Origin of the sequence: Rhodopseudomonas palustris, assembly GCF_007005445.1 — a bacterium.
GTDB lineage: Bacteria > Pseudomonadota > Alphaproteobacteria > Rhizobiales > Xanthobacteraceae > Rhodopseudomonas > Rhodopseudomonas palustris_G.
The window spans coordinates 4,932,315-4,989,177 of the sequence record NZ_CP041387.1 but is presented as its reverse complement, the minus strand read 5'-3'; the positions used below and the strand labels follow the sequence as shown (position 1 = coordinate 4,989,177).

Here is a 56,863-nt window from a genome sequence, read left to right as displayed (position 1 = left end):
GCGCGGTCGATCTGCGGATCATGCGGATCCGGCGCAAGATCGAGCCCGACCCGACCAAACCGGCGGTCATCCGCACCATCCGCGGCGGCGGCTATTTGTTCTCGCCCGCCTCCGAGCGGGCCTGATCGTCCTCGCCCGCCCCCCGCGCGGGCCTGAGGCTGCTCGTCGCCCCGCGGCACGGCTGCGGTAACGCCTCCCCTGTCGTTCCGACCGATTGTTTCGTCGCCGGCCCGGCCACGAAACATTTTCAGCATGGCACGAAACCATTTTGGGCACCGGCGCAGACCTCCTGAAACGGTAGCTGGCTAGTAGTTCTCCCAACACGCCGCGGGGGAGCGCGGCATAAGGGAGCTCGTCATGCAGAACGTCATTGCGCTCAACGACGCCGGCCGCCTGGGCATCCTCGCCGCCAGAGCCACGAGCGATGAAATGCTGCTCGCCAGCATTGCGGGCGGTGACCGGACTGCGATGCACACTCTGTACGCCCGACACAATGTGCGGGTGTATCGTTTCATCCTGCGGATGGTGCGCGATGCCGCCACCGCCGAGGATCTGGTCAGCCAGGTGTTTCTCGACGTCTGGCGGACCGCCCGGCAGTTCGAAGGCCGCGCCCAGGTGTCGACTTGGCTGCTGTCGATCGCCCGCTTCAAGGCGCTGACCGCGCTTCGTCAGCGCCAGCACGAAGACATCGACCAGGACGACGTGCTGGAAATCGCCGACGGCTCGGACTCGCCGGAGACCGCGCTCGACCGCAGCCGCACCGGCGACATCCTGCGTGCCTGCATCGCCAAGCTGTCACCGGCGCATCGCGAGATCATCAATCTGGTCTACTATCATGAGAAGTCGGTCGAAGAGGTCGGCCGAATCGTCGGCATCCCGCAGAGCACCGTGAAGACCAGGATGTTCTATGCCCGCAAGCAGCTCGCCGAACTGCTCAAGCGGCACGGCGTCGAAAGCCTCGCGGCCTGATGCTGCGCCATCCGCCCGGCGTCCCGCGATGTCCCCGCGCCGCTTGGTCGCAGACGAACAATTTGGAGCGGTTCTGATTCGCCGCCCTCGTGCCACGATGTGTTGATCACTATACTCATCACAGCGACGTCACGAGCCGGCGAACGGAACAATTGAAACGATCGACGACATCGAACGGAAAGATCGAGTTGTTAGACTGATCCTCGTCGATGTGGCGGTCACCGGATCGAGCATCGCACGACTGCGAAATTCCAAAAGCCTTCGACCCCCCAATCGCAGGCCTCCAAGGGACCCGGACGAGATGCCCCCTCGTCCGGGTTTTCGCTGTGCCCCGATCCGGATACGCCACATCCGCGGTGCGTTGCGTTGACGCAGCGCTGCGGCAGCGACCGCGTAGGAACAAATCGATCGACGATCAATTGAGCTGCACCGTCGCGGAATTGTTAACCGCCGCTGTCTAGGCATCGTTGCACTGCGGCGATACAGTTCCATGCGATGCTGCAGGCATCATTTTTCCGTCACTTCTGCGGGTCGGTGGAATGTTCGAAAGTCTTGATCCGGTCGTACTGGCGCGCATCCAGTTCGCCTTCACCGTCTCGTTTCACATTATCTTCCCGGCCTTTTCCATCGGCCTTGCGAGCTTCCTCGCAGTGCTGGAAGCGCTGTGGCTTTGGACCAAGCGCGAAGTCTTCATCAATCTGTTCAATTACTGGGTGAAGATCTTCGCCATCGCGTTCGGCATGGGCGTGGTGTCCGGCATCGTGATGTCCTACCAGTTCGGCACCAACTGGTCGGTGTTTTCCGACAAGACCGGCCCGGTGCTCGGCCCACTGATGGCCTACGAGGTGCTGACCGCATTCTTCCTCGAGGCGGGATTTCTCGGCGTGATGCTGTTCGGCCTCAAGCTGGTCGGACCGCGGCTGCATTTTCTCGCCACGCTGATGGTGGCGATCGGCACCCTGATGTCGGCATTCTGGATTCTATCGGCGAACTCCTGGATGCATACGCCGGCCGGCTACGCCATGAACGATGCCGGACAATTCGTCGCCACCGACTGGTTCGCGCTGATCTTCAATCCGTCGTTTCCGTACCGCCTGGTGCACATGGTGCTGGCAGCCTACCTCACCACTGCGCTGGTGGTCGGCGCGGTCGGGGCCTATCACCTGCTGAGCAACACCCGGCAGCCCGGCGCGCGCACGATGTTCTCGATGGCGATGTGGATGATCGCCGTGGTGGCGCCGATCCAGATCTTTGCCGGGGATCTGCACGGCCTGAACACGCTGGAGCACCAGCCCGCCAAGGTGATGGCGATGGAAGGCCATTATCAAAGCCATCCCGACGGCGCGCCGCTGATCCTGTTCGGGCTGCCGGACCAGGACGCCGCGGTGGTGCGCTATGCGCTCGAGATCCCCAAACTATCGTCGCTGATCCTGAAGCACTCGCTCGATGCGCCGCTCCCCGGCCTCGACACCGTGCCGCGAGAGGACTGGCCGCCGGTGCCGATCACCTTCTGGTCGTTCCGGGTGATGGTCGCGCTCGGCTTCCTGATGCTCGGCCTCGGCCTGTCGGGCCTGTGGCTGCGCTGGCGCGGCCGGCTGTTCGAATCGCGACCGCTGCACCGGTTCGCCCTGGCGATGGGCCCGGCCGGCTTCGTCGCCGTGCTGGCGGGCTGGGTCACCACCGAAACCGGCCGCCAGCCGTTCACCGTGTTCGGACTGCTGCGCACCACCGAATCGGTGTCGCCGCTCGCCGCACCGGCCGTCGCGTCCTCGCTGATCGCCTTCGTCGTGGTGTACTTCGCGGTGTTCATCGCCGGCGCCGTGTACATCTTGCGATTGATGGCGCATCCGCCGCACCACGGCGAGGAAGGCCCGCGCGGCGACATGCCGGAACGCGCCGCCGGCATCACGCCGGCCCCGGCGATCGCCACCCGCAGATTCAGTTGAGCAGCAGGATTCGGTTGTGACCATGGCTTACGACGTCGCGACGATCTGGGCTTTCATCATCGCCTTTGCGGTGTTCGTCTATGTGGTGATGGACGGGTTCGATCTCGGCCTCGGCATCCTGTTTCCGCTGTTTCGCACCAAGCGCGACCGCGACGTGGTGATGAACAGCGTCGCCCCGGTGTGGGACGGCAACGAAACCTGGCTGGTGCTCGGCGGCGGCGGACTGTTCGCGGCGTTTCCGCTGGCCTATGCGGTGCTGATGCCGGCGCTGTACACGCCGATCATCGCGATGCTGCTCGGCCTGGTGTTCCGCGGCGTGGCGTTCGAATTCCGCTGGCGGACCCAGCGCGAACGCAACCGCTGGGATCTGGCGTTCTTCCTGGGCTCGCTGATCGCCACGCTGGCACAGGGAATCGCGCTCGGCGCGCTGCTGCAAGGCGTCGCGGTCGAAGGCCGCGCCTATGCGGGCGGGTGGTGGGACTGGCTGACGCCGTTCAGCCTGCTCACCGGCGTCGCGCTGGTGATCGGCTACGCGATGCTCGGCGCCACCTGGCTGGTGATGAAGACCACCGGCGATCTGCGCGAGACCGCCTACCGGCTGAGCCGCTGGCTGCTGGCCGCCATGATCGTCGCGATCATCGCCGTCAGCGCCGCGACGCCGTTCCTCAGCTATGATTACTCGGAGCGCTGGTTCGCCTGGCCGAACGTGCTCGCCACCGCGCAGGTGCCGCTCGCTGTCGCCATCGTCACCGCGCTGCTGTTGCGGGCGCTGGCGCAGCGCCGCGACTACCAGCCGTTCCTGCTGACGCTGTGCCTGTTCGCACTGTCCTATGCGGGCCTCGGGATCAGCCTGTGGCCGTATGTGGTACCGCGCAGCATCACCATCTGGCAGGCCGCGGCGCCGGAGAACAGCCAGATCTTCATGCTGGTCGGCGTCGCCATCCTGGTGCCGATCATTCTCGCCTACACCGCGTGGGCCTATTGGGTGTTTCGCGGCAAGGTCGATCCGGAGAGCGGCTATCATTGACCGGCCCCATTGAACCTCGACGCCCGGTGTCGCGACGACTGCTGTGGTTCGTGGCGCTGTGGCTGGCCGGCGTCGGCACCGTGACGCTGGTCTCGCTGCTGCTGCGGTTGTGGATCGCGCCGGGCTGACGTGGTACACAGCCTGCGGTGTTTCGCGATGGGGGTCTCATGAGAATGCCGCGTTGGATCGGCCGGCTCGCCACGGCGGCGGCCCTGATCACGTTCGTCTCGGTACCGAGCTACGCGCAACAGCCCGACGTCGGCGACGAGCCCGGGCTGATCGCAGACGACGGCTACGTGCTGCCGCCGGAATGGCGCAAGCAGATGGTGTATTACCGCAGCACGGAGGCGCCCGGCACCATCATCGTGCAGACCTCGGAACGTTACCTGTATCTGGTTCAGGGCAACAACCGCGCGCTGCGCTACGGCATCGGGGTCGGCCGCGAAGGCTTCCAGTGGCAGGGGCTGCTGAAGATTTCGCGGAAAGCCGAATGGCCGGACTGGACCCCGCCGCCGGAGATGATCCAGCGTCAGCCCTATCTGCCGCGCTTCATGGCCGGCGGCCCGGGCAACCCGATGGGCGCTCGCGCGATGTATCTCGGCTCGACGGTGTATCGCATCCACGGCACCAACCGCCCCGACACCATCGGCACCGCGATCTCGTCCGGCTGCTTCCGGCTGGTCAACGCCGACGTGATGGACCTGTACGACCGCGTCCCGGTCGGCACCAAGGTGGTGGTCCGGCAGAAGCCCGAGCTGTAACGCACCCCGCCTGCCTACTGTTCTCATTGCGAAAGACTCAGCATGTTCAAACGGACGTTTCAGACCGGGCTCGCCCTCGGGCTCGTGGTCGCGGCGGGAATCGCGGCTGCCGCGGTCACCTATGAGCGCTACGACACCAAGACGCTGAAGCGCACCATCCGCCGCGACGCGGTGCTGTGCGGCGTCAACAAGGGTCTGCCCGGTTTCGCGACCCCGGACGACAAGGGCAACTGGACCGGCTTCGACGTCGACTTCTGCCGCGCGGTGGCGGCGGCGATCTTCGACGATCCGACCAAGGTCAAATTCCTGCCGCTCGACGCCAACGAACGGTTCAAGGAATTGCAGAGCCGCAAGGTCGACATCCTGTCGCGCAACTCGACCTGGAGCATGTCGCGCGAGACGAACTACGAGCTGTATTTCCCGGCGGTCGCCTATTACGACGGCCAGGGCTTCATGGTGCCGGCCTCGCGCAAGATCGACAGCGCGGTCGAACTCGACGGCAGCAAGGTCTGCGTCCAGAACGGCACCACCACCCAGCTCAACCTCGCCGATTACTTCCGCACCAACAACATGACCTATCAGGAGGTCAAATCCGAGAAGTTCGACGACGTGGTGAAGGCCTACAAGGACGGCCAGTGCGACACCTTCACGGCCGACGTGTCGCAGCTCTACGCGCTGCGCAAGACCTTCGCCAACGCCGGCGACCACGTCATCCTGCCCGACGTCATCTCCAAGGAGCCGCTCGCACCCGTGGTGCGGCAGCGCGACGACGATTGGATGATGATCGTGAAGTGGACGCTGTACGCGATGATCAACGCCGAAGAGCTCGGCATCACCTCGCAGAACATCGACGAAGCCCTCAAGTCGAAGAAGCCGGACGTGATGCGCCTGGTCGGCACCGAGGGCGCATTCGGCGAGGATCTCGGCCTGTCGAAGGACTGGGCCGCCCGCATCGTCCGCCATGTCGGCAATTACGGCGAAGTCTACGACCGCAACGTCGGCAAGCTCGGCATCCCGCGCGGCCTCAACCAGCTCTGGAGCAACGGCGGCATCCAATACGCCCCGCCGATCCGGTAAGGACGGCGTCGGCTCGTCTCGTCGGCGCTTCGACACCCTCCACCGTCATCGCCCGCGCAGGCGGGCGAACCAGGATTGCATAGCGACGGCGATCGGCACGAGAGCGCCCTGGGATACTGGATCCCCGCCTACGCGGGGATGACGGCAATGGGCGGGAATGACAGTTTAGAGTGTTGGTGCGCCTGCGCTCTCAAACACCCTCTCGTTCGTCATTCCGGGGCGCGCGCAGCGCGAACCCGGAATCTCGCGGTTCAGGGCACGCACCGAAAACAATCTCCGGATTCAGGGTTCGCGAACTTTCCGTTCGCGCCCCGGAATGACGGCTTGTGATGCTAACCCCTCAATACTTCTTCCACTCCGCCAGTGCTTCGGTGTGGTAGGCGCTGTCGCCGAACAGCTCCTGCAGCACGCGGCCGCGCTTCATGAACAGGCCGATATCGAACTGATCGGTCATGCCCATGCCGCCGTGCATCTGCACACCTTCCTGCACTGCGAGCGTGGTCACCGTACCGGCCTTGGCCTTGGCGACCGCGACCGCGAGGCGCGCCTGCGCCGCGTCGGCATCGACCGCCTGCAGCGCCTTGAGCACGGCGGCGCGCAGGATCTCGATCTCGGTGTAGAGATGTGCGGCGCGGTGCTGCAGCGCCTGGAATTCGCCGATCAGCCTGCCGAACTGCTTGCGCTCCTTGAGATAGCTCACCGTCCGCCCAAACGCCTCGTCGGCGACGCCGAGCATTTCGGCCGCGACGGCAGCGCGGCCGACGTTGAGCACCGCCTCGAGCAGCGCGCCACCGCGATCGACCTCGCCGAGCACCTGATCGGCATTCACCTCGACGTCGTCGAAGCCGATCCGCGCCGCATTGTGCGCGTCGACCATCACGGTACGCTCGATCGCAACGCCCTTGGCCTTCGGGTCGACCAGGAACAGCGTCAGACCGTCGACATCGCCGGGCTGGCCGCTGCTCCGCGCCGCGACGATCAAAAGGTCGGCGACGTGGCCGTCGACCACCAGCGCCTTGTCGCCTTTCAGCTTGAAACCGTTGCCCGCACGCGTCGCGCTCAGGGTGATGCGCGACGGCCGATGCTTGGCGCCTTCGTCCACTGCGAGCGCGGCGATCAGCGAGCCGTCGGCAATCTTCGGCAGGTAGTTCTTCTTCTGCGCGTCCGAGCCGCCGCGGACGAGTGCGGAAGCCGCCAGGATCGCGGTCGACAGCAACGGCGACGGCGTCAGGTTACGGCCGATCTCCTCCATCACCACGCCGGCCTCGACACAGCCGAGCCCGGAGCCGCCGAATTCTTCCGGCACCAGCAGGCCGGCGAGGCCCATCTCGGCAAAACTCTTCCAGAGGTCGCGGGAAAAGCCGGTGGCGTCACGCTCGTCGCGCAGCTTGCGCAGATGAGCGACCGGCGCCTTGTCGCCGATCAGCCCGCGCGCGGAGTCGCGCAGCATGGTTTGTTCTTCGGTGAGGACGAGAGCCATGGGTGAGGTTTCCGATCAGATCAATGATGTTGCAACGATACGAGGACCTCATGGTGAGGAGGCGCGCGCAGCGCGCCGTCTCGAACCATGAGCGCCGCGGCCCCTCATCCTTCGAGACGCGGCCTGACGGCCACTCCTCAGGATGAGGACGCCTACTAAGCCCCCGGCAGATCGAGGATGCGCTTGGCGACGATGCCGAGCATCACTTCGCTGGTGCCGCCTTCGATCGAGTTGGCCTTGGTGCGCAGCCAGGCGCGGGCGCGGGCGCCGTCGTGGCTGCGCACGCTCTCCCACTCCAGCGCGTCGATGCCGCCGGCCGACATCAGGATCTCGTGGCGGCGCTTGTTCAGCTCGGTGCCGTAGTACTTCATCGCCGACGAGAACGCCGGATGCAGTTGCCCGGCCTTGGCGAGATCCACCGCCCGCTCCGCCGCACAGGCGAGCGCCGCCTCGTCGACATCGAACGTGGCGATCTGGCCGCGCAGGATCGGATCGTCGAGCCGCCCCTGCGCGTCGGTGCCGAGCGAATCCGCCGCGACCTGGCCGAGCGGCCGGCCGCCGTCACGGCCGCCCATGCCGGAGATCATTGCGCGCTCGTGCTGCAGCAGATACTTCGCCACATCCCAGCCGCGATTGATGGTGCCGACGACGTGCGACTGCGGCACCCGGACATTGTCGAAGAAGGTCTCGCAGAACGGCGACTTGCCGGAGATCAGCAAAATCGGCTTGGTGGTCACGCCGGGCGACGTCATGTCGAACAGGATGAAGCTGATGCCGTCGTGCTTCTTGGCGGCCGGATCGGTGCGCACCAGGCAGAAGATCCAGTCGGCGTAATTGGCGTAGGACGTCCAGATCTTCGAGCCGTTGATGATGAAGTCGTCGCCGTCCGGCACCGCGCGGGTTTGCAGCGAGGCGAGGTCGGAGCCGGCGTTCGGCTCGGAATAGCCCTGGCACCAGCGGATTTCGCCGCGCGCGATCTTCGGCAGGTGCTCGGCCTTCTGCTGTTCGTTGCCGTATTTCAGCAGCGCCGGCCCAAGCATCCAGATGCCGAACGACGACAGCGGCGGGCGCGCGCCGATCGCGGCCATCTCTTCGCGCAACACCTTGTGCTGGGCGCCGTCGAGCCCGCCGCCGCCGTATTGCGTCGGCCAGTCCGGCACGGTCCAGCCCTTGTCGCGCATCCGCTCGAACCAGACCTTCTGCGCCTCGGAGGCGAATTTGGCGTTGCGGCCGCCCCAGAAATTGTCCTCGTCGCCCTGCATCGGCGTGCGCATCTCGGCGGGGCAATTGGCCTCCAGCCAGGCGCGGGTCTCTGCGCGGAATGTATCGAGATCGGTCATGCGGTTTCCATCCACATTTGCGCCGGCGCGTTGCACGCCGACGATGCATTTATTGGCGGCGACCTTGGCGCGTCACGCGGTGGAATTCAATATCCGTCTCGGGCTGCGGTCTTGCGGCGATGTGCTAGGGAACGAACGCCCGATACCCGAAGAGGACAACCGAGGATGCGCCTGAATTTACTTTCGCCTGGCGAAATGAGCGCCGAACAGCGCGCCATCTACGACGAGTCGATCGCCAGCAAGCGCGGCAGCCCGCCGCCGCCGATGATGGCGTGGCTGGCGAGCCCGGAGATGGCCCGCCACGCGACGCGGCTCGGCGCCTTCCTGCGCTACGACACCTCGCTGCCCCCGGCGCTGTCGGAACTGGCAATCCTGGTCACCGCGCGGCATTGGACCGCGCAGTTCGAATGGTACGCGCACAAGAAGATGGCGCTCGACGGCGGGCTCGACCCTGCCATCATCGACGCGATCCGCGACCGCCGCACCCCATCGTTCGACGATCCGAAGGCGCAGGTGATCTACGATGTCGCCCGCGCCTTGCACGAAGCCAAGGGGCTGCCGCAGCCGCTGTATGACGAGGCGATGCGGCTGCTCGGCGAGCGCGGCTTGGTCGAAGTGATCGGATTGTGCGGCTACTACACTATGGTGTCGATGACGCTCAACGCCTACCAGTTCCCGCTGCCAGACGACGAGACGCCGGAGCTGGCGTGAGACAGTCGTTTCCGCGGCGGCCGAAAGGCTATCGTCGCCCCCGCCGCACCATGATCAGCGCTGCGGCGGCGAGTTGCAGCGCGATGCAGCCGGCGAACGGCAGCGTGTAACTGCCGGAGGCGTCGCGCAGCAGGCCGATGATGCCGGGGCCGAACGCATAGGCGACCTGGTTGATCGCGGTGTTGAGCGCGACCAGGACGCCGAACGACGACGCAGGAAATTCGCGCTGGATGATCAGCGCCGGTAAGGTGATCAGATTGCCGACCGAAAAGCCGAACAGCGCGCAAGCGGCCAGCAGCAGCGCCTCATCGCGGGTGGAGATCAACACGCCCAGCGCCACCGCCTGGCTGGCGAACGACAGCGCCGAGACCAGACGCTGATCGAGACGATCGATCACCACCGACAGCGACACGCGTCCGACCACCGCCATCGCGGTCAGCAGCGACATCGCCAGCGCGGCACGCTCCCGTCCGATCAGCGGATCGAGATAGGCGATCAGGTGGACGATGAAGCCGACTTGCGCGAACAGCACCAGCGAGAACGCGATCGTCGCGGTCAGAAAACCGAGGTCGCGCAACGCGCTGCCGCGGATCGCGCCGGACGACAGCGGCCGCGGCGCGGCGGCGACCGGAGCGGCATTGGCGGGATGCCGCGGCGGCGCAACCACGATCGCGACCAGCGGCATCAGCAATATCACCGCGGCGACTGCCGCCGCAAAGGTCGCCCCGGCGAAGCCGAGCGCGCCGATCAGCGCCACCAGAAGCGGCACGCCCACGATGCCGCCGAAAGAGGCGCCGTTCAGCGCCAGGCTGATCGCCATGCCGCGGCGCCGGTCGAACCACAGGCCGAGCGTGTTGGTGATCGCGCCAAGACTGGTCCCCGCCCAGCCGACCGCCAGCAGCGCATCGACCGCATAGAGCTGCCAGACCGCGTCGATCCGGCCGAGCAGCGCGGTGCCGAGCGCCATCGCGGCGATGCCGCCGAGCAGGCAGGCGCGCGCCCCGATGGTGCGGATCACATCGCCGACGAACGCCACCAGCAGCGCACCGGCGAGATAGAAGAACGTCGTTGCGGTGGCGATCTGCGACGACGGCCAGCCGTGAAGTCGGGCCAGTTCTGCGAGGTACACGCTCTGGCCATAGAAGCCGAGGCCCCAGCCGAAGGTGGCGACGACGAAGCAAACCACGACGATCCGCCAGCCGGGATAGCGGAACGAGGTCTCGTCGGGAGCCGGGGTCGTCACCATCGGCGGCGAGCGTCATTCGTCGCGCGCGACGGCATCGGACTCCCTCCCCTGTCCGGCGTTCGCCGCCGGCCGTGTTGGTGCGCGGTCAGACGCCGCGATCGGACAGCTCAGTTGCGCTCAGAGCCGCACGTTTTCGTATCTTCGACCAGCCGGTGACGGCCAGCACGATCAGGCCGAGCAACACCGGCGGAAACACCGCGAGATTGACGGTCGCCCAGCCGTAGTCGGCCAGCAATTGGCCGGACGCGAACGAGCCCAGCGCCATCAGGCCGAAGATGATGAAATCATTGACCGCCTGGACCTTGGTCCGCTCGTTCGGCTGGTGGGTTTCCAGCACCAGCGCCGAGGCACCGACGAACGCCAGGTTCCAGCCGACCCCGATCACGAACAGCGTCGCCCAGAAGTGCGGGGCGGTGACGCCGGTGAGGCCGATGCCGGCGCCGAGCGCCTCCAGGATCAGGCCGGCCGCGACCACGCGCGGCGCGCCGAACTTGATGATCAGCGAGCCGGTGACGAAGCTCGGCGCGTACATCGCCACGATGTGCCATTGCAGACCGAAATTGGAATCGCCGACGCTCAGCCCGCACATCTGCATCGCCAGCGGCGCCGAGGTCATCACCAGGTTCATCATCGGATAGGCGATTGCGCCGCACAGCGCCGCGGCGATGAAGCGCGGCTGCCGCACGATCTCGAACAGCGGGCGGCCGCCGGCGCGTTCGGCCGGCTTCGGCTTCGGCGCATCGACGCCCCACAGCACCGCCATGGCGATCAGCGCGATCACCGCCTGCACCACATAGGAGAACGCGAACAGATAGGGCTGCCAGACGTCCATGGTCCATTGCACGAGCTGCGGACCGAGCACGCCGGCGAACACCCCGCCGGCCATCACCCACGACACCGCCTTCGGCCGATAGGCCGCGCTGGCGCCGTCGGCGGCGGCAAACCGGTAGGACTGCGACACCGCGGCGTAGAGCCCGCCGATGAACGTCGCGACGCAGAACAGCAGAAACGAGCCGTACAGGATGGCGACGGCGCCGAGCACGCCGGTGAGCGCGCCGCAGCCGGTGCCGATCATGAAGGCGACGCGCCGGCCGTAGACCCGTGCGATCCAACCGGTCGGCAGCGTGCCGGCGGCGAGGCCGAGCACATACATCGACAGCGGCACGGTGGCGAGCGACGTCTGCGGCGCGAGCTGGGCGCCGATGATCGAGCCGGTGGCGAAGATCACCGCGGCGTTGGCGCCGGTCAGCGCCTGCGCCGCGACCAGCCGCACCACATTGGAACGGGCACGGGCATCGTCTTCGACGATGTCGTTGGCCGTCGCATCGACCATCGGCGGGGATTCTCCTCGCGCCGGCCGACCCCGGCCGGCGATTGCGCGCGCATCATAGGGCCGGGCCGGGCGCGATCAACCCGCCGCAGCACCGCCGGCCGCATCGGCCCCCGCCGGTTTTGCCCGTACAAACACCAGGATCAGGTTGTTGGCCGGCATCTCGACGATCTCGCTCAGCGTCAGACCGGCGCCGGCAGCCAGGCGTTCCAGATCCGCCACGTCGCGCACGCCCCATTCCGGATTGGCGTCGCGCAGGCTGGTGTCGAACACCGCATTGCTGAGCGCGGTGTGCCTGCCGTCCTGCTTGAACGGCCCGTACAGCACCAGCATCCCGTCGTGGCGCAGCAGCCTGCCGGCGCCGGCCAGCAGCCCTTCGGCGACGCGCCACGGCGCGATGTGCACGACGTTGGCGCAAAACAGCGCCAGCAGCGGCCCGGGCGCGGTTCCCTCCACCGGCGCGACCGACCAGGCGGAATCGGCCAGATCGATCCGCTGCGGCGGCCGCAGATTGACCAGCGCCGCATCGGCACGCCACGCGGCAATACTCTCCAGATGCCGGTCGTTGAGATCGCTCGGCCACCACACGATCGACGGATGCTCGCGCGCCAGTGCGGCGATATGCTGGCCGGTGCCGCTGCCGGCTTCGAGCACGTCGCCCTGCCGGCCGGCGAGCAGCCGGGCCAGCACGGCGCGGATCGGCGCGTCATTACGATGAAACGCAGCGGCATCGAGCCGGCCGTCGGGCTCGACGCGCCGTCCATCCTTGCCGAACTCCACCACGAATTCCGCCATCGCCACCTGCCGCATCCGCTATCGTGCGAGGTGTACAGACCCGGCTGTTACACGCAAGTCACAGCCGGTCACAATCCGACCACGATTGGGCCTGTTCGCCGCCATCGGCGAATTGACTCGCGAATCCCGGGACTCCTAGATGGAGGCGACGGTTTCCCGAAAGGGGATGAAAAGGGAATACGGTGCGGACGCAGACACTTTCGCGTTCTAGGCCGTAGCTGTTCCCGCAACTGTAAGCGGATCGTCTTTCGTCGGATGCCACTGGGAACCTCGGTCCTGGGAAGGCGACGGAAGATCAACCGCGAGCCAGGAGACCTGCCGTCATTCGTGGTCACACGCGAAGTTGCCGGCCGGGAATTGCAGGCATTGTCTTCACCGCTTCCGAACAAGCCGGTGAGACCTCGTTCGCTGTGACGTGCCACAGACGTCAGCCGAGGTTGATCCCATGCATTCCCGTCCCGCCGCGCCGCGGCCCTGCTCCGCCCTTTCGCGCGCGCTTCTCGCCTCCACCATTCTGGTGCCTTCACTTTGGCTCATCACGCCTGCCACCGCGCAGGACGTGCTGCCGGAAATCGTCGTCAGCGCCACCGCGACCGAGACGCTGCGCGAGCGGGTGGCCAGCTCGGTGACCGTGATCACCGCCGACGATCTCGCCCGCTATCAGCAGCGCACCGCTGCCGACGCGCTCAGCATGGTGCCCGGCCTCAATGTGGTGCGCACGGGCGGCCCCGGCGGCTCGACCTCGATCTTCATGCGCGGCACCAACTCCAACCACGTCAAGGTGCTGATCGACGGCATCGACGCCGGCGATCCGAGCAAGCCGAACGGCGCCTATGATTTCGCCAATCTCCTGACCTCCGACATCGAACGTATCGAAGTGCTGCGCGGCCCACAGAGCGGCCTGTACGGCTCGGACGCGATCGGCGGCGTGATTTCGGTCGTGACCAAGCGTGGCAGCGGACCGGCCAAGCTCACCGGCTCGATCGAAGGCGGCTCGTTCGGCACCTTCAACCAAGCCGCGCGCGCCGCCGGCTCGCAGGACAATTTCGACTACGCCTTCAACGTCGCACATTATCGCACCACCAACCTTCCGGTGACGCCGCTCGATCTGCTCGCGCCGGGCCAGCAGCGCAACAACGACAACTACGACAACCTGACTTATTCGACGCGGCTCGGCGTCCGCGCCAGCGACGAACTCGCCTTCAACTATGTCGCCCGCTACACCGACGCCCACAAGGGCTTCACCGGCGACGACTATTCGCGCTATCCGAACTCCTTCCCCGAGACGCTGCAGAGCACCATGGCAAGCCGCGATTTCATGACCCGCGGCGAAGCGGTGTGGTCGCCGCTCGGCAATTTCACCAGCACGTTCGGCGTCAGCTACAGCAACCAATGGAATCGGACGTTCAATCCGAACCCGGACTTCACCACCAACATCTTCACCTTCGCCACCGGCATGTCGCCGCCGAGTTCGTACACCGGTGAACGCACCAGGTTCGACTGGAAGGGCGTGCTCGATGTCGGCTATGGTCAGAAGCTGGTGGTCGGCACCGAACGCCAGGACGAGACGATCCGCACCAATTCGGTCGGTGACTACGATTTCGCCGGCAACTACCAGCAAAAGATGCTCCACGCCCGCACCGGCAACACCGCCGGCTTCGTCGAGCTGCAGTCGGAATTCACCAAGAACTTCTTTCTGGTCTCCAACGTGCGCTACGACGACAACGACAGCTTCGGAGGGCACTCGACCTGGCGTGTCGCTCCGGTGTTCATCGTGCCGACCCTCGAGACCCGGCTGAAGGCGACCTACGGCACCGGCTTCAAGGCGCCGACGCTGACCCAGCTCTATGTCAACAACCCCGCCTATGCGACGATCGGCAACCCGGCGCTGAAGCCGGAAACCAGCAAGGGCTACGACGTCGGCTTCGAGCAGCCGCTGTTCGCCAATCGCGTCGTTTTCGGTTCGACCTACTTCAACAACGAGATCAACGATCTGATCAATTCGACCGGCTACGACGTCACGCTCGGCGGCTACAGCTACAAGAACATCGGCATGGCGCGCACCTCGGGCGTCGAGTCGTTTGTGTCGTGGCAGGCGACCGAGACGCTGCGCTTCCGGGTCGATCACACCTATACGCACGCCATCGACCAGACCACCGACCAGAAGCTGCGGCGGCGTCCCGACAACAAGATGACGATGGCGGCGATCTGGAATCCGGTCGAGCGCGCCACGGTGTCGGCGACCGTGCTCTACACCAGCTCGTGGGTCGACTACGACCGGTTCGGCACCACGCTGCTCGACGCGCCGTCGTTCACCACCGTGAACCTGGCGGCGAGCTATGAGGTCGATCAACACGTCACCGTGTTCGGCCGCATCGACAACCTGTTCGACAAGAAATACGAGGTGCCGGTCGGCTTCCTGCAGCCCGGATTCGGCGCTTTCGCGGGCGTGCGCGTCACCAACTAGCGCTCATCGTGGTCCGCCGCCGTAAGATCCGGCGGCGGAGAAGACCGGCGCGACGTTCCGGCACGCCTGGTTTGGCGCGAAACCAATGTCGAAGAGCCTCCGTTCGCCGAAAGGCTGTTCGGAGGCTTTTTTCGTGCTATCACGCCGCCTCCCGATTGGACCGCAATTGAACTGGAAGAATGACGAACGACGACGATCATAAAGTCGGCGGCGTCGCTGAAAGCGACGGCGCAAAGACCGAACGCGAGGCCGCAGCCAAAGCGGTCCTCGACAATATGGCACGCCTGCGCGCCCTGCGGCTCGCACGCGAAGCCGCGATGCCGCAATCCGCGACATCGGGCAAGACCCAGCGCGCCAGGACGACGGCCTCGACCACCAAGCGAGGCGCCAAGAAGGCCGAGGACGACAAGCCGCGGCCGCTGTCGGAGTGGCTGGCCGACCAGCAGAGCTCGGGCCGGCGGACCTGATCCGAGGCCGGGCCCGCGCCCGGCCCGAGGGCGATGCGAAAATCGCGTGCGAGCTCTGACGAATCCGCTCTGGTCTCGGCGCTGCAATCGCAGTTGAAATAAGAGGACAGCAACGCTGGTTGCGTGTGCGCTCCGTCCCACCCGCGCCGGCCATCACGGAACCGAGCCCCAATGATCGGCTTCCTCCGCAAGCGACGCAAGTCCGCCGCTCCGGGCCGGGACAAGAGCTCCGGCCGCGGCGGCGAAGCCGACCCGGCGAAGCCGGAGCAGCAGCCCAAGCCGGATCAGCAGAAGCCGGCTGCGGCCGTGGAAGACGACCCTTACGAAAGCGGGGACATCTGCGCGCCGGCTCGCGATCGCGACGACTACACCAAGGATCTCTAGCGTTCGATTTCGGCGCGTTGTCTCCACGCGAACCGTTTCCACCCGGCGGGAAGGCCGGCTGCGCCACCGCGCAGCGGATCCCGGCGCGATGCCTGGCGAACTCCGAGCGCGGTGAAGACGGGCGCGGTGATATGCTCCCCGTCGGACAACAGCACGCGCAGCCGCAACGTCGCCATCGTTGTTATCGCCCGAGCCTGCTACTCGACGATCGCCCGTCAGCGATTAGTCCGCTTCATGAAATATGCGCGGCTGCTGCAGCCGCGCTGCTCCGTCGCGGCGCAATTCAATTGAACCGCAGCGGTTGTCGTGAGACCGTAAGCAGGATCGTACCGACAACAACAAGACCGGGCGATCGATCTGCCAGCCCGCACCGCAGAGTGCGGCTTTCAACGAGAGGAAACGCATTTGTCCATCCGCACCTCGCTCCTGCTTGCCAGCGCCGTCGCGCTCGCCGCAGCCCAGCCCGCCCTCGCCCAGAAGCAATACGGTCCCGGCGTCACCGACACCGAGATCAAGATCGGCCAGACCATGCCTTACAGCGGCCCGGCCTCGGCCTACGGCGTACAGGGACAGGTCCAGAACGCCTACTACGCGATGATCAACGCCAAGGGCGGCATCAACGGCCGCAAGATCAACCTGATCAGCCTCGACGACGCCTATTCGCCGCCGAAGACGGTGGAGCAGACCCGCAAGCTGGTCGAGCAGGAAGAAGTTCTGGCGATCGTCGGCACCGTCGGCACCCCGACCAATTCCGCTACTCAGAAATATCTCAACGCCAAGAAGGTGCCGCAGGTCTTCATCTCGACCGGCGCGGCGAAGTGGGACGATCCGAAGAACTTCCCGTGGACCACGCAGCTCTATCCGCCCTACCAGATGGAGGGCATGATCTTCGCGAAGTATCTGCTGAAGCACAAGCCGGACGCCAAGCTCGGGGTGTTCTCGCAGAACGACGATTCCGGCAAGGACTACGTCAAGGGCCTGAAGGACGGGCTCGGCGACAAGGCCAAGACGATGATCGTCAAGGAAGTGACCTACGAGGTCACCGACCCGACGGTCGATTCCCAGATCGTGGCGCTGAAGGCCTCGGGTGCCGACACGCTGTTCACGATGGCGACGCCGAAATTCGGCGCGCAGGCGATCCGCAAGGTGCACGAATTGAACTGGAAGCCGCTGAACTTCGTCGTCAGCGTCGCCAGTTCGATCAAGGGCGTGCTCGAACCCGCCGGGAGCGAGGCGTCCACCGGACTGCTCACCGCGCTCGCGATGAAGACCCCGACCGATCCGCGGTTCGAGAACGACGCCGACGTCAAGGAGTTCAGGGAATTCCTCGCCAAGTGGTTTCCGAAGGGCGACATCGCCGACGGCAGCGTCGTGATCGGCTACATCTCCGCCTACATGACGGTGAAGACGCTGGAGGCCTGCGGTGACAATCTCACCCGCGACAACCTGCTGAAGCAGGCCACCAACATCAAGCCGACCACGGCTCCGCTGCTGCTGCCGGGCATCAAGATCTCGACCCGCCCGGACCGCTACGCACCGTATACGCAGATGCAGATCGCGCGGTTCGACGGCAAGAGCTGGGTGCCGGAAGGCGAGATCTTCAACACCGACGCGGCGAGCCAGTAAGGTCCGCCCGCGGACCGATCGTTGCGCCGAGGTCGCGACATCGCGATGGCCGGGCTCGTCCCGGCCATCTTCGTCCATGCCGCCAGTCAGGCCCCGCGTCGCACCCCGGTCGGCGCCGCAGCCGCCTCGTCTTGAGTGGCCGGCGCCGGGCCCCATATCAAGCGGCGAATGGGCCCCGACTGGAAGGCAATGATGACCGGAACGCTCCGGCGCGGACCGCGCGCTGAGGTCGCCAATCTGCGCGGATCGCGCCGATGCTGATCGTCTCCGGGCTGACCAAATCCTATGCGTCCGGCCAGGACCGTGTCGCGGTACTGCGCGGCGTCGATCTGGCGGTGCCGCCCGGCGAGAGCGTGGCGTTGACCGGCGAATCCGGCAGCGGCAAATCGACCTTGCTGCATCTGATCGCCGGCCTCGATCAGCCCGATGGCGGCGCCATCACGTTCGGCGAGGCGACGATCTCGACCATGCCGGACGCCGAGCGCGCCGCGTTCCGCCGCGAGCGGCTGGGCCTGGTGTTTCAGCAATTCAACCTGATCCCGAGCCTGACGGTAGCCGACAACCTGTCGTTCCAGTCGCGGCTCGCCGGCCGCCACGACAAGACCTGGCAGGCCGAGCTGATCGAGCGGCTCGGGCTCGGCGCCCTGCTGAAACGCTATCCGGAGCAATTGTCCGGCGGCCAGCAGCAACGCGTCGCGATCGGCCGGGCGCTGGCGATCAAGCCGCTGCTGCTGCTCGCCGACGAGCCGACCGGCAATCTCGACGAGGCCACCGCCGACGACGTGCTGGCGCTCGCCACCGATCTGGTCCGCCGCACCGGCTGCGGCTTCCTGATGGTGACGCACAGCGAGCGGCTCGCCAGCATGCTGGACCGGCGGGTGCATCTGCACGCAGGGCTGATCCATTGAGGCGGGCGCTGTGGATCCTCGCCGTGCTGCTGAGCCACTGGCGACGGCATCCGATGCAGCTTGCGACGCTGGCGATCGGCCTGATCTCCGCCACCGCGCTGTGGAGCGGGGTGCAGGCGCTGAATGCCCAGGCTCGCACAAGCTACGACCGCGCCGCCGCCGCGCTCGGCGGCAACCGCACCGCGACGCTGGTGGCGCGCGACGGCGGCAGCTTCTCCCAGCAGCTCTATGTCGACCTGCGCCGTGCCGGCTGGCAGGTGTCGCCGGCGGTCGAGGGCGCGGTCCGGATCAGCGGGCGCTCGCTGCGTCTGCTCGGCGTGGAGCCGCTGTCGCTGCCGATCGAGGCCAACGCCGCCCCTGCGCTCGGCACCGCAGATCTGCGGGGTTTCATCCTGCCGCCGGGCCAAACCCTGGTGGCGCCGGAAACGCTGCGCGAAATCGGCCTGACCGATGGCGAGACGCCGGAACTGCAGAACGGCCAGCGCCTGCCGCCGCTGAGACCGCAGGCCGAGATCGCGCCCGGGGTGCTGGTGGTCGATATTGGCATCGCGCAAAAGCTGCTCGACATGCCGGAGCGGTTGTCGCGGCTGCTGGTCGGCAGCAGGACCGCCGCTCCGCGGCCGCCGCTGCAACAGGTCGTCGGCGACGCGCTGCAGCTCGATCAGCCCGACGCCACCACCGAGCTGGAGCAGCTCACCGACAGCTTCCATCTCAACCTCACCGCGTTCGGGCTGCTGTCGTTCCTGGTCGGACTGTTCATCGTCAATTCGGCGATCGGGCTCGCCTTCGAGCAGCGCCGGCCGATGCTGCGCACCTTGCGGGCCTGCGGCGCCTCGGCGCGGCAGCTCAACGCCGTGATGGTGATCGAACTGTGCCTGATCGCGCTGTTTGCCGGGCTGATCGGTCTGGTCTGCGGCTATCTGATCGCCGCGACATTGCTGCCGGACGTTGCCGCCACCTTGCGCGGACTTTACGGCGCGCAGATTCCCGGCGAGCTGTCGCTGCGGCCAGAGTGGTGGCTCGCCGGCATCGCCATCAGCATCCTCGGCACGCTCGCCGCCGCCTCCGCGGCGCTGATCAAAGCGGCGCGGCTGCCGGTGCTGGCGGCGGCGCAACCCTATGCCTGGCAGCAAGCGCAGCATCGCTGGCTGATCGTGCAGGCGGCAGCCGCACTCGCGGTGTTCGCGGCCGGCGCCGGCTTTCTGTGGTTCGGCGATTCGCTGCTGTCGGGTTTCGCGGTGCTGGCCGCGATCCTGCTCGGTGCCGCGCTCGGGTTGCCGGCGATCCTCGGACTGGTGCTCGCGCTCGGCGAGAAGCTGGCGCGCGGCCCGCTGACGACCTGGTTCTGGGCCGACAGCCGGCTGCAGCTTTCCGGCCTGTCGCTGGCGCTGATGGCGCTGCTGCTGGCGCTGGGGGTCAATGTCGGCGTCGGCACCATGGTCGAGAGCTTCAGCCGGACCTTCCAGCGCTGGCTCGACGGCCGGCTCGCAGCGGAAGTGTATCTCAACGCCGCCAGCAACCAGCAGGCCGCCGAAATCCGCACGTGGCTGAAGGGACGACCGGAAGTCACCGCTCTGCTGCCCGGCGCGCGCACCGAGGTGAAGCTCCAGGGCCAGCCGGTGGAGCTGATCGGGTTCGCCGACGACGCTACCTATCGGGATCACTGGCCGCTGCTCGAACACACCAAAGACGTCTGGGACCGAGTGGCGCGCGGCGATGCGGCGCTGGTCAGCGAGCAGCTCTGGCGCCGGCTCGGCGTCAAGCTCGGCGACCGCATCGTGGTGCCGACCGACCGCGGACCATGGCCGGTCGAGGTGGTGGCGATCTATGCCGACTACGGCAATCCCCGCGGCCAGCTCGGCGTCGCGTTCGACGCGCTGACCGGACATTTCCCCGACATCGCCAGAACCCGCCTCGGCCTGCGGGTCGATCCCGCCCGGGTGCCGGCACTGATCGAGGCGTTGCGCGAGAACTTCGCGTTCGGCGAACGCAGCCTCGCCGATCAGGCAACGCTGAAGGCGATCTCCAAGCAGATCTTCAGCCGCACCTTCGCGGTGACGACCGCGCTCAACGCTTTCACGCTCGGCATCGCCGGCGTGGCGCTGCTGACCAGCCTCCTGACGCTCGGCGCATCGCGGCTGCCGCAGGTCGCCCCGCTGTGGGCGATCGGCATCACCCGCCGCCGGCTGGCGCTGATCGAACTGATGAAGACGCTGGCGATGGCGGCGATCACCGCGCTGGTGGCGCTGCCGCTCGGCCTGATGGTGGCCTGGTGTCTGATCGCGGTGGTCAACGTCAAGGCTTTTGGCTGGCGGCTGCCGTTCGAAGTGTTTCCGTTCGAACTCGCCAAGCTGGTCGGCGTCGCGCTGCTGGCGACACTGCTGGCGGCGGCGCTGCCGATCCTGAAGCTGGTGCGGATGCAACCGGCGCGGCTGGTCAAGGTGTTTGCCGATGAGCGCTGACCGCATCAGCCGCCGCAGCTTCGCCGTCTCCCTGCTCGCCGCGGCCGTCGCGTCGCCGCGAGCTGCGGCCCAGGGTTTCGCCGGCCTCGGCAGCGACGCCGGCGAGTTCGCGCCGGTGGTGCGCGGTCGCAAGCTGGTGTTTCCCGACGATCACGGCCCGCATCCGGAGTTCCGGATCGAATGGTGGTACCTCACGGCCAACCTGAGAGATGCATCAGGCAACGCCTATGGGGCGCAGTGGACGCTGTTCCGTCAGGCGATGACGCCGGGCCCGCAACGCGGCGGCTGGGCCAATCAGCAGAGCTGGATGGCACATGCCGGCGTCACCGGCGCCGGAATGCATCGCTTCGCCGAGAAATTTTCGCGGGGCGGCGTCGGCGTTGCGGAAGTCGAGGCGGCGCCGTTTGGGGCCGTGATCGACGACTGGGCGATGCAGGCGACCGAATCGATGCAGGCCGAGACATTGTCGCCGCTCTCGGTCACCGCCAGCGCGGCCGATTTCAGCTACGCACTGAAGCTGAGCGCCGACAGGCCGCTGGTGCTGCAGGGCGACAACGGCTACTCGCGCAAGTCCGAACGCGGCCAGGCCTCCTACTACTACAGCCAGCCGTATTTCACCGCGTCCGGCACGCTCACTCTCGATGGCCGCGCCATTGTGGTCGAAGGCGTGGCCTGGATGGACCGCGAATGGTCGAGCCAGCCGCTCGCCTCCGACCAGACCGGCTGGGACTGGTTTTCGCTGCACCTGTCCTCCGGCGACAAGGTGATGCTGTTCCGGCTGCGGCAGCGCGACGGCAGCAATTACTTCGCCGGCAACTGGATCGGCACCGACGGCCGCTCGGTGCCGCTGTCGCCGGATCAGATCACGCTCGAACCGCTCGGCTACACCACGATCGGCGAACGCAAGCTGCCGACACGCTGGCGGGTGGCGGTCGCCGGACATGATCTCGCGATCGAGACGACGCCGCTCAACCCGACGAGCTGGATGGGCACCAGCTTCCCGTACTGGGAAGGGCCGATCACCTTCAACGGTAACAGGAGCGGTGTCGGGTATCTTGAGATGACAGGGTATTGAGTTCAAGCTGCGCACAACCGGCGGCCATCAGCCGGGCGAGAACGAACCTAGCGGGAGCCCTTGGATGTTTCATTACACCACGATCGCCACCCTTCTGGCGTTGATGTTCTATTTCTACACCTCGTTGCAGGTCGCGCGGGCGCGGATGCTGTACGGCGTCAAAGCGCCGGCAATCACCGGACACCCCGAATTCGAGCGGGTATTCCGAATACAGGCCAATACGTTGGAATGGATGCCGATCTTCCTGCCGTCGCTGTGGCTGTTCGCCTACTATCTCAGCGACGCGATCGCGGCCGTGGCGGGCGCGGTGTGGATCATCGGACGGATCCTCTACATGCTGGGCTATGCCGAAGCCCCCGAAAAGCGCGGCCTCGGCTTCGCCGTGCAGATGGTGGCGACCGCCTTCCTGTGGGGCGGCTCGGTGTACGGCGTGGTGCACCAGATGTTGGGGGCTTGATCCGAGCATAGCGAGCTCCCTCTCCCGCTTGCGGGAGAGGGTTGGGGTGAGGGCGCCCCAGGCAGTGACTCAGCGATCCGCAGAGAGGAGTGCACTCATCGGATCGCTACGCGATCCAACCTCTCCCGCAAGCGGGAGAGGTTGCGCAGCGCTCGGCACCGGCTCTCACTACAAAGGCTCGACAAGCGCTCACTTGGTGAGCGGGCAGCCGCTTTCCGCCGCAGTCGGGAACGCCTTGTCGCCCGGCACGGTGGCGAGCAGCTTGTAGTAGTCCCACGGCTTCTTCGACTCTTCCGGCTTCTTGACCTCGAACAGATACATGTCGTGGACGAAGCGGCCGTTGGCCAGCACCTTGCCGGACGCGAACGCGTCGTCGACCGGCAGTTCCTTCAGCTTCTTGGCCACCGCGTCGGTGTCCTTGGTGCCGGCAGCCTTGACGGCTTTCAGATAGGACAGCGTCGCCGAATAGGTGCCGGCCTGAATCATGCTGGGCATCCGGTTGGTCCGTTTGAAGAACCGCTCGGCGAACTGCCGCGATTTGTCGTCGCGATCCCAGTAATAGGCTTCGGTCAGCACCAGCCCCTGCGCCGCCTTGAGGCCGAGACCGTTCACTTCGGCGATCGTCATCAACAGGCCCGCCAGCTTCTGGCCGCCTGCGACGATGCCGAATTCAGCGGCCTGCTTGATCGAGTTGGCGGTGTCGAGGCCGGCATTGGCGAGACCGACGACCTTGGCTTTGGACGCTTGCGCCTGCAGCAGGAACGAGGAGAAGTCAGAGGAATTCAGCGGATGCCGGACCGAGCCGAGCACCTTGCCGCCGCTGGCGAGAACGATCTCGCTGGTGTCCTTCTCCAGCGCATAGCCGAACGCGTAGTCCGCGGTGAGGAAGAACCAGCTATCGCCGCCGGCCTTGACCAGCGCGCCGCCGGTGCCGACCGCGAGTGCATGGGTGTCGAACGCCCAGTGGAACCCGTAAGGCTGGCAGGCATCGCCGGTGATCCGCGAGGTCGCGGCGCCGACCACGATGTCGATCTTCTTCTTTTCCTTCGACAGATCCTGGATCGCCAGCGCTACCGACGAGGTGGTGAGCTCCGTGATCATGTCGACGCCGTCGACGTCGTACCATTTGCGCGCGATCGCAACCGCGTTGTCGGGCTTGTTCTGATGATCGGCGGAGATGATCTCGATCTTTTGCCCCAGCACCTCGCCACCGAAATCCTCGACCGCCATCTTGGCGGCTTCAAGCGACCACTTGCCGCCGTAGTCGGCATAGACGCCCGACTGGTCGTTGAGGATGCCGATCTTGACGCCCTGCGCCGAGGCCGGCGTGACGGCAACGAGGGCCGTGGCCGCGAGCGCGGCGGAAAGAAGTTTGAGTTTCATGGCGTGCCTCCCAGTGTTTTGGTTGGCGCGCAGCTTAGTTAGGAAAAATGCCGCTGCCCAGCGGATTGTGCAGCAGCGACAGCCGTTAGAGGCCGTCGAATTTGTAGGCCGCCTGCAGGAAAGTTCCGTATCGTTCGGTGCGCGTCGGCAGCGTCTGGCACGGACACTCGGTGCCGAAGATGTTGGTGTAAGCGTTAGTGGTCGCCCACATCGCCCAATACCGCGCGCCGGCGCCGACGCTGAACGCATTCGTGACCTGATACGACAGGATCGCCTCGAGCTGCACGCCCTGCCCGGTTCCCCGCTCCGGCGAAACCGTATCGGTGACATCGGTACGCAGCACGTGGTTGTCGGTTCCGAACATCTTCAGATAGGGCAGATAGGCGGCGTCGGCGGAGAGCTTCAGCCCGCGGCCTAGTCCGAGTTCGCCGTTGAATCCGACCCGCAGCGAATGCCAGGTGTTGTTTTCGGTCATGGCGAGAACGCTGTTCGAAATCGGCTGCGCGCAGATCAGCGACGTGGCGCCCGCCGTCTGAACGCAGCCATAGGCCGACTTGTTCTCGCGATAATAATTGTAGCCGACGAAGCCGCCGAACTTGTACCCCGGCCCGCGCAGCAGATCGTAGCCGACATCGAGCGTCGCATAGGCGATGCTACCCTTGACCGGGTCCGACAACGTGTTCGAGTAGGGGATGCCGTCGGTGGCGATCCAGTCCTCGTCGTTCATGTGCCCGCTCAGCAGGGTGCCGCCGCCGGCGAAGCCCTTGAGGAACGTGTCGTAGGGACCATCGACCCGGCCGAAGGCTTCGCCCGATGCGGCGGTGCTTTGATAGGTCAGCCGCGAGATCAGGAAGTTCTGAGCGCCCTGATCGACCGTCGCGCCGAGATCCTTCTGGAAGCGTCCCGAACTGTACCAGACCCGGCCGCCGACCTCGACCGCGCCGCGCTCGACGACATCGACCCCGGCCTGGCTGCCGCGCAGATGATAGTCGTCGAATCGCGCGTCGACATCGCCGCCGAATTTGAGATTGAGACCGACCTTCACGGCGTGCAGGTCCTGCTCGACCTTGCTGGTGCCCTGCGGGGTGGGGAAATAGCCGACGCCCGGCACCAGCCGGAAGCTCGATGGCGTCGCCATGTCGCGGCTGCCGAAATCGGCGTAGCCGTATTCGAGCTTCACCGACCAGGCCGGCGCCAGCGCCCGTTCGATGCCGGCGCCGACGGTCCAGCCCCAGCGGCCGTTATCCGCATCGGTCGAATGACCGAGCGGATAGCCGACGGTAATATCGAGCCGCTCGCTGAGGAAGGCGGCGCCGGCTTTGGCATAGAGCAGCGTCCGGCCGCCGCGGCCGGTGACCAGGCCGGCACGACCGGTCAGCGTCGCCAGCGCATCCTGACGGACGCGACAATTGGACGAAATGAACAACCCCGACGACGCCATGCAGGTGTCGGTGCCCTTGGCGTTCATCGAGCTGAGATCGGCCTCGACGCCGATCAGCCAATTCGCGTTCGGCTGGTAATTGTAACCGACCTGGATGCCGGCGAGTGCCGCCGGGCTGCGGACGTTGCCGCCGTACAGACCGGGGCCGGCGGGATCGCTGAAGCTCGACGAGCCGAAGCTGCCGCCGACATGGACGCCCCAATACAGCCCGGTCCAGTTCCACTGGACCGGCGCAGCAGGCATGAGCGGAGGAAAGCCCGGCATGTCGGCCGCTGCGGCCGGCGAGATCACCGTCGCAAGCGCGGCTGCGGTAACAAGGATTCGTCTCATGGCATCACACTCTGCTCGGCACAACGATGCCGAGCAGAATGCGCGCCATGGATTAAAAAAACGGTAACCGTGTTTGTTAGCTAGCCGCTAACCATGCGCAACCACGCCGCGCAGCACCAGCCGGTTGAGCCGGCCGGCGAAGGCGGCGGGGTCTTCGGGCAGTTCACCGTCGAGAATCTGCGCCTGCTCCAGCAGCAGGAACGACAGATCGGCCGCTTCGGCCTTGTCGTCCTTGGCCCTACCGAGCGCCGCAACCAGCGGATGCTTCAGATTGATTTCGAGCACCGGCTTGGTGGCGGCGCCCTTGTTGGCGCGCGCCAGCATCTTCTCGAGTTCGCGGTCCGGCCCCATGCCGCCCGCGACCAGACAGGAGGCGCTGGACGTCAGCCGCTGCGACGCCTTGACGTCGGAGACGCGATCGCCGAGCGCGTCCTTGATCACCGCGATCACGGTCGCCTCGTCGGCCTTGGTGTCGTCGCTGCCGTCCTTGTCCTGGTCCTGATCGAGCTTCGGAATCAGATCGAAATTGACGTCGCCCTGGCTCAGCGACTTCAGCGGCTTGCCGCCGAAATCGAGCTGCGCCGAGGTCCAGAACGCATCGACCGGATCGGTCAGCAGCAGCACTTCGACGCCCCGCGCCGCGGCGGATTCCAGCTTCGGGTTGGATTTCAACCGCTCGAGCGAGTCGCCGACCAGATAATAGATCTCGGTCTGGTTCTCCTTCATCGCCTCGACATACTGCTTCAGCGACCGCTTCTCGCCGGCCGTGGTGGTGAAGCGGGCCAGCGACAGCAGCTTCTCGCGGCGCTCGAAGTCCTCGTACAGGCCTTCCTTCAGCACCGGCCCGAACGCGTCCCAGATCTTGGCGAAGTCCTCCGGCTTCTTGTCGGCGAGGCTTTCCAGCTCGCCGATCACCTTGCCGGTCACCGCACTGCGGATCTGCGCGAGCTGCGGATTCTTCTGCAGCATCTCGCGCGACAGATTGAGCGGCAGATCCTCCGAATCGATCACCCCGCGCAGGAAGCGCAGATAGGGCGGCAGCATCTCGGCTTCCGAGGTGATGAAGACGCGGCGGACGTAGAGCTTGATCCTGCCCTTGCGCTCCGGCTCGAACAGGTCGAACGGCTTGGTCGACGGCGCGAATAGCAGCACCGCATAGGACTGCCGGCCCTCGGCGCGATAATGCAGCGTCATCGCCGGCTCGTCGAACGCGCCCGCGATCTGCTTGTAGGCCTGCTTGTAATCGTCCTCGCTCAGCTCCGACTTCGAGCGCTGCCAAAGCGCGCTGGCCGAATTGATCTGGCGCGGCTCGCCTTCCTCCGGCACCAACAGAATCGGGAACTGGATGTTGTCGGAGTATTCGGTGACGATCCGCTCGATCTGCCAGTCTTCGAGATATTTCGAGGCGTCGGGCTTCAGATGCAGCACGATCTCGGTGCCGCGCTCGATCCGCGCCGCATCCTCGTCGGAGGCCCGGCCGATCTCGAACCCGGCGCCGCCCGCGGACGTCCAAGTCCAGACGTCGTCCGATCCGGCGCGGCGGCTGGTGACGGTGATCTTGTCCGCCACCATGAAGGCGGCATAGAAGCCGACGCCGAACTGGCCGATCAGGCCGGCGCTGTCCTTGGATTCGGTGAGCTTGGAAATGAACGATTTGGTGCCGGACTTGGCGATGGTGCCGAGGTTGTCGATCAGCTCCTGGCGATCCATGCCGATGCCGTTGTCGACGATCGTCAGGGTGTCGGGCGCCTTCTTCGGAATGATCCGGATGTTCGGTTCGCCGCCCTTCTCCATCAGCTCGGGCTTTGCGATCGACTCGTAGCGCAGCTTGTCGAGCGCGTCGGAGGCGTTGGAGATCAGCTCGCGCAGGAAGATATCGGTCTCTGAATAGACCGAGTGCACCATCAGGTTCAAAAGCTCGGCAACTTCGGCCTGGAACGGCTTCGTCTCGCTGGCGGTATCAGTCATGGTCATGGCGAATGTCGCTGGTCCTGCAGAAGGAATGTGAGGGAAAGCCGGGATATAGCGCGCGGCCGGGCGATGGCAAGGTGGCGGCGCCGGTTCAGAACCGGCCCGGCCCGGCCGAGGCCACCGCGGCGCAGCAACAGGCCTTGAGGCCGCCAAGCTCGGAACGCGACAGCCGCAGGCTCCAGCCATAGGCGTCGAGCACGTCCTGGACGATCGCCAGCCCCAGCCCTGCGCCCTCGCCGCGCTGGTCGAGCCGGATGCCGCGCGACAGCACCTCGGTGCGCGCCGCTTCATCCAAGCCCTCGCCATCGTCCTCGATCACGATGCAGAACTCGTCGGCATCGCAGGCGGTACCGATCCGAACCAGCGACTTGCCGTGGCGAGTGGCATTGTCGAGCAGATTGCCGAGCACCTCGGCGAGGTCGGTGCGCTCGATCGGCACCGCCACATAGTCGGCGACCTCGATTCCGTAGGCGATCGAACGGCCCGCGGGCGTGCGCGACTGGATCGTCACCAGCGATCTTACCAACGGCAGCAGTTCCACCGCGACGCTTTCGCCGCGCCGGGCGGCGCCGCGCAGCCTGGCCCGCGCCAGCTCGCGGTCGACGTGCCGGCTCATCGCCGCGCCGACCGCCTCGATGTCGCGGGCGAGCTTGTCCTCGCCGCGCTCGCGCAGCCGCGCCGCATCGCCGGCGAGCGCCGCGAGCGGCGTCTTCAGGCCGTGGGCCAGATCGGCGGCGCGGTCGCGGGAGCGTTCGATCTCGCGCGCCTGCGCGTCCAGCAGCGCGTTGACCTCCTCCACCAGCGGCCTCACCTCGTCCGGCACCGCCTCTGGCAGACGGCGGCTGCGGCCGGAGCGGATCGCAGCGACGTCACGGCGCAAGGCCACGAGAGGCCGCAGCCCCAGCATCACCTGCACGGAAGTCGCGACAGCGAGGACCACCCCGAGGAGTCCAAGCGCGACCACCAGATCCCGTGCGAAAGCCTGACCGGCTGCCTCGACCCGCGTCAGGTCGACCGCCACGGCGGCGCGAATCGGAACGCTCTTGCCGGCAACAGTGAGCAGAACCCGTCGTTCGACGATCGACAGCCGGGCCCCGAACGGCCCGGCGATGTCGTGATGATGCACCTCGGCGGGCCCGGGCTGATCGATCGGCACCGTCAGCCGGTCGTCCCATAGCGAGCGCGAGCGCACGAGCTGATCGCCGTCGTCGCCGACCTGCCAGTACAGCCCCGACAGCGGTTCGGAAAACCGCGGATCGGTCGGCGGTTGCACCACCGCAAGCCGGCCGTCGGGCCCGGCCTCGACACCGGCGATCAATTGCTTCAGCGACACTTCCAGATCGTCCGCGATGGTGCGGGTGACGTGGCGCTCGAACAGGAATGTCAGCGCCAAGCCGGCGACGCTGAGCGCGATCAGGATCGCCGCGGCACCGCCGGCGATCAGCCGCAGCCGCAGCGAGCTGTGCCTCATGAACGCTCGTCCGCCACGATGTAGCCGAAGCCGCGACGGGTCTCGATCAGGTCGACCCCGATCTTGCGGCGAACGCGGCCCACCAGCACCTCGATGGCGTTGGAATCGTGGGCGTCGTCCTGGCCGTAGATGTTCTCGGCCAGCTCGAACTGCGACACCACCCGGCCGCGATGCAGCACCAGGTAGGATGCGAGCCGGTACTCCAGTGGCGACAGCGCCACCGGCTTGCCGCGGACGCTGACCTGCATCTGGCGCTCGTCGAGCGTGACATCGCCGATGCTGACGACCGACGACGCGTGGCCGGCCGACCGCCGCACGATCGAGCGCAGCCGCGCCAGCAGCTCCTCCATCTGGAAAGGCTTCGGCAGGTAATCGTCGGCACCGGCATCGATGCCGTCGACCCGTTCGGCCCAGCTTCCGCGCGCGGTGAGGATCAGCACCGGGGTGAGGCGTCCGTTGTCGCGCCAGCGCTTCAGGATGGTGAGGCCGTCGAGGCCCGGCAGGCCGAGGTCGAGGATGATGGCGGCATAGTCCTCGGTGTCACCGCGAAACCACGCCTCCTCGCCGTCGCCGACGATTTCAGCGAGGTAGCCGGCCTCGCCGAGGCCGCGCCCCAGCTCCGACGCGATCCGGCTGTCGTCCTCGACCACCAGCACCCGCATCATTTCTCCTTGGTGCGACGGATCTCGCCACTGCGCCCATCGACATAGACCTCGTACAGCCGGCCCCGCTTGTCGACCACCACGAATTCGTACAGCCATTGATCGTGGCGCCGCTCGATCTCGACGCCGGTGATCTCGCCGGGGAGTTTGCCGCGAATCATGCCGAGCAACTCGGCCAGCGGGCGGATTTCGCCACGCTCGACGGCGAGGCGGGCTTCGTCATGATCTTGGCGGCGGTCGTGGTGATGATGATCGTGGTCGTGCGCCGCGACGGGCGCGGCCGACATCAGCACGGCGGCGGCGACCAGCCCGAACCAGACGATAACAATGCGTGCCATCGCTCTCCGACCGGCCAGCTCCAACAGCGCGAAGTCTGCGCCAGGCCCGCTGACGGCTCGCTGACAACGATCAATCCGGGCGCGCTATCCGTTGCCGCGCGAAAACAGCGGCCGCAGCACCCCTGCGACCAGGCCGGCCGCGATCAGCAGGCCGACCACCGGGATCCACAGCAGAAACGCCCCGAGCAGCAACACCAGAACCACGGCAATCACCGCGCCGATCGCCAGCGCCATCAGGAACAGGCCGAGCGGACCGACCTTGCCGACAAAGACGTGCTCGGTGGTGTTCTGGTCGATGAAAATCCGCGTCCCCATCGGATCATGGGTCTGTCCGGGCGGAATGATCTCCGGCTCATAGCGCGGCCGCTCCGGCGGCCTGGATTGATCGGTCATGATGCGAGTCCTTGGGGGGCGCGCGGCTCGGCTCCGGCGCGAATCCAGCATAGCTACAAAGGTGGCGAGCGCGAGAGCGTTTCCACAGGGGTTACGCGGCGATCGGCCGCGCGACACGCTGTTTCGACTCAGCAATACCGCCGATGCCGTGCTCAGCGGCCGAACCGCCGCTGCCAAACGAACTCAGGACGCGCGCAGGAGTTCCTTGGCCTGGGCCACCCGCTCCGGAAAGGCCGCGGCCAGCGCGGCGCGATCGGCTTTCAGCACGCCGCGCTCGGTGATCAGGCCGGTAACGAGGCGTGCCGGGGTGACGTCGAAGCCGTAATTGGCGACCTTGGAGCTCTGCGGCACGATGCGCACCGTTTCGATCCGGCCATCGCTGGTACGGCCGGTCATGTCGGTGACCTCCGCGGCTTCGCGCTGCTCGATCGGGATTTCCTTCACGCCGTCGTGGATGGTGAAGTCGATCGTCGGCGATGGCAGCGCGACGTAGAATGGCACCTTGTTGTCGGCCGCCGCCAGCGCCTTCAGATAGGTACCGATCTTGTTGCAGACGTCGCCGTCGGCGGTAACGCGGTCGGTGCCGACGATGACGATGTCGACCAGGCCGTGCTGCATCAGATGGCCGCCGGTATTGTCCGGAATCACGGTGTGATCGACGCCGTGATGGCCGAGCTCCCAGGCGGTGAGCGAGGCGCCCTGGTTCCGCGGCCTCGTCTCGTCGGCGTACACATGGATCGGGATGCCGGCATCAAACGCCTGATAGATCGGCGCGGTCGCGGTGCCCCAATCCACCGTGGCGAGCCAGCCGGCGTTGCAATGGGTCAGCACATTGACGCGCTCGCCGGGCTTCTTGGTCGCCGCAATCGCTTCGATCAGCTTCAGGCCGCTGGCGCCGATCGCCTGATTGATCGCGACGTCTTCATCGGCAATCTCGCCGGCGCGCCAATAGGCCGCCGCGACGCGGTCCACCGGCGGCACCGGGGCGAGCGCACGGCGCATCTCGTCGAGCGCCCATTTCAGATTGATGGCGGTCGGCCTGGTCGCGACCAGCTTCCGATAGGCGGCTTCGAGCCCGGCGTCGGAGGCATCCTCACGCATTGCCAGCGCCATGCCGTAGGCTGCGGTCGCGCCGATCAGCGGCGCGCCGCGCACCAGCATGGTGCGGATCGCATCTGCCGCCTCATCGGAGCTGGTCAGCTTCACCACGACGTAGTCGTGCGGCAGCCGGCGCTGATCGATGGTGCCGACGGTCCAGCCATCGGCTTCGAGCCAGATCGTACGGGTATGCTTGCCGTCGACTTTCATGGTGCCTCGCTGAGATCGAATCGGTCATTGCGAACGAAGCGAAGCAGTCCAGAAGTCCACACGCCAAGCACTGGATTGCTTCGTCGCTTCCGCTCCTCGCAATGACGAGGTTTACGCCTTCAAAACCCGCCCGGCCACCGCGTCGAGTTTCTTCAGCAGTTCCGGATCGCGCGCTTCGGGGGCGGTGATGAAGGCGGCATCGAGGGCGCGGTCGGAGCCGATCGGGCACTCCTCGTGCTCGCGCGGGAAGTCCTGTGCCAGCCGCGCCACCAGGCTCTTGGCCTTCTCGGCATTGGAGGTCAGAACGCGGACGATGTCCTGCACCGTCACCGCGTCGTGGTCCGGGTGCCAGCAGTCGAAATCGGTGACCATCGCCACCGTCGCGTAGCAAATTTCCGCCTCACGGGCGAGCTTGGCCTCCGGCATGTTGGTCATGCCGATCACCGAATAGCCGAGCTGCTTGTAGGTCATACTCTCCGCATAGCTGGAGAACTGCGGCCCTTCCATGCACAGGTAGGTACCGCCGCGTGCCACCGAAATGCCCTCAGCCTCGGCGGCCGCGGCGAGGTGGATGCGGAGCCGCGGCGAAACCGGATGCGCCATCGAGACGTGGGCGACGCAGCCTTTACCGAAGAACGAGCTTTCGCGCTTGTAGGTGCGGTCGACGAACTGATCGACCAGAACGAAGGTGCCGGGCGGCAGCTCTTCCTTGAACGAGCCGCAGGCCGACAGCGAGATCAGGTCGGTGACCCCGGCGCGCTTCAGCACGTCGATATTGGCGCGGTAGTTGATGTCGGAGGGCGACAGCCGATGCCCCTTGTCGTGGCGCGGCATGAACACGATCGGCAGACCTGCGATATTGCCGCGCCGCACCGCGGAGGACGGCTCGCCCCACGGGCTCGCGATCGCTTCCTCGCGGACGTCCTCCAGCCCCGGTAAATCGTAGATTCCGGAGCCGCCGATAATGCCGAGCACGGCCTTAGTCATGGATTGTCTCCCCGACGACAGCGTTTTCGCGCGAGATGGTCACCGGTTCGCGTGAAGAAAACGCGTCACAACAAAATCTGCCGCCGCATTCAACATGCGGGCGGGGCAGCGACAACCCCCTTCGGGGGCGGATCAGCCAAACGTCTTATCTTACCGCGCCGGCGGCCACGACATCGGACGCCGACTGATCGCCGCCGCGACGAATTTTCCTGTTCCCGAACCTACGACGATCGGATTAGGATCATCGCTAAGGCCACGCAAAAGCGGCCAACCGGGAGTGAAACAACGTGATGACTGGACGCGTCGTGTTCGGCGCCATGGAGGAGGTCGTCTACGGCCAGCCGGCTGCGACCGCTGTCACCGAACAGCTCGACCGGATCGGCGCGCAGCGCGCGCTGCTGATGGTGTCGGGCACGCTGAGCCGCACCACCGACGAAATCGCAAAGATCAGGGATGCGCTCGGCAGCCGCTGTGCCGGGGTGTTCGACGCGATGCCGGCGCACACGCCGCGCAGCGCGGTAATCGCCGCCGCCGGACAGGCCCGCACCGTCCAGGCCGACATCATCGTGACCGTCGGCGGCGGCTCGATCACCGACGGCGCCAAGGCGGTGCAGATCTTCCTCGCCAACGACATCACCAGCACCGCCGACATCGACCGCGTCCGCAACGTCACCGCGCCGATCGCCCCGACCGTGCGGCAGATCAGCGTGCCCACCACGATCTCCGGCGGCGAGTTCAGCGCGTTCGCCGGCGTCACCAACGAAACCACCAGGGTCAAGGAGAAGCTGGCGCATCCGCTGACGATGCCGCGCGCCGCGATCCTCGATCCGGCCATCACCCTGCACACGCCGGAATGGCTGTTTCTGTCGACCGGCATCCGCGCCGTCGATCACTGCGTCGAAGCGATCTGCTCGCGCGAAGCCCACCCCTATGGCGACGCCCAGGCGCTGCGCGGCCTTGCGATGCTGGCGACGGGGCTGCCGCGGGTGAAGGCCGAACCGACCGATCTCGACGCCCGGCTCGACTGTCAGATCGGCGCCTGGCTGTCGATGGGGGCACTGTCGTCGGGCGTGCCGATGGGCGCCAGCCACGGCATCGGCTACGTGCTCGGCGCGGTGTTCGATGTGCCGCACGGCCACACCTCCTGCATCATGCTGCCCGCAGTGATGCGCTGGAACAGGATCGCCAACCGCGACCGTCAGGCGCTGGTCTCGGCCGCGATGGGCCACCCCGGCCAAGACGCCGGCGACGTGCTCGACGCGCTGATCCGCGTGCTCGGTATGCCGCGATCGTTGCAGGACGTGAATGTCGGCCCCGAGCATTTCGAGCGGATCGCCACCCAGGCGATGGGCACGCCGTGGGTGCCGCGCAATCCGCGCCCGATCGAGGGCCCCGCGCAGGTCCGCGAGATCCTGGAGCTGGCGGCGTGAGGATCATCACCATCGCCGTCATTGCGAGGAGCGAAGCGAAGCAATGACGGATGAATAGGCACTGAGGAACGAGGAGCACAATGTATCCCGGCCAGTTCGCGAAGACCCGTCCCGACCATCCCGCCTTCATCATGGCCTCGACCGGCGAGACCGTGAGCTATGCGGAGCTCGAAGCCCGCAGCAACCGTCTGGCGCATCTGCTGCGCAATCACGGCCTGCAACGGCTCGACCACTACTCGATCTTCATGGAGAACAACAATCGCTACATCGAGGCATGCGGCGCCGGCGAGCGCAGCGGCTGTTACTACACCTGCGTCAATTCCTATTTGACGCCGGCCGAGCTCGCCTACATCCTGACCAATAGCGAATCCCGCGCGCTGGTCACCTCGAAAGCCAAGCTCGACGTTGCCCGCGAGGCGCTGAAGGAATGCTCCAACGTCACGCTGTGCGTGGTCGTCGACGGCGACGGCGAGAGCGAGCGGATCGTCGGGCTCGCCGAAGCGACCAAGGATCTGCCGGACACGCCTATCGCCGACGAAAGCCTCGGCACCGCGATGCTGTATTCGTCCGGCACCACCGGCCGGCCGAAGGGCATCCTGCGGCCGCTGCCGGAGCAGCCGCCATCTGAACCGCTGCCGCTGTTCCACTTCCTCAACATGCTGTGGAAGTATCGCGACGGCATGATCTACCTGTCGCCGGCGCCGCTGTATCACTCGGCGCCGCAGGCGGCGGTCGGCCTCACCATCCGGGTCGGCGGCACCGTGATCATCATGGAGCATTTCGATCCGGAGCAGTATCTGGCGCTGATCGAGAAGTACAAGGTGACGCACAGCCAACTCGTGCCGACGATGTTCTCGCGGATGCTGAAGCTGCCCGAGGAGGTCCGCAAGAAATACGACCTGTCGACCCTCGAGGTCGCGATCCACGCAGCGGCGCCCTGCCCGCCGCAGGTCAAGGAACAGATGATCGAATGGTGGGGGCCGATCATCCACGAATATTACGGCGCCACCGAAGGCCTCGGCTTCACCGCCTGCAACAGCGCCGAATGGCTGGCGCATCGCGGCACCGTCGGCAAGGTGATGTTCGGCGACCTGCACATTCTCGACGACGGCATGAAGCCGTGCCCGAAAGGCACGCCCGGCCAGATCTGGTTCAAGACCGCGACGCCGTTCGAATATTTCAACGATCCGAAGAAGACCCAGGAGGCCCGCTCCGACGACGGCAGCATGAGCACGGTCGGCGATGTCGGCTATGTCGACGACGACGGCTATCTGCACCTCACCGATCGCGCCACCTTCATGATCATCTCCGGCGGCGTGAACATCTATCCGCAGGAGTGCGAGAACCTCTTGATCACCCATCCCAAGGTGGCGGACGCCGCAGTGTTCGGCGTGCCGAACGAGGATCTCGGCGAAGAGGTGAAAGCGGTGGTGCAGCCGGTCGAGGGCGTCGCCGCCGGTGCCGAGCTGGAGCAGGAACTGCTGGCGTTCTGCGCCCAGTCGCTGTCGCGCCAGAAGGTGCCGCGCTCGATCGATTTCACCGACGAAATGCCGCGCCTGCCCACCGGCAAACTCTACAAGCGCCTGCTGCGCGACAAATATTGGGGCAACAAGAACAGCCGGATCGTGTGAGGCGGAGCGGCGCGACCCTCCTCGTTTGAAGAACGCCGCGCCCACCAGACATCCTCGATCTCAGGCCGTCATTCCGGGGCGCAGGCGTAGCCTGCGAACCCGGAATCCCGAAATTGTGGGGCACCTCTTTGCCCTTGCACAGCGAGATTCCGGGTTCGCCGCTGCGCGGCGCCCCGGAATGACAGTGGTTCATGAGCCGAATCGGTCACGGTGGGGTATACGCATCGCATGTCCCTGCTCCCCCGCCCGCTCGCATGACCCGCTCCGCGCCTCGCGAAACCGACGACGACCTCGACGCCAGGATGCTGTCGACGCTGAACCATGTGTTCGGCCTGTCGTCGTTCCGCGGCCAGCAGGAGGCGATCGTGCGCCACGTCGCCGATGGCGGCGACGCGCTGGTGCTGATGCCGACCGGCGGCGGCAAGTCGCTGTGCTATCAGTTGCCAGCGCTGCTGCGCGACGGCTGCGGCGTGGTGGTGTCGCCGCTGATCGCGCTGATGCGCGATCAGGTCGCCGGCCTGCTGGAAAGCGGGGTGCGCGCCGCCGCACTGAACTCGACGCTGTCCTACGACGAAGCGAGCGCCATCGAGCAGCAATTGCTGAAAGGCGAACTCGACCTGCTCTATGTCGCCCCCGAACGACTGTTGACGCCGCGCTGCCTCGGCCTGCTGGCGCGGGCGAAGATCGCGCTGTTCGCGATCGACGAGGCGCATTGCGTGTCGCAATGGGGCCACGACTTCCGGCCCGAATATGTCGGCCTCTCGGCGATCGCCGAGAAATTTCCGAATGTTCCGCGGATCGCGCTGACCGCGACCGCCGATGCGTTGACCCGCCGCGAGATCGCCGAGCGGCTGGCGCTGACCGACGCCCCGTGCTTCGTCTCCAGCTTCGACCGGCCCAACATCCGCTACAGCATCGTCGACAAGCAGAACGCGCCGGCCCAGCTCAAGGCGTTCATCGACGATCGGCATCGCGGCCATTCAGGCGTGGTGTATTGCCTGTCGCGCGCCAAGGTCGAGGACATTGCCGAGACGCTGAGCAAGTCCGGCCTCACCGCGCTGCCGTATCACGCCGGCCTGCCGCCGGACGTGCGCGCGCGCAATCAGGATCGCTTCCTCAACGAGGACGGCATCGTGATCGTGGCCACGATCGCGTTCGGCATGGGCATCGACAAGCCGGACGTGCGGTTCGTCGCGCATCTCGATCTGCCCAAGAGCATCGAGGCGTACTACCAGGAGACCGGGCGCGCCGGCCGCGACGGCAAGCCGTCCGAGGCGTGGATGGCTTACGGGCTCAGCGACATCGTCCAGCAGCGCCGGATGATCGACGAGAGCAGCGGCTCCGACGCATTCAAGCGGGTCTCGATGGGCAAGCTCGATGCGCTGGTCGGCCTGTGCGAATCCACCGGCTGCCGCCGCACCCGGCTGCTCGGCTATTTCGGCGAGACGGCGCAGCACGAGAGCTGCGGCAATTGCGACAACTGCCTCACCCCGCCGAAGGTGATCGACGGCACCGTGCCGGCACAGAAGCTGTTGTCCTGCGCCTATCGCACCGGGCAGCGGTTCGGCGCACAGCACCTGATCGACGTGCTGCTCGGCCGGCTGACCGAACGGGTCGGCCAGTTCGGCCACGACAGGCTGTCGGTGTTCGGCATCGGCGGCGAATTCAATGAGAAGCAATGGCGCGCGGTGATCCGCCAACTGGTGTCGCTCGGCCACCTCGCGCCGGACAGCGAGGCATTCGGCGCGTTGAAGCTGACCGAGACCTCGCGTGCGGTGCTGAAGGGCGAAGCCCAGGTGATGCTGCGCGAACAGACCGGCGGGCGACCGCCGCGGGCCAGATCCCGCCGCGGCGATCTGCTCGGTGCGGCGCCGCGCGAAACCAGCGGCGATCCGGAGCTGTTCGCGGCGCTGAAGGCGTGGCGCTCCGAAGTGGCGAAGGCCCGCGGGGTCCCGGCCTATGTGGTGCTGCACGACGCCACCATGGATGGCATCGCGGCAGTGCGGCCGCGCACGCTCGACGAACTGCGCGGGATCCCGGGAATCGGCGACAAGAAGCTGGAGATTTACGGTGCCGCGCTGTTGGCCCTGATGGGGGGCGTGCAGCGGTAAGTCCGCTGGGGGCGCGGCCACCGGGCGAATGGTCCGATTCTTGCAAAGCCGGCATGCCAGACCAGCAGGAGGCGCCGCACTATGCCGCTTTATGGATTTCATTGTGGGAACTGCGACAAAGACAGCGAGCTGCTGGTCGGGTTCTCCGACAAGCCGCGCTGCCCGCACTGCGGCGCCCGCAACATGGAGCGGACGATTTCCCGCCCGGCGCCCCCCGGCAGGAGCAAAGGCCTGATCAGCGCCGCTCGCGCGCAGGCTGCGCGCGAGGGGCACTTTTCGAACTACAGCCGCAAGGAGCGCGGCGGCTGATCCCGCACGACTCGCCGGCGCCGATCAGTAGTCGGCCATGCCGTCGGACGGCGCGTAGCCATAGGCGTCGCCGAAGCCGCTGCCATAGCCGCCGCCCCAGGCGTTGTACCGCGGGTTCATCACGCAATTACCGCCGGTGCCTTGCGCCGAGAAGCGGCAGGACTGGAAGCTGACGAAGCTGCAGTTGCCGGGATAGCCCTGCTGTGCACCCTGCTTGCAGTAGGGATATTCGACCTGTGCCGCCGCGGGCTGCGCCGTCATCACCTGTGCTGCGCCGAGGGCGCCGATCGCGACGGCCGCCAGAGCCAAAGACTTCATCGTGGATCTCCCTTGCTGTTGACATGTCATCGTCTCGACATGTGCAGCCAACGGTGCGATGCGGCGAACGTTCCGGCATCGGCCCCCGATGCTTTGTCGCAGCCGTGCCCCCCCGAATTGCACGATGACGCCGGCGGTGGCACAAGGTTACCTCGACAACAACGAAGTGCGCACCGCCGCGGCCGATTGCCGCCGACCGGAAAGCGCGCAACCGCGCAACATGCGCAGCAGGGGGAGAACAATGCCACACCCAACCACCCCACCCGGCCTCGTGGGGCCGTTCGCCGGCATGGACGTGCCGTGGCTGCTGCGGCTCCAGGCTCAGACTCGCCCCGACCATCCGTTCATCATCTGGGCTCCGTTCGACGCACCAGCGCGGGCGTGGAGTTACGGAGAATTCCATGACCGGGTCGGGGCCCTGGCGGCCGGCCTCGCAGCGCGCGGGATCAAGCCCGGCGACGCGGTGCTGATCCACCTCGACAATTGCCCGGAGTTTCTGCTGAGCTGGTTCGCCTGCGTCGAACTCGGCGCGCTGGCGGTGACCACCAACACCCGCTCGGCAGCAGCCGAGATCGCTTACTTCGCCGACCATTGCGGCGCCGTCGCCGCGATCACCCAGCCGGCCTATGCGGCGCTCGTCGCCGACAACTGCACGCGACTGAAATGGATCGCGGTGATCGGACACGATCCGGGCACCGCAATCCCTGCACAGCCGGTCGCCAGGGCGGATTCGTTCGACAGCCTGTTCGGCGACAGCGCCGACCGGCCGCGCCGCCCGACCGATCCCTCAGCACCGTGCAGCGTGCAGTACACCTCGGGCACCACCTCGCGTCCGAAGGCGGTGCTGTGGACTCACGCCAATGCACTGTGGGGCGCCAAGATCAACGCCGCGCACCAGACCCTGCGCGCCAGCGACGTCCATCTCGCTTACCTGCCGCTGTTCCATACCAATGCGCTGGCCTATTCGATGCTCGCAAGCCTGTGGGTCGGCGGGAGCTGCGTGGTGCAGCCACGATTTTCGGCGAGCCGATTCTGGAGCGTGGCGACCGCACACCGCTGCACCTGGCTATCGACCATCCCGTTCTGCATGAAGGCGCTGCTCGAGCACGAAATGCCGAAGACGCACGACTTCCGGCTGTGGGGCACCGCGGTGGCGGAACCACCGCCGTTCGCCGGATTCGGCATCAAGATCATCGGCTGGTGGGGCATGACCGAAACGATCACCCACGGCATCATCGCCGAGGTCGACCAGCCCAACACACCGATGTCGATCGGTCGCGCCGCACCCGAATACACGATTCGCATCGTCGGCGACGACGGCGCCCCGACCAAGGTCGGCGACACCGGCAATCTGCTGATCAAAGGCGAACCGGGGCTGTCGCTGTTCAAGGAGTATCTCCACAACGAGACGGCGACGCGCGACAGCTTCGACGAGCACGGCTACTTCATCACCGGCGACCGCGTCACGCTGCTGGAGCACGGCGCGATCCGGTTCGGCGATCGCGCCAAGGACATGCTGAAGGTCGGCGGCGAGAACGTCGCGGCCTCGGAGATCGAGCAGGTGGTAATCACCGTGCCGGGCGTGCGTGAAGCGGCCGTCGTGGCCAAGAAGCACCCGATGCTCGACGAGGTGCCGGTGGTATTCGTGATCCCGCAAGGCGGCGTCGCCGCTGCGCCGCCGGATTTCGCCGACCGCATCACGGCGGCCTGCACCGCGGCCCTCGCGGACTTCAAGCGACCGCGCGAGGTCCGATTGGTCGACGACATGCCGCGCTCGACGCTGGAGAAGGTGGCGAAAGCAGAGCTCCGCAAGATGCTGGCGAACTAATCATCCCCTCGGTTCATTCCGGGCGCACTGCGAGGCGCGAACCCGAAATCCCGGAGACGGGACGAAAAGATTTGCGGGGTCGCGCTTCGCGCGCCCCGAAAACAGAAGTTGGTATCAGCCGCCCATCGCGACCGGACGGAACGCCTGCAGCAGGCGCTGGTCGATCTTGCCGCCCAAGTTCTCCATCGCGATGAAGGCCTGCAGCGGCGACATCGGCGTGTGGTTCTTGCGCGGCGCCACCAGTGACGCGAAGATATCGACAATGGTGGTGATCCGGACGATGTCGGCGATCTGATCGCCGTGCAGTCCGTCCGGATAGCCGGAGCCGTCGAGCATCTCGTGATGATGCAGCACGACGTCGAGCGTCTCGCGCGGGAAGCTGCCTTCGGCGACGAGCGCCTCGTAGCCGAGCCGCGGATGCTCGCGATATTTACGCAGCAGATCGCCCTTCAGATTGTCGAGATTGTCCAGCGCCGACACGTCGATATACGCCTTGCCGACGTCGTACAGCAGCGCCGCGCGGGTCAGCCGGCGCTGATCTTCCTCGCGCATGCCGAGATATTGCGCGAACGCAACCGAGAATCCGGTGGCGAACAGACAGAGCCGATAACTCTCGTCGTGATGGCGGCCGACGGTAGCCAGCCATTCACGCAACGACGAGCGTTTGATCGCCTTCAGGATCGGACCTTCGGCCTGCATCACGTCCTGGAACGTCAGCGGCTTACCGTGCAGCCGCTCGAACATCTTCACCAGCACCTTGTGGGCAGCTGTGACGCCGTCGCTGAGCGCTTCGGCACGGGCGATGGCGGTGTCTTCGGAAGGATCCGGAAATGCCGACCGGACCCGCTGCAACAGATCGCGCGGATCGAACGGGCGGGCGATGGTATCGGTGGCGCCGAGAGCCCATGCCTGCATCGAGCCGTGATGCAGTTCGTCGGCGAGCACGAACAGCCGCGGCATCGGCTGATACGCGCCGCCGAGCAGCTTGCGCCGGACCAGTTGCACGCTGTCGGCCGACCGCAGATTGATATCGACCACGATACCGGAGAGATCGCGCGCCGGTGCATCCGGCAGGTGCGCCGTCGGCACGGTCTCGACTTCCGCGACGCTCGCCAGAATCCCAGCGATATCGACGCTGCGATCGCGGCGATCAGACGCCAGCAGCAGACGCCGGCGCGGGGCGGGATTGGACGCGGGTTGTCGGGCTAACGCATTCATACAGGTCACCGGATCGATGCTTCGAGCGGACAATCTCCTTACACTAACGAAAAACTGGTTCCCTGAGATTAATGGGTGTTGTTAACGAGCGGTGACCGCGACCGGCCCAATTTGATAAAATACGGAAATCGTGATTACGCTCCGCTCGCACTCGCCACCGGTTTCGCCCATAAGGTCCGCAGCGAGCGCATGATGATCGAATTTGATGGGGACGATATGACAGCGACCGCACCAACGATCATCCCACGTCCACGCATCCTCGCCGCCATCGCGGGAGCGCTGCTGCTATCCGCCGCACCAACCTTCGCACAGCAGCCCGCCGCGATCGTCGCATCGCCGTTCGTCGCCACACTCTCCAACACCACGCCGCTCACATTCGGCATGGACGCCACCGCCGCCGCTGCGGCACTCGGGATGCCGCTGAACTACGTCGGCGGCCCACCCGGCGACGAGATCTATCTGGTGATCCGCCACCAGGGCGGCAGCGGCCTGTTCGACCGTCGCGACCGGCTGTACCTGCAGTTCCGTCACGGCCGGCTCGCCGGCTGGAAGGGCGACTGGGGTCGCAACTGGATGTGGCGATAGCCGTACCGACCAACGGCTGCCCAACTACCTCCCTCTCGCAGCGTAAAGGAATCCCCGTGGGACACGACATCACGCTGAAGGCCGGTGACGGTTTCGAATTCGGCGGCTATCGCGCCGACCCGGCAGGAGTGCCGAACGCCGCAATCGTGGTGATCCAGGAGATCTTCGGGGTCAATCGTCACATCCGCAACGTCTGCGACCGCTTCGCGGCGCAAGGTTACGTAGCGGTCGCGCCGTCGATCTTCGATCGCACCGAGCGCAACTTCCAAAGTGGTTACTCCCTCGAGGAGATCGCGGTGGCACGCAAATTCGTCGCCGATCCGGACTGGCCGGCGATGCTGCGCGACACTCAGGCGGCGATCGATGCCGTGCAGGGCGTCGGCCCGGTCGGGATCGTCCGGCTTCTGTCTGGGCGGTAGCGTCGCCTATGCGGCGGCAACCAAGCTGCACGGCCTCAAAGCCGCGATCGGCTATTACGGCGGCGCCGTCGCCCGCTTCGCCGACGACAAACCGGCCGTGCCGACGCAATTGCATTTCGGCGAACTGGATTCCGGAATTCCTCTCGACGATGTCGAGACCATCAAGGCCAAGCGCCCCGAGGTCGAGGTGCTGGTCTATACCGGTGCCCAGCACGGCTTCGGCTGCGACGAGCGTGCGAGCTACGACAAGCCCAGCGCCGACCGCGCCTGGCAGCGCAGCCTCGATTTCCTGGCCACACACTTGAAGTGAAACGAGGTCACAGCCTCGACTGAGACCAATTCCGGTTCTGATCGGATCAGAACCGGAACTCCAGCTTGGTTTTTGGAGGGGCGGGCTGGCGTTAGAACCAGCGTTCACCGACGTACACGGTATCGCCGGGGCTCAGCGGCGTGCCCAGCGGCACCACCTCGCGTACCATGCCGCCACCTTCCGGATGCGTCACGGTCACCCGGTCGCGCTGCGCCCGCGGGGTGAACCCGCCGGCGATCGCGACCGCGCTTTCGACGCTCATATGCGGCACATAAGGATACTGCCCCGGCGCGGTGACCTCGCCGAGGATGAAGAACGGCCGATACGATTCGACCTCGACTGCGACTGACGGTTCGCGGATGAAACCGCGGCGCAACCGCGCGGTGATCTCGGCGGCGAGACCGGCCGGCGTGCGACCGCGCGCCGGCACCGCGCCGATCAGCGGCATGGTGATCGATCCTGCGGCATCGATCGAATAGGTATTGGTGAGTCCTTCCTGGCCGAACACAACCACCCGCAGCCGGTCGCCGGCATCGAGCCGGTAGGCCGGCTCCGGACCACTCCGCACCGGCGCCGCATAGGCAGCCGCCATCGGCGGAACGCGCCCACCATAGGCCATCGAATCGAGGGTGTTCGGTGTCTGCATCACGGCGACCGGACCCGGCCGCCGCATACAGCCGCCGAGCGCGAGCGCGGTCGCCACGATGATGATCGATACTTGAAACGCACCTACGACACGCACTGGAGCTATCCCTCGCCACGAGACAGCTTCGTTTATGCCCTGTTAGGGTTAACAAACGGTGTGGGCGGGAGGCCCATCCCTGTACTGCCGCGAGACGCTGCGGCGTTGGTCCGCCGCCCGCAACCCGGCGAGCGGCAAACGACCATCTCGATCAGAACGGCGGCCCGATCAGGCCGTGACGCCGACCCCGACCGGGCACGCCACGCCGGTACCGCCGAGACCGCAATAGCCGCCGGGATTCTTGGCGAGATATTGCTGATGGTAGTCATCGGCGTAGTAGAACGGGCCCGACGGCGCGATCTCGGTGGTGATCGGGCCGTAGCCCTTCGCCGCCAGTGCCTCGGCATAGGCGGCGCACGAGGCCGCCGCCGCCCGCTTCTGGTCGTCGCCAAAAGTGTAAATCGCGGAGCGATATTGCGAGCCGACGTCGTTGCCCTGACGCATCCCCTGGGTCGGATCGTGGCTTTCCCAGAAGGTTCTCAGCAGCGCGTCGTAGGCGATCCGGGCCGGATCGAACACCACCAGCACCGCTTCGGTATGCCCGGTGCGGCCCGAGCAGACCTCCTCGTAGGTCGGATTGGGCGTGAAGCCGCCAGCATAGCCGACCGCGGTGGTATAGACGCCGTCACCGAGCTGCCAGAACTTGCGTTCGGCACCCCAGAAACATCCGAGCCCGAACACCGCCTGCTCCAGCCCGCCCGGAAAGGGCGGCTGCAGCCGGTGCCCGCTGACGAAATGCGTCGACGCCGTCGGGATCGGCGTCGGCCGACCCGGCAACGCCTCGGCGGCACTCGGCATCGCGGTCGATTTGCGCATGAAGAACATCGAAGACCTCCCCGGCTCGGTCGATGGCGGCAGGTACCGCGCTCGGTCCGCGCACGCATGATGGCGACAGCCGAGCACCGGCGCGGCGCTGATGCAATCGGCTCTCAACTCAATTTAAGGATATAGGTGCCTTCGCAGCGACGGCGAGATTGTTACGCCGCCTCGTCGTCAATCTCGGGCGTAGCCGATCAGCGGCTTGCGCGGACGGAACAGCAGCATAAGGGCCAGGCCGATCACGCCCAGCACCGCGAAGGTCGGCTGCGCCAGCACGAATTTGGCCAGGTGGGTCCAGAGCCAGGGCGCGGTCTGCTCCAGCCAGTCACGGAACGACTGCTGGCTGGCCTGATGAATGTCGTTCCAGAAATCCCCGAGCTTGGTCCACTGCACGGAGTTGTCGGCGACCGATCGCGCGCCGTCATAGACCAGGAAGATGAACCCACCCGTCAGGAACAGCAGACCGATCAGCCGAAAGAAGCCGCGGATCATCTCAACCACCCCGATAGGTTTTGCCGGCGCCCCGGGCCGGGCTTACCGGGCAGGGCGGCAGAATTCAACCTCGCCAGCGACTTGACCTTGGGGAGGGGGCAGACGATTTGCCGGAACCGGCGCGGACGCTGGCGGCTCGCCCCCGTTGACGCTGGAAAGCACTGCCAGTATAACCCCGGAAATGGCGGTGGGGGCGATCCTGCCGCTGCTGTTCTTTGGGCGGCGCCGCGGATTGCGGCCGTGTCGGCTCCGGGAGCATATTCAGCAACATCCGGAACACACGGCGCGTCGCGATCGAGCGGCTTCGCCAATCAGCCCCGGCCGCTCGAGCAGAGGCCGCTGCAGGATTTGAGAGATCATGGCTAATACGTCTTCCGCCAAGAAAGCGACCCGCAAGATCGCCCGGCGCACCGCGGTGAACAAGTCGCGTCGGACTCAGATGCGCGGGTCTGTCCGGACCGTCGAAGAGGCGATCGCCAATGGCGACCGCGAGGCGGCGCTGAAGGCGATGGCCCGCGCCGAGCCGGAACTGATGCGCGCCGCACAGCGCAACATCATTCACCGGAACGCCGCGAGCCGAAAGGTGTCGCGTCTGTCGCACAGCATCGCCAAGCTGGCGAAGTAATTCTCACCATCATCTTGGATGGTTTCGATGCCCGGCTCTGCCGGGCATTTTCTTTTTCGGCGCCTCCGCGCAAGCACCTTCGTGCTCAGCCGCCGCCGGTCGTGTAGTTACCCACTCGATTACTGTACGCACGCACCCGCAACTCGCGCCCGCTCACGCGCGCCTTCCGCGCCACCTGCCCCGTTCCGGAACAACCCACCGGCAACCGTCAATCCAGCTTGACGCCCGTCTGCAGAAATCGCTGCGGCCCAGCAGGAACTGATGTCCTTGTGCGACTCGCTTGACTTTCGGAACTCGCTTCCCCGTGCAACTACGCGGTCGTTTGTGACGAGGGTTACCCTGTCCAAGCGCTCACGAAAATCTGCGGCGAGCGAACCACTTATCGGCAAAGCGCGGACGAGCGTTTGGAAAACGCCGGCACCCGGCCGTCAAAGGTAAAGGATTCATGAAGTTCTTTTGGGCGCGCGACCAAAATGTCACGCTCGCAGCACACTTCGAATCTATGCACAGATTCAAAATCTTGCCGCGCCGGAAACGATTAGTTGCGCGCTCCGGTGTCGGCTGAGGCGAAATCTTCACCCTCCCCTCGGAATCATATCCATTGCAGCCGGGCAGCCGTCGTGGTTTTCATAGTCCACCCGCGACGCCCACGGCTCTTCTGATCAGCGCGATCTGAGAACCAAGGGCGGACATGCAAATCGGCGGCGGTATGCATGTTGGTGGCTTTTCCAAATGACGGTCGAACCGCAACTCATAGCAATATGGGGCCGGCGAAGCCGTGTCTGAATTCATGTGGAGGCGTTCGCGCAACGAACGATCTTCAGGCGAATGACGGCATCGGCATTTTTCGTTAGCAGCGTATCGACGGCAGCGATCGTCATGGTGAGAGCATCGACGCGGATCTTTTTTGGCGATGTCTGGCCGCGCGCGAGCGCGGCGAGAGGGGGAGGTTTCATGAGCACCTTGGTCGACGTATCATTCGAACCTGCCGATCTTCCGGTTGAGTCTTCCGCCTTCGCGGCACATTCGTTTTTGATCAGTCGCTGCTGCGCTCACACTCCGGTTTATCCGTCGAGTCCTCCGCTGAGCTGACCTTTTTCCATCTCTCTTCGGCCCTGATCTGACGTCGGCTGCTTCAGCCGAACCGGCGGAGCTTTGGCCGATCTCGTCTCGCTGGTCGCAGCGACGGCGTGAGCCGTCATGGCTTCGCCGCTGCGATGGCCCTTCACTCTGGAATTGAAAAGCTACTGAAATGTCGAACATGGAACAGGATCGCTGGTCGCGCGTGAAAGGCCGGTTGCGCTCGAGCGTCGGAGAGGACGTGTATTCGAGCTGGTTCGCGCGGATGGACCTCGAGAGCGTTCAAGACGAAAGCGTACATCTGTCGGTGCCGACCCGCTTCCTGAAGAGCTGGATTCAGACGCACTACTCCGACAAGGTCTTGTCCTGCTGGCAGGCCGAGCTGCCGGACGTCAATCGCATCGACGTCACCGTACGCTCCCCGGCGCGCTGTTCTGCGCCGGCCAAGGAAGCACCGGCGCAGGTGGAGAGCCGCCGCGACGAGCAGAAGTCCGCGGCCGAGCGCAGCAACGGCGCGACCCCGGTATCGGCCAATCACGACGCACTCGGCGGCTCGCCGCTCGACCCGCGGCTGACGTTTGCCAGCTTCGTGGTCGGCCGCTCCAATACGCTGGCGCACGCCGCCGCCAAGCAGGTGGCCGAAGGCCGCCGCGGCGACCCGGTGATGTTCAACCCTCTCTACATCCATTCCGGCGTCGGTCTCGGCAAAACTCACCTGCTGCAGGCGGTGACCTGGGCGGGCAATGCCGGCAGCGAGCGCAAGGTGCTGTATCTCACCGCCGAGAAGTTCATGTACGGCTTCGTCGCCGCGCTGAAGACGCAAACCTCGCTGGCCTTCAAGGAAGCGCTGCGCGGCATCGACGTGCTGGTGATCGACGATCTGCAATTCCTCCAGGGCAAGACTACCCAGGCCGAATTCTGCCACACCCTGAACGCGCTGATCGACGCCGGTCGCCAGGTGGTGGTGGCGGCCGACCGGCCGCCGTCCGATCTCGAAAGTCTCGACGAGCGGGTGCGCTCGCGGCTCGCCGGCGGCCTCGTGGTCGAAATGGCGCCGCTCGGCGAGGATCTGCGCCTCGGCATCCTGCGCTCGCGCGTGGTCGCGGCCCGCGCCCATCACGTCAGCTTCGACGTGCCGCAGCCGGTGCTCGAGTATCTCGCACGCACCATCACCCATAACGGTCGCGATCTCGAAGGCGCGATCAATCGCCTGCTGGCGCATTCCAAGCTGAACAATCAGCCGGTCACGCTGGAAATGGCCGAGCATGAAGTCCGCGACCTGATCCGCCCCTCCGAGCCGAAGCGGATCAAGATCGAGGACATCCAGCGCATCGTCGCCCGGCAGTACAACGTCAGCCGCTCCGACCTGTTGTCGTCGCGTCGGACCGCCAATGTGGTGCGACCGCGCCAGGTCGCGATGTATCTGGCCAAAACACTGACGCTGCGCTCGCTGCCGGAGATCGGCCGCCGCTTCGGCGGACGCGACCACACCACGGTGCTGCACGCGGTCCGCAAGATCGAAGGACTGGTGTCGAAGGACAATACGCTGTCCGACGAAGTCGAATCCCTGAAGCGCCAGCTTCAGGAATAGGCGCCTGGCCGCCGCCGCCACAATGGGCATCATGGCCAGCCTGAATCCCGGGGAAATTTGGGCCGGCGGCGGCTGCGCGCTCTTGCGCGAGCCGCACAACCACGCCACCCTGCGGACCCCCCGCGGGTCCGGGTGACCTCAGCGGGTGCCAATGGCCTTGGCGCCGCATCCGGCTGCCGGGCCTCCTCCATCATATCCGGCAGCTTCATCACACGATGCGGGCGCGGAGCAGGCGGGTTTTGCAATGAAGGTCACGGTCGAACGCGCGCAACTGTTGAAGTCGCTGAGCCACGTGCATCGCGTGGTCGAGCGCCGCAACACTATCCCGATCCTCGGCAACGTGCTGGTGCGCGCCGAAAACGCCCAGCTCGCGCTCAAGGCGACCGACCTCGACCTCGAGGTGACGGAAACGCTGCCGGCCGAAACCGCGACCGCCGGTTCGACCACTGTACCGGCCCACATGTTCTACGACATCGTCCGCAAGCTACCGGACGGTTCGCAGATCGTGCTGGAGAGCGACGGTGACCGTTCGGTGCTGGCGATCCGCGCCGGCCGTTCGCGGTTCACGTTGCAGACCCTGCCGGAGAGCGATTTCCCGGATCTCGCAGCCGGCGAGATGAGCCACGCCTTCCGGCTACCGGCGTCCGACGTCAAACGGCTGATCGATCGCACCCAATTTGCGATCTCGACAGAAGAGACCCGTTACTATCTCAACGGCATCTATCTGCACACGGCCGGCAGCTCCGGCGCCGCGAGTTTGCGCGCGGTCGCCACCGACGGACACCGTCTGGCGCAGCTCGACCTGACGTTGCCGAGCGGTGCCGACGGCATGCCCGGCGTGATCGTGCCGCGCAAGACCGTGGGCGAGGTGCAGCGGCTGATCGAGGACACCGAGGCCGAGATCGGGATCGAGTTGTCGACCGGCAAGATCCGCTTCACGCTCGGAAATGTCGTGCTGACCTCCAAGCTGATCGACGGCACGTTTCCGGACTACGGCCGGGTGATTCCGCAGAACAACGACAAGGAACTCCTGGTCGACAAGAAGGACTTCGAGGCCGCGGTCGACCGCGTCTCGACGATCTCTTCCGAACGCGGCCGCGCGGTGAAACTGGCGCTGTCCGCCGGCAAGCTGGTGCTGTCGGTGACCAATCCGGATTCCGGCAGCGCGACCGAAGAACTCGAGGTCGAATACGCCTCCGACCCGCTCGATATCGGCTTCAATTCACGTTATCTGCTCGACATCGCCGCGCAGATCGAGGGCGAGGTCGCGGTGCTGAGGCTCGCCGACCCTGGCTCGCCGACCCTGATCCAGGATCGCGATTCCAAGAGCGCCCTGTACGTCCTGATGCCGATGCGGGTGTAAGTCGAGGCGCCTCAATAGCACCATCGTCATCGCCCGGCTTGACCGGGCGACCCAGTATTCCAGAGCGTCATTCCAGAGCGTCTTGGGTACCAGCGAACGCTCTGGGATGCTGGACCCTCCGCTTTCGCGGAGGGTGACTGCAGTGCCAGTTGCAGTCCCTTGCAACTCCCCCAAAGCAAGCTATTGCATGATCGCCGCCCGCATCACACGCCTGACGCTGACGCATTTTCGGAACTATCGCTCCGCGTCGCTGACCACGACCGCCGACCAAGTGGTGCTGGTCGGGCCGAACGGGGCCGGCAAGACCAATTGCCTCGAGGCGGTCTCGTTGCTGGCGCCGGGCCGCGGTCTGCGCCGCGCCAGGCTGGAGGACATCGCCGGTCACGAAGGCGACGGCTCCTGGGCGGTGTCGGCCGAGGTCGAAGGCGCGCTCGGGCTGGCGACGCTCGGCACCGGGATCGAGCCGCCGCGCGGCGATGTCGCCACGACCCGGCGATGCCGGATTGACCGCGAACCGGTCGGCTCGGCGGCGGCGTTCGGCGATCATCTGCGGATGGTGTGGCTGACGCCGTCGATGGACGGACTGTTCATGGGCGCCGCGTCGGAACGCAGGCGCTTCTTCGATCGCCTGGTGCTGGCGATCGACAGCGGACATTCGGCCCGCGTCTCCGCCCTCGATCGCAGCCTGCGGTCGCGCAATCGCCTGCTGGAAGACATCCGCAACGCGGATTCACATTGGCTCGACGCGATCGAGCGCGAAACCGCGGAATTGGCGATCGCAGTCGCGGCACAGCGCGGGCAGACCGCGACCAAGCTGGCCGCCATGATCGATGCCCGCGGCGCCACCTCGGCGTTCCCGTCCGCCAGGATCATACTGGACGGCTGGATGGAGAGTGCGCTGGCGTCAGAACCGGCAACCGTCGTCGAGGACCGCTACCGCGCCGTGCTGCGCGACAACCGCAGCCGCGACGCCGCCGCCGGCCGAACGCTCGACGGCCCGCACCTGACCGACCTCGAGGTGATCTACGCGCCGAAGGCGATGCCGGCGCGCGAGGCTTCGACCGGCGAACAGAAGGCACTCCTGATCGGGCTGGTGCTGGCACACGCCCAGCTCGTCGCCGAGACCACCTCGATCACGCCGCTGCTGCTGCTCGACGAGGTGGTGGCGCATCTCGACCCCGGCCGCCGCGCCGCTCTGTTCGGCGAACTGAGCCGGCTCGGCGCGCAGGTCTGGATGACCGGGGCCGACCCTTTGGCGTTCGCGGAGATCGGTCCGGCGGCAGCAATTTTCGACGTCGACAACGGCCGAATCAGCGCTCGCGGATAGGCCGCCGGGCAGGGCAGAATCGACCGCATCGCCGATCTTCACTGCAGCCGCCGAACCTGCCCTCGCGAGCCTTGCGAGCGCGGCCAAAATCTCTATCTATTCAACAGCTTGAACACCACGACTTTGCGCTGGTGACGCCCCTGCTTTCATGGCACAAAAGAGCGCTTCGCTGCGAATGGCGCACGCCGATTCGATCGCAATTCTGAAGGTCCCTGCATGACTGAACCTGCCCGGCAGCCCTCTGCCGAATCCGTGCATCCTGCGCCGGCCGAATATGGCGCGGAATCGATCCGGGTGCTGAAGGGTCTCGATGCCGTCCGCAAACGGCCGGGCATGTATATCGGCGACACCGACGACGGCAGCGGCCTGCACCACATGGTGTACGAAGTCGTCGATAACGCCATCGACGAAGCGCTGGCGGGGCACGCCAGCGCGGTCGAAGTGATCCTCAACGCCGACGGCTCGGTGACGGTGCGCGACGACGGCCGCGGCATCCCGGTCGACATCCACAAGGGCGAAGGCATCTCGGCGGCCGAGGTCATCATGACCCAGCTCCACGCCGGCGGAAAATTCGACCAGAACTCCTACAAGGTGTCGGGTGGTCTGCACGGCGTCGGCGTCTCGGTGGTCAACGCGCTGTCGAGCAAGCTGATCCTGCGCGTCTGGCGGGACGGCAAGGAGCACTACATCGAATTCGCCCATGGCGACGCAGTGGCGCCGCTCAGCGTGGTGGGCGACGCGGGCGGACGGCGCGGCACCGAGGTGACATTCTACGCCTCGTCCGAGACCTTCACCAACGTCGAATACGACTTCGCCACGCTGGAGCACCGGCTGCGCGAACTGGCCTTCCTCAATTCCGGCGTCAACATTCTGCTGTCCGACCTGCGCCACGCAGTCGAGAAGCGCGAAGAGATGCGCTACGAGGGCGGCGTCACCGAGTTCGTCAAATATCTCGATCGCAACAAGAAGCCGATCGTGCCGACGCCGATCGTCGTCGCGGCCGACCTCAACGGCATCGCGGTCGAAGCCGCACTGTGGTGGAACGACACGTATCATGAGAACGTGCTGTGCTTCACCAACAACATCCCGCAGCGCGACGGCGGTACGCATCTGGCCGGCTTCCGCGCCGCGCTGACGCGGCAGCTCACCGGCTACGCCGACAACAACGCCAAGAAGGAAAAGGTGGCGCTGACCGGCGACGATTGCCGCGAGGGACTGACCGCGGTGCTGTCGGTGAAAGTGCCGGACCCGAAATTCTCGTCGCAGACCAAGGACAAGCTGGTGTCCTCGGAAGTGCGTCCGGTGGTCGAGAACGTGCTCAACGAAGCGCTCGCCGCGTGGTTCGAGGAGCATCCGAGCGAGGCCAAGACCATCGTCGGCAAGGTGATCGAAGCCGCAGCGGCCCGCGAAGCCGCGCGAAAAGCGCGCGAGCTGACGCGGCGCAAGGGCGCGCTCGACATCGCCTCGCTGCCCGGCAAGCTCGCCGACTGCCAGGAGCGCGATCCATCGAAATCGGAACTGTTCATCGTCGAGGGCGACTCGGCCGGCGGCTCCGCCAAGCAGGGTCGCAACCGCGAATTCCAGGCCGTTCTGCCGCTACGCGGCAAGATCCTCAACGTCGAACGCGCGCGCTTCGACAAGATGCTGAGCTCGGAGCAGATCGGCACACTGATCACCGCGCTCGGCACCGGCATCGGCCGCGACGATTTCGACATCGGCAAGCTGCGCTATCACAAGATCATCCTGATGACCGACGCCGACGTCGACGGCGCGCATATTCGCACCCTGCTGCTGACGTTCTTCTTCCGGCAGATGCCGGCGCTGATCGAGGGCGGCTATCTCTACATCGCACAGCCGCCGCTCTACAAAGTCACCCGCGGCAAGTCCGAGCAGTATCTGAAGGACGAGCGCGCGCTCGAGGACTATCTGATCGCCACCGGGTTGGACGACTGCGTGTTCAAGCTGGCCACCGGCGAGGAGCGCGGTCGCCGCGACCTGCTGAAGCTGGTCGAGGACGCGCGCGCGATCCGCAGCACACTCAACAATCTGCACAGCCGCTACAATCGTAGCGTGGTCGAGCAGGCCGCGATCGCCGGCGTGCTCAGCCCGCGCGTCACCGCCGACATCGCCACCGCCAACGAGGCGGCCGCCTATATCGCGCGCCGGCTCGACGCGTTGGCTGACGAAGTCGAACGCGGTTGGATCGGCCGCTTCACCGAAGGCGAGGGCTTCGCGTTCGAACGCACCGTGCGCGGCGTCAAGGAAGTCGCGGCGATCGACGACGCGCTGCTCGGCTCCGCCGACGCCCGGAAGCTCGACGAATATGCGGCGGTGCTGCAGGAAGTCTATCCGCGCCCCGGCGTACTTCGTCGCAAGGATGCCGAAACCGCAATCCACGGCCCGATCAGCCTGTTCGAGGCGGTGACCGACGCCGGCCGCAAGGGCGTGGCGCTGCAACGCTACAAAGGCCTCGGCGAGATGAATCCCGGTCAGCTCTGGGAGACCACGCTCGACACCAACGCCCGCTCGCTGCTGCAGGTCAAAGTGCGCGAAGTCGACGAGGCCGACGACATTTTCACCAAGCTGATGGGCGACGTCGTCGAACCGCGCCGTGAATTCATTCAGGAGAATTCGTTGCACGCGACAGTAGACGTGTAGCGGCAGGCTTCCAGACGCACGACCTGCGGCGCAAGGTTCAAACGGCCTTTCGAACGATCTGAGAGACGCCATCAATTTGCATGGCTCCGCCAAACAGTCGCTGCGGCCGGCGCATGGCTCGACTTCGCACTCCCCCAGGGTTTGCGGGCAGGCCCCGACCGATCAGCCGGCAAGGCACTGACGGCTCGCGATGTCCCGAGTGGGCTGCGTCGCACGGCGAGCCGCACTCACGCCCGCGGCAATATTGCTCACCTCGCTATTCTACCAGGCGCTGGAGCCCGGCCGCTCGATGCGCCACGCCATCAAAATGCGATTGCATACTAATCCAACACGGCCATCGGTGGCCGGTTCACCTATTCTTGTCGTCAGCCCCTTGAATCCAAGCGCTTTCTGCGGCTCGGCAGAGGCACGCCCGCGAAGCCCGAACAGCTCGACGCTCCCGTTACAGTTGCGGATTAGGCCGATCAACTCGCGCGGAAGCTGAAATCTAACTAATCGTGCCCATCGGATTTCTATATTCGGTGAAACGAATGTTTCAGATTTGTGAAGCCATCTGCGCATGTCGCTGCGCAAACGCGACGGTCGGCAAGAGCCCGGCTAACCAACGAGAACATCGCCTGAGATCGCCCGACGCTGCGCCCGCACGGACGCTGCGCGACCGGGCGTGCAAGGAGACATCATGAAGTCCACGCACGGAACGCATAGCTGGTCGCTCGGTCTCGTTCCCCGCATTATCCTGCTTTCGGTTTTCGGCGTGCTGCTGCTCGGCGTCACCGTCACCGCCGTCGCCTGGAAGGTGCTCGCCGACGCCGCCACCGACGCGGCTCGGGAGCGCGTCGAGACCAACATCCGCGTCGCTTGGGACACCGTGAAGGCGAACGGCAGCGCATTCAGCCGTGCCGACAACAAGCTCACGGTGGGGAATCGCGTGCTCAACGACGACTTCGCCACCGTCGACAAGATCAAATCCCTGGTGGGGGGTACCGCAACGATCTTCATGAACGATCAGCGGGTCGCGACCAATGTGATGAAGCCGGACGGCACGCGTGCCGTCGGGACCAGACTCGCCCCGGGCCCTGCCTACACCACGGTGCTCGAGAACAGGCAGCCGTTCCGCGGCGAGGTGGCGATCCTGGGTGAGCCGTACATGACGGCCTACGATCCGATCGTCGACGCCGGGGGCAACGTGATCGGCATTCTCTACGTCGGCATCAAGAAGGCGGACTTCGAAGCGGCGGCCTATCAGACTCTGTGGACGATCGCAGCGGCGACGCTGGCGGTCGCGCTCCTGGCGGTGCTCGCCAGTTTCGCGGTGGTGCGCGGGACGATCGCGCGTCCACTGCGCGCTGCGATCGCGACGATGCAGCGCCTCGCCGCAGGTGACCTGGCCACCGAAACGCCGCAGCCGCATCGTCAGGACGAGATCGGCGAGATCCTCAAGGCGCTGGCGGTGTTCAAGGAACATGGCCTGGAGGTCGAGCGGCTGAGGTGCGAACAGGAAAAGGCGAAAGCCCGCGCGGAGATGGAGCGCAGGACCGAGATGATGCGACTTGCCACCGAGTTCGAGGGGGCGGTCGGCGAGATCGTCGGGACGGTGTCGTCGTCGGCCAACGAACTGGAGGCTTCCGCCGGCTCTCTGACAGGCACCGCAACGCGATCGCGCCAGCTTGCGATGGCGGTGTCTTCGGCCGCGGAAGAAGCGTCGACCAACGTTCAGTCGGTCGCTTCGGCGACCGAGGAGATGGCATCCTCCGTCAACGAGATCAGCCGACAAGTTCAGGAATCCGCACGAATCGCCCAGGAGGCGGTCGAGCAGGCCCATCTCACGAACGACCGCGTTGCAGACCTGTCAAAGGCTGCGGCACGTATCGGCGACGTCGTCGAACTGATCAATACGATCGCCGGCCAGACCAATCTGCTGGCGCTCAACGCCACGATCGAGGCGGCGAGAGCCGGCGACGCCGGCCGCGGCTTTGCGGTCGTCGCATCCGAGGTCAAGGCGCTCGCCGAGCAGACGGCCCGGGCCACCGGCGAGATCGGTCAGCAGATTTCCGGCATTCAGACCGCGACTGACGAATCGGTGGCGGCGATCCGGGACATCAGCGGCACGATCGGACGGATGGCCGAGATCGCATCCACGATCGCATCGGCCGTCGAAGAGCAAGGCGCCGCTACGCAGGAGATCGCCCGCAACGTGCAGATGGCGGCGCACGGCACCACTCAGGTCAGTTCGAACATCGGCCACGTCCGCGACGGCGCCGAAGAAACTGGTGAGGCGTCGAACGAGGTTTTGTCCGCAGCGAAATCGCTGTCGCAGGACAGTGACAGGCTCAAAACCGAAGTGACGAGATTTCTGGAGACGGTCAGGGCCGCCTGATCGTCCGGGAAACCACGGCGCTTCGCAGTCGCGCGGTTGCCCGCGGATCATCGCTTACTTCGGCACCGCGATCCGACAGACCACGCCGTCCGAACGGAATTCCAGCGCGGCGCCACCGCTGCCGAGGCTGCGCGAGATCAGCGTCTGGCCAAAACCGGAGGTTTGCGGCGGCGTGACCGGCGGGCCATCGTGCTCCTGCCATTCGATCGTGAGCGCATCGTCGCCAGCGGCAACCTGCCGCACCGAGATCCTGCCCGACGGCACCGACAGCGCGCCGTATTTGACGGCGTTGGTGGTCAGTTCGTGAAACACCAGACCGAGCGACACCGCGGTCTTGGCTTCGACCGCAATGTCGAGCCCGTCGGTGACGATGCGGCCACTGGACAGCGAGGCGAACGGTGCCAGTTCGGCGGCGAGCACGTCACGGATCTGCAGGCTCTGCCATGAGGCGTTCGACAGCAGCGTATGGGTCGCAGCCAGCGCCTGGATCCGTCCGGTGAACGACTTCTGGAAATCCTCGATGGTTCGCTCGTGCACGGCGGTGCGGGCGCAGATCGCCATCACCATGGTCAGCGTGTTCTTGACCCGATGGTCGAGCTCCCCCATCAGCAGCGCCTGATGACGCTCGGCAGCCTTGCGCTGCGACAGGTCGACCAGCGTGACGACGCAGCCCTGGGTGCGTTCGCCAGAGACCAGCAACGGCGCCGCGCTGATCATCACGTCGGTGATGGCGGCGGACGGGGTGCGCACCGCCGCTTCCAACCCCTGCACCGGAAGCCCGGCGGTCGCCATCGCGACGATGTCGTCGCTGCTCATCA

General features: G+C 66.1%; 50 protein-coding genes, 1 pseudogene and 1 riboswitch (2 of these 52 only partly in view). Of the genes and pseudogenes, 29 read left to right on the top strand and 22 right to left on the bottom strand.

The window, feature by feature from the left end; translation table 11 throughout:
• The 7 genes from FLL57_RS22990 to FLL57_RS22960 form a co-directional block, all read left to right on the top strand.
• A protein-coding gene (locus FLL57_RS22990; protein ID WP_013504612.1) for a response regulator crosses the window boundary here: on the top strand, nt 1-125 show its 3' portion. The gene continues 616 nt to the left of window position 1, outside the view; the window shows 125 of its 741 coding nt (coding positions 617-741); the start codon falls outside the window, past its left edge; the stop codon is at nt 123-125.
• A 232-nt stretch (nt 126-357) separates the two neighbouring features.
• Nucleotides 358-969, top strand: a complete 612-nt coding sequence (locus FLL57_RS22985) for a sigma-70 family RNA polymerase sigma factor (RefSeq protein ID WP_013504613.1) — start codon at nt 358-360, stop codon at nt 967-969.
• Between the two features lie 539 nt (nt 970-1,508).
• Nucleotides 1,509-2,915 (top strand): cytochrome ubiquinol oxidase subunit I, encoded by a 1,407-nt coding sequence (locus FLL57_RS22980; RefSeq protein WP_142884110.1) that lies wholly within the window; start codon nt 1,509-1,511, stop codon nt 2,913-2,915.
• Nucleotides 2,916-2,937: 22 nt separating this feature from the next.
• Nucleotides 2,938-3,942, top strand: a complete 1,005-nt coding sequence (gene cydB, locus FLL57_RS22975) for a cytochrome d ubiquinol oxidase subunit II (protein ID WP_013504615.1) — start codon at nt 2,938-2,940, stop codon at nt 3,940-3,942.
• On the top strand, nt 3,939-4,070 hold the full coding sequence (locus FLL57_RS22970) for a DUF2474 domain-containing protein (protein WP_085977243.1): 132 nt from the start codon (nt 3,939-3,941) through the stop codon (nt 4,068-4,070). Before cydB ends, FLL57_RS22970 begins: the two co-directional genes overlap by 4 nt.
• A gap of 39 nt (nt 4,071-4,109) precedes the next feature.
• A complete protein-coding gene (locus tag FLL57_RS22965; RefSeq protein WP_425326997.1) occupies nt 4,110-4,703 on the top strand; it encodes a L,D-transpeptidase in 594 nt (197 codons plus the stop codon).
• Nucleotides 4,704-4,745: 42 nt separating this feature from the next.
• Nucleotides 4,746-5,780 (top strand): amino acid ABC transporter substrate-binding protein, encoded by a 1,035-nt coding sequence (locus FLL57_RS22960; protein ID WP_047306996.1) that lies wholly within the window; start codon nt 4,746-4,748, stop codon nt 5,778-5,780.
• A gap of 340 nt (nt 5,781-6,120) precedes the next feature.
• On the opposite strand, the gene FLL57_RS22955 is transcribed toward FLL57_RS22960, so the two are convergent.
• Nucleotides 6,121-7,260, bottom strand: a complete 1,140-nt coding sequence (locus FLL57_RS22955) for an acyl-CoA dehydrogenase family protein (RefSeq protein WP_142884109.1) — start codon at nt 7,258-7,260, stop codon at nt 6,121-6,123.
• Between the two features lie 155 nt (nt 7,261-7,415).
• A complete protein-coding gene (locus tag FLL57_RS22950; protein ID WP_142884108.1) occupies nt 7,416-8,600 on the bottom strand; it encodes an acyl-CoA dehydrogenase family protein in 1,185 nt (394 codons plus the stop codon).
• Nucleotides 8,601-8,765: 165 nt separating this feature from the next.
• On the opposite strand from FLL57_RS22950, the gene FLL57_RS22945 reads away from it, so the two are divergent.
• Nucleotides 8,766-9,311, top strand: a complete 546-nt coding sequence (locus tag FLL57_RS22945) for a carboxymuconolactone decarboxylase family protein (protein ID WP_142884107.1) — start codon at nt 8,766-8,768, stop codon at nt 9,309-9,311.
• A 28-nt stretch (nt 9,312-9,339) separates the two neighbouring features.
• Here FLL57_RS22945 and FLL57_RS22940 read toward each other — a convergent pair whose 3' ends face one another.
• From FLL57_RS22940 to FLL57_RS22930, 3 genes are all read right to left on the bottom strand, one after another.
• Nucleotides 9,340-10,557, bottom strand: a complete 1,218-nt coding sequence (locus FLL57_RS22940; protein ID WP_047308491.1) for an MFS transporter — start codon at nt 10,555-10,557, stop codon at nt 9,340-9,342.
• Nucleotides 10,558-10,642: 85 nt separating this feature from the next.
• The gene (locus tag FLL57_RS22935) at nt 10,643-11,890 is read right to left on the bottom strand and encodes an MFS transporter (RefSeq protein WP_142884106.1); all 1,248 of its coding nucleotides are present in this window, start codon (nt 11,888-11,890) and stop codon (nt 10,643-10,645) included.
• A 75-nt stretch (nt 11,891-11,965) separates the two neighbouring features.
• A complete protein-coding gene (locus FLL57_RS22930) occupies nt 11,966-12,682 on the bottom strand; it encodes a DUF938 domain-containing protein (RefSeq protein ID WP_142884270.1) in 717 nt (238 codons plus the stop codon).
• A 132-nt stretch (nt 12,683-12,814) separates the two neighbouring features.
• A riboswitch (cobalamin riboswitch) is annotated at nt 12,815-13,019 on the top strand.
• Nucleotides 13,020-13,127: 108 nt separating this feature from the next.
• Here FLL57_RS22930 and FLL57_RS22925 point away from each other — a divergent pair.
• From FLL57_RS22925 to FLL57_RS22915, 3 genes are all read left to right on the top strand, one after another.
• Nucleotides 13,128-15,149, top strand: coding sequence for a TonB-dependent receptor plug domain-containing protein (locus tag FLL57_RS22925; RefSeq protein ID WP_142884105.1), 2,022 nt, complete (start codon nt 13,128-13,130; stop codon nt 15,147-15,149).
• Between the two features lie 179 nt (nt 15,150-15,328).
• On the top strand, nt 15,329-15,616 hold the full coding sequence (locus tag FLL57_RS22920; protein WP_013504624.1) for a hypothetical protein: 288 nt from the start codon (nt 15,329-15,331) through the stop codon (nt 15,614-15,616).
• A gap of 171 nt (nt 15,617-15,787) precedes the next feature.
• Nucleotides 15,788-16,000, top strand: a complete 213-nt coding sequence (locus FLL57_RS22915) for a hypothetical protein (protein WP_142884104.1) — start codon at nt 15,788-15,790, stop codon at nt 15,998-16,000.
• Here FLL57_RS22915 and FLL57_RS22910 read toward each other — a convergent pair.
• Nucleotides 15,997-16,176 carry a hypothetical protein gene (locus FLL57_RS22910; RefSeq protein WP_142884103.1) on the bottom strand — a complete coding sequence of 60 codons (180 nt, stop codon included), beginning with the start codon at nt 16,174-16,176 and terminating at the stop codon, nt 15,997-15,999. The genes FLL57_RS22915 and FLL57_RS22910 overlap by 4 nt on opposite strands.
• A gap of 229 nt (nt 16,177-16,405) precedes the next feature.
• Here FLL57_RS22910 and FLL57_RS22905 point away from each other — a divergent pair, with 229 nt between their 5' ends.
• The 5 genes from FLL57_RS22905 (at nt 16,406) to FLL57_RS22885 (ending at nt 22,528) form a co-directional block, all read left to right on the top strand.
• On the top strand, nt 16,406-17,626 hold the full coding sequence (locus FLL57_RS22905) for an ABC transporter substrate-binding protein (protein ID WP_142884102.1): 1,221 nt from the start codon (nt 16,406-16,408) through the stop codon (nt 17,624-17,626).
• Nucleotides 17,627-17,880: 254 nt separating this feature from the next.
• Complete coding sequence (locus FLL57_RS22900; RefSeq protein ID WP_142884101.1) at nt 17,881-18,534, top strand: ABC transporter ATP-binding protein; 654 nt, start codon at nt 17,881-17,883, stop codon at nt 18,532-18,534.
• A complete protein-coding gene (locus FLL57_RS22895) occupies nt 18,531-20,996 on the top strand; it encodes an FtsX-like permease family protein (RefSeq protein ID WP_142884100.1) in 2,466 nt (821 codons plus the stop codon). Before FLL57_RS22900 ends, FLL57_RS22895 begins: the two co-directional genes overlap by 4 nt.
• On the top strand, nt 20,986-22,071 hold the full coding sequence (locus FLL57_RS22890; RefSeq protein WP_142884099.1) for a lipocalin-like domain-containing protein: 1,086 nt from the start codon (nt 20,986-20,988) through the stop codon (nt 22,069-22,071). The genes FLL57_RS22895 and FLL57_RS22890 overlap by 11 nt, the downstream gene beginning before the upstream one ends.
• Nucleotides 22,072-22,135: 64 nt before the next feature.
• A complete protein-coding gene (locus FLL57_RS22885) occupies nt 22,136-22,528 on the top strand; it encodes an MAPEG family protein (protein ID WP_142884098.1) in 393 nt (130 codons plus the stop codon).
• A gap of 189 nt (nt 22,529-22,717) precedes the next feature.
• Here FLL57_RS22885 and FLL57_RS22880 read toward each other — a convergent pair whose 3' ends face one another.
• The 9 genes from FLL57_RS22880 to FLL57_RS22840 all read right to left on the bottom strand — a co-directional run bounded on the left by FLL57_RS22880 (nt 22,718) and on the right by FLL57_RS22840 (nt 32,812).
• A complete protein-coding gene (locus FLL57_RS22880; protein WP_142884097.1) occupies nt 22,718-23,911 on the bottom strand; it encodes an ABC transporter substrate-binding protein in 1,194 nt (397 codons plus the stop codon).
• Nucleotides 23,912-23,996: 85 nt separating this feature from the next.
• Nucleotides 23,997-25,682 carry an outer membrane beta-barrel protein gene (locus FLL57_RS22875; RefSeq protein ID WP_142884096.1) on the bottom strand — a complete coding sequence of 562 codons (1,686 nt, stop codon included), beginning with the start codon at nt 25,680-25,682 and terminating at the stop codon, nt 23,997-23,999.
• An 87-nt stretch (nt 25,683-25,769) separates the two neighbouring features.
• Nucleotides 25,770-27,656, bottom strand: coding sequence for a molecular chaperone HtpG (gene htpG, locus FLL57_RS22870; RefSeq protein ID WP_013504633.1), 1,887 nt, complete (start codon nt 27,654-27,656; stop codon nt 25,770-25,772).
• Between the two features lie 88 nt (nt 27,657-27,744).
• The gene (locus tag FLL57_RS22865) at nt 27,745-29,124 is read right to left on the bottom strand and encodes a sensor histidine kinase (protein ID WP_013504634.1); all 1,380 of its coding nucleotides are present in this window, start codon (nt 29,122-29,124) and stop codon (nt 27,745-27,747) included.
• Nucleotides 29,121-29,786 carry a response regulator transcription factor gene (locus FLL57_RS22860; protein ID WP_013504635.1) on the bottom strand — a complete coding sequence of 222 codons (666 nt, stop codon included), beginning with the start codon at nt 29,784-29,786 and terminating at the stop codon, nt 29,121-29,123. The genes FLL57_RS22865 and FLL57_RS22860 overlap by 4 nt, the downstream gene beginning before the upstream one ends.
• Nucleotides 29,786-30,073 carry a PepSY domain-containing protein gene (locus FLL57_RS22855; RefSeq protein ID WP_433962624.1) on the bottom strand — a complete coding sequence of 96 codons (288 nt, stop codon included), beginning with the start codon at nt 30,071-30,073 and terminating at the stop codon, nt 29,786-29,788. Before FLL57_RS22855 ends, FLL57_RS22860 begins: the two co-directional genes overlap by 1 nt.
• 135 nt (nt 30,074-30,208) lie before the next feature.
• Nucleotides 30,209-30,517: a hypothetical protein gene (locus FLL57_RS22850; RefSeq protein WP_013504637.1), complete on the bottom strand. Its 309-nt coding sequence runs from the start codon at nt 30,515-30,517 to the stop codon at nt 30,209-30,211.
• A 183-nt stretch (nt 30,518-30,700) separates the two neighbouring features.
• Nucleotides 30,701-31,825 carry an S-methyl-5-thioribose-1-phosphate isomerase gene (gene mtnA / locus FLL57_RS22845; RefSeq protein WP_142884095.1) on the bottom strand — a complete coding sequence of 375 codons (1,125 nt, stop codon included), beginning with the start codon at nt 31,823-31,825 and terminating at the stop codon, nt 30,701-30,703.
• 111 nt (nt 31,826-31,936) lie between these two features.
• Entirely contained in the window at nt 31,937-32,812 is an 876-nt protein-coding gene (locus FLL57_RS22840; RefSeq protein WP_047309331.1) for an S-methyl-5'-thioadenosine phosphorylase, read from the bottom strand.
• 287 nt (nt 32,813-33,099) lie between these two features.
• Between FLL57_RS22840 and FLL57_RS22835 the strand changes: the two genes are divergently transcribed.
• The 4 genes from FLL57_RS22835 (at nt 33,100) to FLL57_RS22820 (ending at nt 38,293) form a co-directional block, all read left to right on the top strand.
• Nucleotides 33,100-34,242: an iron-containing alcohol dehydrogenase gene (locus FLL57_RS22835; protein ID WP_185966171.1), complete on the top strand. Its 1,143-nt coding sequence runs from the start codon at nt 33,100-33,102 to the stop codon at nt 34,240-34,242.
• 80 nt (nt 34,243-34,322) lie between these two features.
• On the top strand, nt 34,323-35,873 hold the full coding sequence (locus tag FLL57_RS22830) for an AMP-binding protein (protein WP_142884093.1): 1,551 nt from the start codon (nt 34,323-34,325) through the stop codon (nt 35,871-35,873).
• A 254-nt stretch (nt 35,874-36,127) separates the two neighbouring features.
• Nucleotides 36,128-37,984, top strand: coding sequence for a DNA helicase RecQ (recQ, locus tag FLL57_RS22825; RefSeq protein ID WP_142884092.1), 1,857 nt, complete (start codon nt 36,128-36,130; stop codon nt 37,982-37,984).
• An 81-nt stretch (nt 37,985-38,065) separates the two neighbouring features.
• Nucleotides 38,066-38,293, top strand: coding sequence for an FmdB family zinc ribbon protein (locus FLL57_RS22820; protein ID WP_142884091.1), 228 nt, complete (start codon nt 38,066-38,068; stop codon nt 38,291-38,293).
• 24 nt (nt 38,294-38,317) lie between these two features.
• Here the strand turns inward: FLL57_RS22820 and FLL57_RS22815 are convergent, their stop codons facing one another.
• The gene (locus FLL57_RS22815; protein WP_142884090.1) at nt 38,318-38,611 is read right to left on the bottom strand and encodes a DUF3551 domain-containing protein; all 294 of its coding nucleotides are present in this window, start codon (nt 38,609-38,611) and stop codon (nt 38,318-38,320) included.
• Nucleotides 38,612-38,852: 241 nt separating this feature from the next.
• Between FLL57_RS22815 and FLL57_RS22810 the strand changes: the two genes are divergently transcribed.
• Nucleotides 38,853-40,439 (top strand): AMP-binding protein, encoded by a 1,587-nt coding sequence (locus FLL57_RS22810; RefSeq protein ID WP_142884089.1) that lies wholly within the window; start codon nt 38,853-38,855, stop codon nt 40,437-40,439.
• 114 nt (nt 40,440-40,553) lie between these two features.
• Here the strand turns inward: FLL57_RS22810 and FLL57_RS22805 are convergent, their stop codons facing one another.
• Complete coding sequence (locus FLL57_RS22805; RefSeq protein WP_142884088.1) at nt 40,554-41,657, bottom strand: HD domain-containing protein; 1,104 nt, start codon at nt 41,655-41,657, stop codon at nt 40,554-40,556.
• Nucleotides 41,658-41,873: 216 nt separating this feature from the next.
• On the opposite strand from FLL57_RS22805, the gene FLL57_RS22800 reads away from it, so the two are divergent.
• On the top strand, nt 41,874-42,242 hold the full coding sequence (locus FLL57_RS22800) for a hypothetical protein (protein ID WP_142884269.1): 369 nt from the start codon (nt 41,874-41,876) through the stop codon (nt 42,240-42,242).
• Nucleotides 42,233-42,971: pseudogene (locus FLL57_RS22795) on the top strand (dienelactone hydrolase family protein). Before FLL57_RS22800 ends, FLL57_RS22795 begins: the two are co-directional and overlap by 10 nt.
• A 91-nt stretch (nt 42,972-43,062) precedes the next feature.
• Here FLL57_RS22795 and FLL57_RS22790 read toward each other — a convergent pair.
• From FLL57_RS22790 to FLL57_RS22780, 3 genes are all read right to left on the bottom strand, one after another.
• The gene (locus FLL57_RS22790; protein ID WP_013504649.1) at nt 43,063-43,713 is read right to left on the bottom strand and encodes a polysaccharide biosynthesis/export family protein; all 651 of its coding nucleotides are present in this window, start codon (nt 43,711-43,713) and stop codon (nt 43,063-43,065) included.
• Between the two features lie 168 nt (nt 43,714-43,881).
• Nucleotides 43,882-44,538, bottom strand: a complete 657-nt coding sequence (gene msrA / locus FLL57_RS22785) for a peptide-methionine (S)-S-oxide reductase MsrA (protein WP_142884087.1) — start codon at nt 44,536-44,538, stop codon at nt 43,882-43,884.
• 168 nt (nt 44,539-44,706) lie between these two features.
• The gene (locus FLL57_RS22780) at nt 44,707-45,024 is read right to left on the bottom strand and encodes a hypothetical protein (RefSeq protein WP_013504651.1); all 318 of its coding nucleotides are present in this window, start codon (nt 45,022-45,024) and stop codon (nt 44,707-44,709) included.
• 358 nt (nt 45,025-45,382) lie between these two features.
• Here FLL57_RS22780 and rpsT point away from each other — a divergent pair, with 358 nt between their 5' ends.
• A complete protein-coding gene (gene rpsT / locus FLL57_RS22775; RefSeq protein ID WP_013504652.1) occupies nt 45,383-45,649 on the top strand; it encodes a 30S ribosomal protein S20 in 267 nt (88 codons plus the stop codon).
• Between the two features lie 788 nt (nt 45,650-46,437).
• Here rpsT and FLL57_RS23430 read toward each other — a convergent pair.
• Nucleotides 46,438-46,605, bottom strand: coding sequence for a hypothetical protein (locus tag FLL57_RS23430; RefSeq protein WP_013504653.1), 168 nt, complete (start codon nt 46,603-46,605; stop codon nt 46,438-46,440).
• Between the two features lie 296 nt (nt 46,606-46,901).
• On the opposite strand from FLL57_RS23430, the gene dnaA reads away from it, so the two are divergent.
• The 5 genes from dnaA to FLL57_RS22750 all read left to right on the top strand — a co-directional run bounded on the left by dnaA (nt 46,902) and on the right by FLL57_RS22750 (nt 56,045).
• Complete coding sequence (dnaA, locus tag FLL57_RS22770; protein ID WP_041806904.1) at nt 46,902-48,320, top strand: chromosomal replication initiator protein DnaA; 1,419 nt, start codon at nt 46,902-46,904, stop codon at nt 48,318-48,320.
• Between the two features lie 244 nt (nt 48,321-48,564).
• Nucleotides 48,565-49,683: a DNA polymerase III subunit beta gene (gene dnaN, locus FLL57_RS22765; RefSeq protein WP_013499851.1), complete on the top strand. Its 1,119-nt coding sequence runs from the start codon at nt 48,565-48,567 to the stop codon at nt 49,681-49,683.
• A 187-nt stretch (nt 49,684-49,870) separates the two neighbouring features.
• Nucleotides 49,871-51,010 (top strand): DNA replication/repair protein RecF, encoded by a 1,140-nt coding sequence (gene recF / locus FLL57_RS22760; RefSeq protein WP_142884086.1) that lies wholly within the window; start codon nt 49,871-49,873, stop codon nt 51,008-51,010.
• A gap of 216 nt (nt 51,011-51,226) precedes the next feature.
• Nucleotides 51,227-53,668 (top strand): DNA topoisomerase (ATP-hydrolyzing) subunit B, encoded by a 2,442-nt coding sequence (gyrB, locus tag FLL57_RS22755; RefSeq protein WP_013499853.1) that lies wholly within the window; start codon nt 51,227-51,229, stop codon nt 53,666-53,668.
• 679 nt (nt 53,669-54,347) lie between these two features.
• The gene (locus FLL57_RS22750) at nt 54,348-56,045 is read left to right on the top strand and encodes a methyl-accepting chemotaxis protein (protein WP_013499854.1); all 1,698 of its coding nucleotides are present in this window, start codon (nt 54,348-54,350) and stop codon (nt 56,043-56,045) included.
• Nucleotides 56,046-56,099: 54 nt separating this feature from the next.
• Here FLL57_RS22750 and FLL57_RS22745 read toward each other — a convergent pair whose 3' ends face one another.
• Nucleotides 56,100-56,863, bottom strand: partial view of an HWE histidine kinase domain-containing protein gene (locus FLL57_RS22745; protein WP_142884085.1) — the 3' portion only. Its footprint extends 685 nt past the window's final position; the window shows 764 of its 1,449 coding nt (coding positions 686-1,449); the start codon falls outside the window, past its right edge — the gene reads right to left on this strand; it ends in the stop codon at nt 56,100-56,102.

What these genes read in the sequence shown, in the direction of transcription:
- FLL57_RS22985 (WP_013504613.1), top strand. Translation starts at nt 358, where the DNA reads ATGCAGAACGTCATTGCGCTCAACGACGCCGGCCGCCTGGGCATCCTC.
- FLL57_RS22980 (WP_142884110.1), top strand. Translation starts at nt 1,509, where the DNA reads ATGTTCGAAAGTCTTGATCCGGTCGTACTGGCGCGCATCCAGTTCGCC.
- cydB (WP_013504615.1), top strand. Translation starts at nt 2,938, where the DNA reads ATGGCTTACGACGTCGCGACGATCTGGGCTTTCATCATCGCCTTTGCG.
- FLL57_RS22965 (WP_425326997.1), top strand. Translation starts at nt 4,110, where the DNA reads ATGAGAATGCCGCGTTGGATCGGCCGGCTCGCCACGGCGGCGGCCCTG.
- FLL57_RS22960 (WP_047306996.1), top strand. Translation starts at nt 4,746, where the DNA reads ATGTTCAAACGGACGTTTCAGACCGGGCTCGCCCTCGGGCTCGTGGTC.
- FLL57_RS22955 (WP_142884109.1), bottom strand. Translation starts at nt 7,260, where the DNA reads ATGGCTCTCGTCCTCACCGAAGAACAAACCATGCTGCGCGACTCCGCG.
- FLL57_RS22950 (WP_142884108.1), bottom strand. Translation starts at nt 8,600, where the DNA reads ATGACCGATCTCGATACATTCCGCGCAGAGACCCGCGCCTGGCTGGAG.
- FLL57_RS22945 (WP_142884107.1), top strand. Translation starts at nt 8,766, where the DNA reads ATGCGCCTGAATTTACTTTCGCCTGGCGAAATGAGCGCCGAACAGCGC.
- FLL57_RS22940 (WP_047308491.1), bottom strand. Translation starts at nt 10,557, where the DNA reads ATGGTGACGACCCCGGCTCCCGACGAGACCTCGTTCCGCTATCCCGGC.
- FLL57_RS22935 (WP_142884106.1), bottom strand. Translation starts at nt 11,890, where the DNA reads ATGGTCGATGCGACGGCCAACGACATCGTCGAAGACGATGCCCGTGCC.
- FLL57_RS22930 (WP_142884270.1), bottom strand. Translation starts at nt 12,682, where the DNA reads ATGGCGGAATTCGTGGTGGAGTTCGGCAAGGATGGACGGCGCGTCGAG.
- FLL57_RS22925 (WP_142884105.1), top strand. Translation starts at nt 13,128, where the DNA reads ATGCATTCCCGTCCCGCCGCGCCGCGGCCCTGCTCCGCCCTTTCGCGC.
- FLL57_RS22920 (WP_013504624.1), top strand. Translation starts at nt 15,329, where the DNA reads ATGACGAACGACGACGATCATAAAGTCGGCGGCGTCGCTGAAAGCGAC.
- FLL57_RS22915 (WP_142884104.1), top strand. Translation starts at nt 15,788, where the DNA reads ATGATCGGCTTCCTCCGCAAGCGACGCAAGTCCGCCGCTCCGGGCCGG.
- FLL57_RS22910 (WP_142884103.1), bottom strand. Translation starts at nt 16,176, where the DNA reads ATGGCGACGTTGCGGCTGCGCGTGCTGTTGTCCGACGGGGAGCATATC.
- FLL57_RS22900 (WP_142884101.1), top strand. Translation starts at nt 17,881, where the DNA reads ATGCTGATCGTCTCCGGGCTGACCAAATCCTATGCGTCCGGCCAGGAC.
- FLL57_RS22890 (WP_142884099.1), top strand. Translation starts at nt 20,986, where the DNA reads ATGAGCGCTGACCGCATCAGCCGCCGCAGCTTCGCCGTCTCCCTGCTC.
- FLL57_RS22885 (WP_142884098.1), top strand. Translation starts at nt 22,136, where the DNA reads ATGTTTCATTACACCACGATCGCCACCCTTCTGGCGTTGATGTTCTAT.
- FLL57_RS22880 (WP_142884097.1), bottom strand. Translation starts at nt 23,911, where the DNA reads ATGAAACTCAAACTTCTTTCCGCCGCGCTCGCGGCCACGGCCCTCGTT.
- FLL57_RS22875 (WP_142884096.1), bottom strand. Translation starts at nt 25,682, where the DNA reads ATGAGACGAATCCTTGTTACCGCAGCCGCGCTTGCGACGGTGATCTCG.
- htpG (WP_013504633.1), bottom strand. Translation starts at nt 27,656, where the DNA reads ATGACCATGACTGATACCGCCAGCGAGACGAAGCCGTTCCAGGCCGAA.
- FLL57_RS22865 (WP_013504634.1), bottom strand. Translation starts at nt 29,124, where the DNA reads ATGAGGCACAGCTCGCTGCGGCTGCGGCTGATCGCCGGCGGTGCCGCG.
- FLL57_RS22860 (WP_013504635.1), bottom strand. Translation starts at nt 29,786, where the DNA reads ATGCGGGTGCTGGTGGTCGAGGACGACAGCCGGATCGCGTCGGAGCTG.
- FLL57_RS22855 (WP_433962624.1), bottom strand. Translation starts at nt 30,073, where the DNA reads ATGTCGGCCGCGCCCGTCGCGGCGCACGACCACGATCATCATCACCAC.
- FLL57_RS22850 (WP_013504637.1), bottom strand. Translation starts at nt 30,517, where the DNA reads ATGACCGATCAATCCAGGCCGCCGGAGCGGCCGCGCTATGAGCCGGAG.
- mtnA (WP_142884095.1), bottom strand. Translation starts at nt 31,825, where the DNA reads ATGAAAGTCGACGGCAAGCATACCCGTACGATCTGGCTCGAAGCCGAT.
- FLL57_RS22840 (WP_047309331.1), bottom strand. Translation starts at nt 32,812, where the DNA reads ATGACTAAGGCCGTGCTCGGCATTATCGGCGGCTCCGGAATCTACGAT.
- FLL57_RS22830 (WP_142884093.1), top strand. Translation starts at nt 34,323, where the DNA reads ATGTATCCCGGCCAGTTCGCGAAGACCCGTCCCGACCATCCCGCCTTC.
- recQ (WP_142884092.1), top strand. Translation starts at nt 36,128, where the DNA reads ATGACCCGCTCCGCGCCTCGCGAAACCGACGACGACCTCGACGCCAGG.
- FLL57_RS22820 (WP_142884091.1), top strand. Translation starts at nt 38,066, where the DNA reads ATGCCGCTTTATGGATTTCATTGTGGGAACTGCGACAAAGACAGCGAG.
- FLL57_RS22815 (WP_142884090.1), bottom strand. Translation starts at nt 38,611, where the DNA reads ATGAAGTCTTTGGCTCTGGCGGCCGTCGCGATCGGCGCCCTCGGCGCA.
- FLL57_RS22810 (WP_142884089.1), top strand. Translation starts at nt 38,853, where the DNA reads ATGCCACACCCAACCACCCCACCCGGCCTCGTGGGGCCGTTCGCCGGC.
- FLL57_RS22805 (WP_142884088.1), bottom strand. Translation starts at nt 41,657, where the DNA reads ATGAATGCGTTAGCCCGACAACCCGCGTCCAATCCCGCCCCGCGCCGG.
- FLL57_RS22800 (WP_142884269.1), top strand. Translation starts at nt 41,874, where the DNA reads ATGACAGCGACCGCACCAACGATCATCCCACGTCCACGCATCCTCGCC.
- msrA (WP_142884087.1), bottom strand. Translation starts at nt 44,538, where the DNA reads ATGTTCTTCATGCGCAAATCGACCGCGATGCCGAGTGCCGCCGAGGCG.
- FLL57_RS22780 (WP_013504651.1), bottom strand. Translation starts at nt 45,024, where the DNA reads ATGATCCGCGGCTTCTTTCGGCTGATCGGTCTGCTGTTCCTGACGGGT.
- rpsT (WP_013504652.1), top strand. Translation starts at nt 45,383, where the DNA reads ATGGCTAATACGTCTTCCGCCAAGAAAGCGACCCGCAAGATCGCCCGG.
- FLL57_RS23430 (WP_013504653.1), bottom strand. Translation starts at nt 46,605, where the DNA reads ATGAAACCTCCCCCTCTCGCCGCGCTCGCGCGCGGCCAGACATCGCCA.
- dnaA (WP_041806904.1), top strand. Translation starts at nt 46,902, where the DNA reads ATGTCGAACATGGAACAGGATCGCTGGTCGCGCGTGAAAGGCCGGTTG.
- dnaN (WP_013499851.1), top strand. Translation starts at nt 48,565, where the DNA reads ATGAAGGTCACGGTCGAACGCGCGCAACTGTTGAAGTCGCTGAGCCAC.
- recF (WP_142884086.1), top strand. Translation starts at nt 49,871, where the DNA reads ATGATCGCCGCCCGCATCACACGCCTGACGCTGACGCATTTTCGGAAC.
- gyrB (WP_013499853.1), top strand. Translation starts at nt 51,227, where the DNA reads ATGACTGAACCTGCCCGGCAGCCCTCTGCCGAATCCGTGCATCCTGCG.
- FLL57_RS22750 (WP_013499854.1), top strand. Translation starts at nt 54,348, where the DNA reads ATGAAGTCCACGCACGGAACGCATAGCTGGTCGCTCGGTCTCGTTCCC.